This is a genomic window from Pseudomonas sp. S2_C03 (assembly GCF_054668405.1).
Genome location: NZ_CP162766.1, coordinates 1,725,970 through 1,781,883, shown reverse-complemented (window position 1 = coordinate 1,781,883; position 55,914 = coordinate 1,725,970). Strand labels below are relative to the sequence as shown.

Here is a 55,914-nt window from a genome sequence, read left to right as displayed (position 1 = left end):
TGCGCCGCCTACCTGATCGCACTGCTGCCCATCGTGGCGTTGCGCGCCCGGCCACTGCGGATAGCGGGCGAGTGATCGCACTTGCTTTCCCGGTAGCGAGTCAACTAGCATTGGGAATACTTCTCAATTACAAGTCAGCCTGGCGCCATGAGCGAAACCCTTCCCACGAATCACGATCAGCACCTGCGTGCGATTGAGGCCCTGTACAGTGGCCATCACGGCTGGCTGTACGCGACGTTGAAACGAAAACTGGGCAACGCGATGGATGCGGCCGACCTGGCGCAGGACACCTTCGCGCGCATCCTCGCGTCCCAGGTCACCGTGATCGAACAGCCGCGTGCCTACCTCAGCTGCGTGGCCAAGGGCATCCTGATCAACTGGTACCAGCGCAAGGCACTCGAACGCGCCTACCTCGATGCCCTCGACAACCTGCCGCCGCAAGAAGCACCTTCGCCGGAAACCCATTTCGTGGTCCTGGAGACCCTGCATGAAATCGACGCGATGCTTGATGCCTTGCCGCCGCTGGTCAAACGAGCGTTCCTGCTGTCGCAGCTCAATGGCCTGAAATATCAGGACATCGCCGATCAACTGGACGTATCGCTGATCACCGTCAAGCGCTACATGAAGCAGGCATTCGTGCAGTGCCTGATGCTGGTGGAATGAATGCTCATCCTGCGCAAGGACCCGCCGCTGCCCCCCGAAGTGCTCGAAGAAGCCGCCGAATGGCTGATGCGCCTGAGCGAAAACGACCTGAGCGACAGCGAACGCACCGAGTGGGAACGCTGGAAGATCAGCAGCCCCGAGCGTGACCGTGCCTGGGCTCGGGCGCAGTTGCTGCAAAGCAAACTGGGCGGTCTGCCGCCGTCGCTGGCGATGTCGGCGCTGGATCGACCGAGCAACCCGGAACGCCGTGCGGCCCTCGGCAAGCTGGCGCTGTTGCTGGCGGTGATGCCGGTCGGCTGGGGCAGTTGGAAACTGGCGCAGTCGCAGCAGTGGACGGCCGACTATCGCACCGCCGTCGGCGAACGACGCGAGTGGACCCTGGCCGATGGCTCTCGCATCACCTTGAACACCGATTCCGCCGTCGATGTGCTGTTCGACAGCCAGCAGCGCCTGATTCGCCTGCGCGAAGGCGAGATCCTGGTGCAGACCGCCACGGACAACTCATCGTTGGCCCGGCCCTTCCTGGTCAGCACCGCGCAAGGCCACATGCAGGCCTTGGGCACGCGCTTCATCGTCCGCCAATTGAGCCCGTTCACCCACCTCGCGGTCATGGAAGGCGCCGTCAAAGTGGTGCTGGCCGATAACCGTCAGGCCGAGTCCCTGATCGTCAATGCCGGCCAGCGCATGGCATTCACCGCCCAAGCCTTTGGCAGGGTGAACACCGCAGACCGGAATGCCAGCGCCTGGACCCAGGGCATGCTGATGGCGGACAAGATGCGCCTGGCGGATTTCGTCGCTGAGCTCACCCGCTATCGCCACGGTTTTGTCAGGTACGACCCGGCGCTTGCCGATCTGCGCATTTCCGGCGCGTTTCCGATCAGCGACACCCAGCGCACCTTGAACATGCTGGTGCAAACCTACCCGGTCACCGCCACCGCTCACCTGCGAGGGTACTGGGTCACTTTGTCTCCGGCCTGAGCCTCCAAAAAAATCTGCCGCTGGCTGATACTTTTTTCGATCTCGGCTGGCCTGTACAGAAACCTCCATTGCCTCTCGCCACAGGGTCATCCATCCATGCCTGTCATTTGCCGCGCGCTGCTGAGCCTGACCCTGATCAGCGCTGCCTGCCCGTCGGCGATGGCAGCCGCGCCGACGCAACTCGATTCGGTCGTGGTCCATGCCTACAACATCGCCCCCGGACCTCTCGGCGCAACGCTGTCGAGCTTCGCCGTGGACGCCGGCATCGCCCTGTCGTTCGAACCTTCGCTCACGGAGGGCCTGATCAGTCCGGGGCTGACCGGCTCTTGCTCGACGCGCGAAGCAGTGACCCGGTTACTCGCCGGCAGCGGTCTGGACATGGTCTTGCGCAGCGACGGCAGCTACACGCTGGTGGAACGCCGGGTCACCCTCGACGAAACCACCATCGACGGCATCGACACACGCAGTGACAGCCTGCCGCCGGTGTATCCAGGCGGTCAGGTGGCGACCGGCAGCCGTCTGGGCATGCTCGGCAACACCGACGTGATGGATGCGCCGTTCAGTGTCAGCACCTACACCGCCGCCCTGATCAAGGACCAACAGGCAACGACCGTGGGTGATGTGCTGGAGCGTGACTCATCGGTGCGCTCCACCGGCCAGACCGGTGGCATCGTCGACTCGTTCTTCATCCGGGGGTTTCCCGTCGGTGAAGGCAATCTGGGCGAACTGGCCTTCGACGGCGTCTATGGCGTGGCCTCCAACTACCGGGTGTTCACCGAATACGCCGAACGCATCGAAGTGGTCAAGGGGCCCGGCGCGCTGCTCTACGGCATGTCGCCCAACAGTGCCGTGGGCGGCGTGATCAACGTGGTGCCCAAGCGTTCTCTCGATGAAGACCTGACCCGATTCACCGCCAGTTACGCCCAGGACGCCCAACTCGGCGGTCACCTGGACCTCAGCCGACGTTTTGGCGAGGAACGTCGCTTCGGTGTGCGCCTCAACGGCAGCGTGCAGCAAGGTGACACGGTGATCGATGATCAGAACCGCGAGGTCGGCGTCGGCGCGCTGGCCCTGGATTATCAAGGGGATCGCCTGCGCACCAGCCTGGACCTGGTGAGCCAGGAAGAGCAGTTTGACGCCGCGTCCCGACCGTTCCTGATCGCGTCGGGCGTGCAAATCCCTTCCGCCGCCAACGGCCGGACCAACGTCAGCCAGGACTGGGGCTGGTCCAGGACCCGCGACAAGTCGGCCCTGCTCAGCGGTGAATACGACCTCAACGATCAATTGACGGTGTTCGCCCATGCCGGCGGCGGCCAGTCGAAGGTCGCACGCATGTCCGACCAGACCCCCACCATCATCAACGCCGCAGGCGATACCTCGTCGATCCCCGGTTATTACAAGTTCGAAGTCCGGCGCTACACGGTCGACGCCGGTGCGCGGCTGCGCTTCGACACCGGTCCCGTGAGCCACAGCACCGCCCTGCAAGTGACGCGTTATCGCGATGAGTTATCCCGGGGCATTTTGTCCGGGCCTGCGGTGCTGTCGAACATTTACCACCCGATCCATCGCCCCAAACCCGCGATCGCCGAGCCGGCCACGCCCAAAGTGTCGGCGACCGAGTTGTCCGGCATCGCCTTGGCCGACACCCTGTCGATACTCGACCAGCGCGTGCAAGTGACCCTGGGCCTGCGCAAGCAGAACATCCAGTCCCACAACTACAACGCCGCCGGTGCGGTCACTTCAGCCTATGACGATGGCAAGACCACGCCGTTGTTCGGGGCCGTGCTGCGACCCTGGGACCACGTGTCGTTCTACTACAACTACATCGAGGGCCTTAGCAAGGGGGACGTCGCCCCCAGCAACGCCTCGAACGCCGGCGAAATCTTTGCCCCCTACGTGTCGCGCCAGCAGGAGGTCGGGGTCAAGCTCGACTACGGCAGTTTCATGTCGAGCCTGGCGCTGTTCCAGATCAAGAAGCCCAGTGGCGAGTTGTCTTCCGGGGTGTTCGCCGTCCAGGGTGAACAGCGCAATCGCGGCGTGGAACTGAACATGTCGGGCGAGATAGCCCAAGGCACGCGCCTGCTCGGTGGCGTCACGCTGTTGGACGGGGAACTGACCAAGACCAGCGTCGCGGCCAATCGCGGCAACACTCCGGTGGGCGTGCCCGACGTGCAAGCCAACCTCTGGGCCGAATGGGACACACCCTGGACCGAAGGGCTGACGCTCACCAGCGGCGCGATCTACACCGCCAGCCAGTACGTCAACCAGGCCAACACCCAGGAACTGGACCCGTGGACGCGCATCGATGTCGGCGCTCGATACACCACGCGTATTGCCCAGCGACCCACGACGTTTCGCGCCACGGTGCAAAACGTTTTCGACCGTGAGTATTGGTCGGGGGTCGCCTCCTACGGCGCGTTTTCCCAGGGGTCACCACGCACCCTGCTCCTGTCGGCCACGGTCGATTTCTGACACATGCAAAGGCCTTGATCATGCTCACCATTGTTCGACGCAGCCACGCCCTGGCCGCGCTGCTGTTTGCTGGATTGCTGGGGGTTTCACTGGCGTCATTGGCCAACGAAACGGATGACACGCGCAGCACCGTCACCGATCTGCTGGGGCGCAAGGTCAAGGTCAACCTGCCCGTCAAACGGGTGATTCTCGGCGAGGGCCGCCAGTTGTACCTGGTGGCGGCGCTGGACACACAAAACCCCATCGAGCGTATCGTCGGCTGGCGCAAGGACCTCATCCAGTCCGATCCCGACACTTACAACGCCTACCTGCGCAAGTTTCCGGGCATTGCCGACATCCCTACGTTCGGCGGGTTCGAAGACGGCACCTTCGACATCGAGCAAGCGATCTCGCAGCGTCCCGATGTGATTGTCCTCAACATCGAGGCCCGGCACGCCACCGAAGATGCGCGCTACATCGAGAAGCTCGACGCCTTGGGCATTCCCGTGGTGTACGTCGACTTTCGCAACTACCCGATGCAGAACACCGAGCCGACCATGCGCCTGTTCGGCCAGTTGTTCGGCAAGGAACAACGCGCCGAAGCGTTCATCGCGTTCCGCAACCAGCAGATTCACCGGGTCACTGATGTGATCGCCGCGCAACAGCCTGCCCGGCCCAAGGTGTTCATCGAGCGCATCGGCGGCTACACCGACGATTGCTGCCTGAGCTTTGGCAACGAGAACTTTGGCCGCTTCGTGGAAATGGCCGGCGGCGACAACATCGCCAGGGACATCATTCCCACGACCTTCGGCCAGTTGAACGCCGAACAGGTGATCGTCGCCAACCCTGACCAGATCGTCGTGACCAGCGCCAACTGGGAAGCCTTCGCCCCGGGCGGGCACTGGGTGGGCGTGGGCCCGGGCGCGGACATGGCCGAGGCCCGGCGCAAACTGGCGTGGTACACCGGTCGCCCGGCCTATGCCGGCATCAAGGCACAGGAGAGCCAGGCCTTCCATGCCATCTGGCACCAGTTCTACAACAGTCCCTATCAGTTCGTGGCCATCCAGCAACTGGCCAAATGGTTTCACCCGACGCTGTTTGCCGACCTCGATCCGCAAGCCGCGTTTCGTGAGCTGCATGAGCGCTTCCTGCCGGTGCCCTACGAGCCGGGTTATTTCGTCAGCCTGGGCGAGCCCGAGGTCAAACCATGAATGCAATCAACGATACGATGGTCCAGCGCGACACCTACCGCCGACTGGTGGTGCGCAAACGCCTGATCCTCGCCGCCCTGACGCTGCTGCTGTTGGGCAGCGTGGTGCTTGACCTGGCCCTGGGCCCGGCCAACTACAGTCTGGGCGAAGTGCTCGGCGCCCTGCTGTCACCGGACAGCGCCGCGCCGCAAGTGCGGGTGGTGATGTGGGATATCCGCCTGCCCGTGGCACTGATGGCGGTTGCCGTAGGCGCAGCGTTATCGCTGGCCGGGGCGCAGATGCAGACCATCCTCAACAACCCGTTGGCCAGCCCGTTCACCCTGGGCATTTCTGCGGCAGCCAGTTTCGGCGCCGCCATGGGGCTGGCGTTCGGTGTGGCGCTGTTTCCGATGGCAGCGCAATACATGGTGCCAGCCAACGCATTCATCATGGCCATGCTCTGCGCCCTGCTGATCCACTTCTTGAGCCTGCGCCGTGGCGTCACCGCCGAAACGATCGTGCTGCTGGGCATTGCCCTGGTGTTCACGTTCAACGCGTTGCTGGCGCTAGTGCAGTTTTTTGCCACCGAGCAAGCCGTGGCCGCCGTGGTGTTCTGGACCATGGGCAGCCTGACCAAGGCGACCTGGCCCAAGCTGGGCGTGATCTGCGTGGTGATCCTGATCACCCTGCCGATCTTCGCCAGGCGCACCTGGGCGCTCACCGCCCTGCGGCTAGGGGATGACAAGGCGGCCAGCTTTGGTATCAACGTGCGCAGCTTGCGTTTCCAGACACTGATCATGGTCAGCCTGCTCGCTGCGTTTCCCGTGGCCTTCGTCGGCACCATCGGCTTTATCGGGCTGGTCGGCCCGCACATCGCGCGGATGTTGATTGGCGAGGATCAACGTTTCTTCCTGCCCGCCTCATTGCTCACGGGCGCACTGATCCTGTCGGCGAGTTCGGTGGTCAGCAAAACCCTGATCCCCGGCGCTATTTTCCCCATCGGCGTGGTCACGTCTCTGATCGGCGTACCGTTCTTCATCTCCCTGATTCTCGGCGCAAAGAAAAACTCATGGTAACGATCCAGCTGAAAGACCTCGGGGCCAGCTATGGCCAGCGCACGATCATCAGCGGTGTGACGACCGCCGAGTTTGTCGGCGGCCAGGTGGTCGCCGTGGTCGGGCCAAACGCCGCAGGCAAATCGACCCTGTTCAAACGCATGGCCGGGCTGATCGACGGGCCCGGCGAGGTAAAGCTGCACGGCGCTGAAAAAGGCATGAAAGGCATCAGTTACATGCCCCAGGGCCTCAATGCCAGCGCCCGTTTGACCGTGTACGAATCGGTGCTGCTGGCGCGTAAACAGTTGACACCGGGTTGGGTCGTCCACGATGACGAACTGAAACTGGTCGATGAAATCCTCGACGCCCTGAGCATTACGCCGCTGTCATTCCGTAACCTGGGTGAACTCAGCGGTGGTCAGCAACAATTGGTTTCCATCGCCCAGACGCTGGTGCGCGAACCGCAAATCCTGCTGATGGACGAACCCACCAGCGCCCTCGACATGCACCGCCAGGTCCAGGTGCTGAACTTCATGCGCGACCTGGCGCGAAAGCGCGAGGTCATTGTGTTCATCGCCATCCATGACCTCAACCAGGCCTTGCGCTTCGCGGATCAGGTGCTGGTCATCGCCGATGGCACGGCCCAGGGCAGCGGCCCAAGCCATGAAGTGATCAACGAACAGATGCTGCGCGCAGTTTACAAGGTCGAGGCGCGCATCGAGCGCTGCAGCCGTGGGCAGCACCATATCCTGATCGACGATATCGTCTGAACCGCTACGGCTGCAGCCCTTCCAGCGCCATGCCGACCGCTTCCAGTAACAAGTGCGCATGCTCCTGTTCGAAGGCCAACAGCGGGCGAATCTTCAGCACGTTTTCCAGCGGCCCGGCAGCACTGATCAACACGCCCTGCTCGCGCATCGCGTTGACCACCTGACGGGTCTGCGTGGCAGCAGGCGCTTTTGTGGCGCGGTCGGTGACCAGTTCAACGCCCAGGAACATCCCTGCACCGCGCACATCACCGATGATCGGGTAACGTTCGGCGAGCTCCCGCAACCCCGTCAACAGGTATTCACCCAGGGTGTGCGAGCGCTGCTGCAACTGTTCGTCACGGATGACGTCCAGCACGGCCTGCCCCGCTGCGCAGGACACCGGGTTGCCACCGAAGGTGTTGAAGTAGCGCATGTTCTGGCCAAAGTGATCGACCACTTGCGCACGACCGACCAGGCCGGCGATGGGGTGGCCGTTGCCCATCGGCTTGCCCAGGGTGACGAGGTCGGGACGCACGTTGTGCCGCTGGAATCCCCACAGGTTCAAGCCCGTGCGGGCGAAGCCCGACTGGACCTCATCGGCGATGTACAGCAGGCCCTCGGCCTGGGCCAGTGCGATCCCTTCGGCGATACAGCCGGCCGGGTCGGCGAAGACACCATCACTGGCGAAAATGCCATCGACCAGGATCGCCGCCGGACGAATGCCATGTTTGCGCAGGTCATCGATGGCCGCACGGACGTCGCCCGCGAAGGTCGAGGCCACCTGATCCTCACCCAGGCGATAAGCATCGGGTGCACGAACGGTGCGCACGTGGGGCGGCAAAACCATGCTCGGGCCCAGCGACGGGGAAAGCTCGGCGATATCACCCGTGACGCCGTGATAGGCAAAGCGGGTGATGATCACCCCGCTGCCGCCAGTGAACTGCTTGGCGATGCGCAACGCCAGGTCGTTGGCCTCGCTACCGGTGCAGGTAAACATGACGCGCTCGAGGTGATCGGGAAAGGTGCCCAGCAGTTGCTCGGCGTAATCGAGCATGCCCTCCTGCAAGTAGCGAGTGTGGGTGTTGAGTTGCGCGGCCTGCCGGCTGATCGCCTCGACCACCCGGGGATGACAATGCCCCACCGACGCCACGTTATTGTAGGCATCCAGATACCGCCGGCCTTGTTCGTCATACAGCCACACACCTTCACCGCGCACCGTGTGCAAGGGGTGTTCGTAGAACAATCGATAGGCCGGGCCGAGCAACCGTGCCCGGCGTTCGACAAGGCGTTTTTCCTTGCCTGACAGGCGATCGGCATCTTCTGAAGTGAAACCGTTGATCATGCTCATGCGCCAACCTCCTGGGTGCAAGCGGCAAGGATTCTGTCGTGGACTTCGGCGCAGGACATCGCGGACAGACCCGCCAGGCTGTCCTGTGCGCGGTAGGCGTTGCGCAGAATGTACTCGCGGTTATCCGGGTGCAGGTCGGCCCGCCAGTAATTGATGCACAACGACAACGCCAGGCGTGTGGAGATCAGCACCGGCAGCAGTTGCAGTTCTTCGCCGGTCAGGGGATTGACCTGGTGATAGGCACGGATCATGTCCAGCGCGGGCGCCAGGACATCGCCGGACACCCCCAATTGATACGATGCCGCGACCGCGACTTCGTTGACCAACGGCGCGTGGACCATGTCGCCAAAATCCAGGATATTGCGCAGCACATCGGGCTGCTCCGGATCGACGATGACGTTGTGCGGGTTCATGTCGTTGTGAATGACCTGATGACGCAGCGTGGCGCACCGGCCTGGCACCTCGGCTTCGAAGCGGTCCAGGCTGTGTTCGATCCGGTCGCGACGAGCGCCAGGCTCGATGTGTTTCAGCCGGGGTCTGAGACGCTGGGAATGTTGCATGTCCCACAGCAGGACGTGCCCGGCCGCAGGATGGCTGAAGCCGCCCAGGGCCAGGTCGAAACGCGCCAGCGCTTGCCCCAGGTTCTGCCTGAAATTCACCGATGTATGGGCGACGCGGTGCAGCGGCAAGCCGTCAACGAAGGACAGGAGACGGACCAGCATGCGCTGTCCCTGGATTTCGACGGGCTCCACGAAGCGCCCGCTGAGCGATGGAAAGACACGCTGCACCGGCAACGTCGGATCGTTACGCTCGATCTGGAGCATGGCCTGGTTATGGAAGTCCACGACTTGCGGGTTTTCCAATGGATGGGACAACTTGAACAGACGCGACGTACCGTCCGTGAGCATGACCCGGAAATTCAGGTCGCGCTCGCCGCCCAGTTGCTCGAGTTTTCCGCTGATCGCGTAGTGCTGCGCAAGGACCTCAAGGACCTGACCCTCACTGACCCGGGCAGGTGCCGCCTCCAGCAGACAGGGTGGCGCCGATACTTTCTCAAGCGGCATTGTTCGTGACTCCTCGCTTCGGTGATGTGGCCTGCTCGCGCAGGCCCCTTGCATTACTTGTTGGCCCAAGCGATGAAGCGCTCTTCCAGGTCTTCACCGTGGTCGATCCAGAACTCGGCATCCGTGGCCCGGGCGTTTTTCAGATTATCCGGTGAAGTCGGCAGTTTGCTGCCCACCGCTTCATCGACCAGCGCCACGGTTTTGGTGTTGCTTGGCCCGTACGGAATGGCCTCGACAAAATGCTTCTGCTGCACCGGCGCGCTGGCGAAGGCGATGAAGTCTTCTGCCAGGGCCTTGTTCGGTGAGCCTTTGACGATCGCCCAGTGGTCGAGGTCGTACAGGCTGCCATTCCACTGCATTTCAAACGATTGTCCCTCCGCCTGCGCCGAGGTGACACGCCCGTTGTAGGCCGAGGTCATCACCACGTCGCCCGCCGCCAGCCATTGCAACGGCTGGGCGCCGGATTCCCACCACTGGATGTCGGGTTTGATCTGATCCAGTTTGCGGAACGCCCGCTGCACGCCCTCCTCGGTGCCGAGCAAGGTGTACACATCTTCCTTGGCCACGCCATCGGCCAGCAGGGCGAACTCCAGGGTGAACTTGGCGCCACGGCGCAGGCCGCGCTTGCCGGGGTATTTCTTCACGTCCCAGAAATCCGCCCAGCCCTGTGGCGCGCTGGCGAGTTTTTTCGGGTCGTATGTCAGAACGGTAGACCAGATGAAGATACCCACCCCGCAATCACTGACGGCGGCCGGGATAAAGTCCTCTTTCTTGCCGATGCGCGACCAGTCCAATGGCTCGAACAGGCCTTCGCTGCAACCGCGCAGAAGTTCGGGGGATTCGACCTCGACCACGTCCCAACTGGTTTTTCCGGTGTCGGCCATGACCCGGATCTTGGCCATTTCGCCGTTGTAGTCATCGGCGGTGATCGCCACTTTCTTTTCTGAGGTGAACGGTTTGTAGAAAGCTTTTTCCTGGGCTTGGCGGTTATTGCCGCCGAAGGACACCACGGTCAGTTTTTCAGCGGCGCTCAATGGGCCGGCAAGCATTCCAAGCATCAGTACGGTTGCGATTTTGCTGTTCATGCGTCTCTCCGAATTCGCTACGTGCGTGAGCGGCAGCTGTAAGGGATGGCAGGTGGTTTTTTTGTTTTTGGCAGCAATATTTCGGTCAGCGCCGGGTGTCTTGCACCTGGTGGCCGGCGCACGGCGTTGATTCCGAGGCGCGGATCATTAGTAACACATTTGGAATATGATGCATCATAATTTTTATTGGTATAGTCTCACCACTCCACCCCTTCCTCAGGAGCACCTGTATGACCGAGCAACGAACCCTCCTCCTCACTGGTGCGAGCCGTGGCATCGGCCATGCGACGGTAAAACACTTCAACGCCGCGGGCTGGCGTGTGTTTACCGCGTCGCGACAGAATTGGACCGAAGGCTGCCCCTGGGCTGAAGGCGAGCTGAATCACATCCACCTGGACCTGGAAGACATCGATGAGGTGCGCAGCAGCCTGCCATTGATTCGGGAGAAACTCGGCGGACGCCTCGATGCCCTGGTGAACAACGCCGGCATTTCACCCAAAGGCGAAGCCGGCGCACGATTGGGCGTGCTGGAATCCGATTACGCCACCTGGCTCAGCGTGTTCAACGTCAACCTGTTTTCCACGGCGTTGCTGGCCCAGGGGCTGTTCGATGAGCTCAAGGCTGCGCAAGGTTCGGTGATCAACGTCACCTCGATTGCAGGTTCCAGGGTGCACCCGTTTGCCGGGGTCGCCTATGCCTGCTCGAAAGCCGCACTGGCCGCGCTGACCCGGGAGATGGCCCACGATTTCGGCCCCCACGGCGTGCGTGTCAACGCGATTGCCCCCGGTGAAATCGAGACTTCGATCCTGTCCGCCGGCACCGAGCTGATCGTCGATCAGCAGATCCCAATGCACCGCCTGGGCAAGCCGGAAGAAGTCGCCTCCCTGGTGCATTTCCTCTGCACCCGAGGCGCGTCGTACATCAACGGCTCGGAGATTCACGTCAACGGTGGTCAGCACGTCTGAAATAATCTGGAAATCCCGGCCGGAAACTCCCATCATTCGGGCCGGGCATCCGCCGCAGATGAGCGATCAATGAGCTACCCCATTCAAACCCTCAATCATTCGTACCTGGGCAGCGGCATCTATGAGCTGCTGCGCGAAGCCCTGATCACCGGACGGTTCCAGCCGGACGATCGCCTGCGCATCCGCGACCTGGCCGAGCAACTGGGCACCAGCGTGACCCCGGTGCGCGATGCGATCCTGCAACTGGCCAAGGAACAGGCGCTGATCCTCAAGACCCCACGGGACATCCGCGTGCCCATTCTCACGGCCGCGCAATACGGCGAGATCCGCAGCATCCGCCTGGCGCTTGAAGGCCTGGCTGCGGAGACGGCCGCCACGCTGGTCACCGACAGCGAACTCGAGGACCTGCAAGCCTGCATCGAACAGAACATCGCCGCGATCAACGCCCAGGACTTGCAGGCGGCGCTCAAGTGCAACCAGCAATTTCACTACGCGTTGACCACCATCGCCCGCATGCCGGTACTGGCCGGCTTGCTCGATAGCCTGTGGATGCGCACCGGCCCACTGATCGCCCGCGCCTATGGCAACTTCAACGAGCGGATGGCCATCGACCATCACTGGGAAGTGCTCGACGCCCTCAAGCGCCGCGACGGCGCGGCGGCTCGGGCGGCGATCTGCTGTGACATTCTCGATGGCAACGAGAAGATGCTCGAGTACATCGAGATGGCGCAGGCGGACTGATTGGCAATCCATTGAGCAGTTGACGAAAGATAGATGACCAGTTAGTTTATTAAAACTCTCTCACCACTGGATGTCTCCGCCATGGCTCGCCCGGTCAACCTTGAAGTCAGATCCCGTTTGCTGTCGATTGGCCGCCAGGTGGTTCACGACCGTGGCTTCAACGGCTGTGGCGTCCAGGACATTACAGCGGCAGCCGAGATCCCCAAGGGTTCGTTCTACAACTACTTCGCCAGCAAGGAAGACTTCGCGGCAGAGATCCTCGAGGAATACTGGACCTCGATCGAAACCCGCCATGGGCCGATCTTCTACGACGCCCGGGTCAAGCCGCTGGAGCGCATCAGCCAATTCTTCCAGGCCTTGGTGCATGAGCACGGCGAGCATGAATACAGTCTGGGCTGCCTGATCGGCAACCTGTCCCTGGAAATGTCCAATGGCAGCGAACAAACCCGCAAGCGTCTGGCCGACGTGCTGGCGCGCTGGGAAGGTTTGCTCGCCAGCTGCCTGCGTGAAGCGCAACAGCGCCGCGAACTGCCTGAAACCTGTAACGCCGAAGAGTTGGCGGCCATCATGGTAGAGGGCTGGGAAGGCGCAGTCATGCGCGGCAAGGTCCTGCGAAACGGTGCACCCCTGCAGCGTTTCGTATCGATGGTTTTGCCTCGGCTATGGGAGTGAGTTTTTTTGCTCACTTAGTAAGCCGACTGGTCATTTATATAAAGCAACATCCACGTCTCATCCACGCAAGAACCCAAGAGGTAAACCGTCATGAGCCATCTGTACGCCGACCCCGCTGAACCCGCACTGCCTGGCACTGGTTTCAAGCTCGACCTGAGCAAAGCCGCCTTGGTGGTCATCGACCCGCAGAACGACTTCCTCAGCCCTACCGGCGCCAGTTGGGCGGTGTTCGGTGACAGCATCGTCGAGAACAACACCGTCGAGAACCTTGAAAAGTTGTTCAAGGCTTTCAAGGCGCAGAAACTGCCCGTCGCCGTGTCGCCGCATTATTACTACCCGCACGACCATGACTGGCATTTCGGCGGACCGCTGGAAAAGGTCATGCACAGCATCTGCATGTTCGACCGCAAAGGACCGAACACCCTGGAAAATTTCGAAGGCTCCGGCGCGGATTTCCTAGAGGCTTACAAGCCTTACATCCTTGATAGCGAGACCATCATCGCCTCGCCGCACAAGGTCTACGGCCCGGAGACCAACGACCTGGCGCTGCAATTGCGCAAGAAAGGCGTGTCGCAGATCATCCTCGCCGGCATGGCTGCCAACCTGTGTGTGGAATCACACCTGCGTGAACTGCTCGAACAGGGTTTTGAGATTGTCGTGGTCCGCGACGCCACCGCCGGCCCACGCCTGCCGGATGGCGATGGCTACCTGTCGGCCATCATCAACTACCGCTTCCTGGCTCACGGGCTGTGGACCACCGAAGAGACCATCGCGAAACTGCAACCGGCTTGACCGTCCCCGAGCGGCCGGGCATCGCGCCCCGCCGCTCTTTCTCGAGAACACTCCGATGAAAATCCCCGCCCGTTATGAGCATTTCGTTTTCGGCGTCGTTCAATCCGGCCTGACGTGCGCGGTCGCGGCCGCCATCGCCACCACTCCCCATGCGTTCGACCTCGTCTTTGCCACCCGTTGGTTGAACGCGTGGGTGCTGTCGTGGGTGATGATGCTGCCGGTGGTGATGCTGGCGGCGCCGGCGATTCGGCGGGTGGTGCGGCGGATGATTGGCTGAATGGCGTTACTTGCCTTCGTCAGCCTTTCCTTCCTGCATTTGCACGGAAGACTTGCTGCCGTCGGTGTTGTCCTTGGTGGTGTTGTTCGAACTGTCGAAGCAACCGTGCAGCGCGAACAGGCTGCATAGCAGCAGGGACATACGGATCGTGTTCATCATGATTTCCTCCACATTGGTCATTCATCTGTGTGGAAGGAAGACAGTGCGTTCAACACACCTGATGAGCGGTCCATGTCACTTATATTGCCTGACACGCCGCAATCGCGACGCTTCGACAAGCTCATTCCTGCAGAGCGCCGGTGCGGCGATATCGGCCGGGGGATGTACCGTGAACGCGACGGAAGGCCACGCCAAATGCGGCGTCGGATAAATAGCCCAGCGAAGCGGCTACCGCCGAGACGCTCTCACTGCCCTGCTGCAAACGCGACGCGGCCACGCGCATGCGCCAGTGTGCGGCATATTCAACAGGCGCTTGCCCCACCTGCGCCTTGAACCTTGCGGCAAGGGTGTGGCGCAGTGGGCTGCCGATCCGGAGCTGGCTGAGCGTCTTTGGAAAGTCTCCCAGGAGTGGACGGCGATGGATCTGTGCTAACTGACGGGCCAGACTGCTTATTCACTGCTGCTCATCCAGCACATTGACATCGGCCGTCGCCCGCCACCCAACGCGTCGCTCGGCCGCGCCCTTGCTGGCCGGCCTCACCCACCCTAATTACCCTCATGGCACGCCCTGTGCTCTCCCGGATGACGTGCAACGTGATCGCACCGACATCCCCACAGGAGAACCCACATGTCTGCCCTTGAACCCACCGCCGATATCGACCTGCTCGCCTACATCGAACAGGCCCGCCTCGATGCCGTTCACGCCTTCGACACCCTGCGCAGCAATGGCACGTTGTCAGCGAGCCTGACGTTCCACATTTCCCAGCGAATCCCCGGTACCGACCGCTTGCTGGGCATCCGCTTCCCCGGCGGCCTGGCCCGCGATCAGGCGCCGAAAATCACCCTGAGCGCCTTCGCCGATCACCCGGATTCGTTGCTCAATGAACCCCGCTTGCAAGCCGACACCCTGATCCACGTGCACACCGCGTGGCTGTCGGCCTGGTCCCTGGCACACAAGCCGTTCCCGATTCTCTATGTCGCCGCGGCGCGGCACCTGCTCGCGCGCGAAATCCCCAACCACCTGGAGCGCACGCGCAGCGCGTTGTCGGTGATTCGCGAGCGCCTGGACAATCACCCGCAGCTGGCTCCCCCGCCGGCCCTGCTGGAATCCAACGGCGGTGCCAACTTCTGGGGCCAGGGAATCCTCAAGACCTCGGAGATCATCCTGTTCGTCGAAGAGGCCGCGCGGTATCAGGCCATTGCCGAACAATTGGGGGGTGCCCAGGTGTACACGCCCGGCGCGCTGGAACTGCAATGGCAACGCACCGGTTTGCTCGAACGCTCCAAAGCCTATAGCGGTTGAACCCTTCCACTGAAGACACGGGTGCTGCTCCAGCAGCACCCGCGCAGCAGGTGCGTGCAGACCAGCAGCCTGACAGCCCACGATCCGCCAACATCTCAACCAGGTTGATTTTTTATCCTTTAATTTCAATAAGATAGAATTAATTTCGACGTTCTCCATTTTCGGTACGGTTGTTGCGATAGCCCCTGCAAACGGGCTGCTACACAGACCCGATGTCCGCCTTGCGAGAGTCTTGAAACTCTCTTCCGAAGCCGTAATGGGGAGCACTATGTTCAAACGCACACGTATATCCATCGCCGTCGCTGTCAGCCTGGGGAGCCTCTGCATCAACAGCAGCTACGCCGATGAAAACCTTGACTCGAGCGCAGCCACCAACACCGGCTCGACACTGGAAAAAGTCACGGTCACCGCACAGAAGCGCGAAGAAACCGTGCAGGACGTGCCTTCGTCGATCTCGGTGCTCAGCGGTGACAAAATCCGCGAGGCCTCGCTCAATTCGGCCAACGAAATCACCCGCTACATTCCCAACGCCTCGGCCGGTACCGTCGATGGCCATGGCCGGCCGCGCTGGTGGATCCGTGGCCTGGGCACCGGTGACCAGGGCGCCAACACCGTGAGCCCGGTGGGCATCTACATGGATGACGTGTACATCTCCAACATCAGCGCCACCGGGTTCCCGCTGTTCGACCTGGACCGTGTCGAAGTGCTGCGCGGTCCGCAGGGCACCTTGTGGGGCAAGAACACCACGGGCGGCGCGATCAACTTCATCTCGAAAAAACCGACCTTCAAGGATGACGGCTACTACAAGCTCGACGTCGGCAACTATGCCAGCCGCGCCGTCGAAGGCGCGGTGGGCGGTGCACTGGTCGACGACAAGCTGGCGGCCCGCGTGGCGATCCGTCACCAGGCCAACGACGGCTACAACGAGAACAAGGCCAACGGCAACGACCGTGGCGCCCTGGAAGACGATGCGATCCGCCTGCAATTTCTCGCCGTGCTGTCGGACGACCTGGAGGCCAACGTCAACTTCCACAGCCGTCGCTACCATGACACCGGCAGCTCCAGTTCCGTCAACTACGGTATCGGGCCGAACGGCAACAACCAGTTCGGCTATCACGTGGACCCCAAGCAAGGCGATGTGTACTACAACGCCAAGAACACCGCGAACATCGAGCAGGACGGCGGCAATCTCAACCTGATCTGGCAGTTGGGCGACCTGCAACTGACCTCCATCACCGCCTTCGAATCGTTCGAGCGTGATGCCCTCAGCGACAGCGATAACACGCCACTGGAATTGCAACGCGGCTATGCCTACGCCAACAGCAAGCAGTTCTCCCAGGAACTGCGCCTGGCCTCACCCAGCACCGACCGGCTGAACTGGGTGGCGGGCCTGCACTACTTCAACGAAGACCTCGACGCCAAGAGCGCCAACGGCACGCTGACCAACACCTACGTCAACCGCAGCTACAACCGCGTGGCCTACGACCAGAAAACTGAAAGCTACGCGCTGTTCGGCAGCGTGACCTACAACTTCACCGATGACTTCAGCCTGACCGGTGGCCTGCGCTGGACCCGTGAACGCAAGTCCATCGACCTCAACCGCGTGGCCAACATTGGCCAGGCCAGTTTCGGCGGCGGCGATTGGTGGAAACCGGAAAACATCACCTCACCCCTGGGCATCACCGCTGTGCAGGACGAAAGCAACACCTGGAGCGACTGGACCTACGACCTGACCCCGCAATACAGGCTGTCGGATAACGCCCGGGTGTACTTCAAGTACTCCAAGGGCTTTCGTTCCGGCGGCTACAACGCCGGGGTGACCACGCAATCGACCGTCGCCACGGTGGACCCGGAATACCTCACCGCCTACGAACTGGGCCTGAAGTCGGAGTGGTTCGACGGCCGCCTGAACGCCAATGCCAGCCTGTTCTACTACGACTACGAAGACATCCAGTTGAACATCGTGTCGGCGATCAACAACCAGACCGTGTCGCGCCTGGCCAACGGCGCACAGGGCGAAGCCTATGGCGCCGAGTTCGAGCTGGAAGCCATCCCGCTGGAAAACCTGCACGTCAACTTCGGCCTGGGGCTGTTGCACACCGAGTTCACCGACTACACCTCGGGGCCCAACGATTATTCGGGCAACAAATTCGTGCGTGCACCGAACGTCTCGGCGGTGATCGGCGCCGACTACCGCATTCCATTGAATGTCGGAGGCGCTGTCGTCGTAGGCACCGACTGGGACACCCGTAGCCGCCAGTACTACTTCACCAACGACCAGAGCCAGAACATGCGCAGCGGTGGCTACACCCTGGGTAATGCGCGGGTCACCTATGAATTGCCAGGCGGCAAGACCGAGGTCACTGGATACGTGCACAACCTCACCGACAAGGAATATCGCAGCCACACCTTGCCCGGCGGCTTCCAGAGCGCCGGCGTGATGTTTGGCGACCCGCGCACCTTCGGCGTTTCGCTGACCAGCCGCTTCTGATCAACCGCGGTGGCAGGCCTTGCCCGCCACCGACACACAGGGCAGATCCCATGAAACTATTACGTCTACTTCCTTCCCGGCTGCTGCTCTCTGCGACCTTGACGCTGGGCCTCGTCGCCAGCCAGTCGGGCTTCGCCGCCGCGCCGCTGAAAACCGTGCGCATCGCCACCGTAGCCTACTCAAACGCCGGCAAGATCACCTTCAACGGCCCGACCTACCTGATGGACAAGGACCCCTGGCTCAAGGAACAGCTGGCCAAGCGCGGCATCGAGCTGCAATGGGTGCCGGCCGCCACCGCCTCGGTGGGCACCTTCGTCAACGAAGAGTTTGCCAACAAGCGCATCGACTTCGCCTTCTACGGCGACCTGCCGAGCATCATCCTCAACGCTTCCGGCGTGTCGACCAAACTGATCGCCGCCGGCGGCACCGGCAATAATGTGTACCTGGTGGTGCCGCCGGACTCCACTGCAACGTCGATCGACGACCTCAAGGGCAAGCGCGTGGCCTTGCATCGCGGTCGGCCGTGGGAGCTGTCGTTTGCCAAGCTGCTGGAATCGCGCAAGCTCACCTTCGATGACTTTCGCATGTTCAACCTCAACCCGCAGGCCGGCGGTGCCGCGTTGAGCGCCGGGCGGATCGACGGCTTCTTCACCCTGAGCGACGCCTACCTGCTGGAAGACAAGCAAGTCGGCAAGATCATCTGGTCGAGCAAGCAGGCGCCGGCCGACTGGAAGATGCGTGCTGAACTGTTCGGCGCCAGCGATTTCGTCGCCGAGCAGCCGGAAGTCACGCAACTGGTGGTGGATGCCTATCTGAAGGCCCTGCAATGGGCGGCGCAGGAACAGCACAAGGCCGAATACATCGAGTTGCTCTCGCAGTCGGGCCAGCCACAGAGCGTGTTGCTGCGCGAAGTGGACGGCGAGCCCTGGAAGGACCATTTCAGCCCGCTGATCGACACCACCCTGCGCCAGCACTACCAGGACGGCATCGCCTACAGCCTACAGGCCAAACTGATCCGCAAGGACGTCAAGGTCGATGACCTGCTCGACGACCGCTTTGTCGAACAGGGCCTGAAGAACCTCAACCTGCCGTCTGAATGGAAGTGAAAAACAAAGCCCCGCAACGGCGGGGCTGTTATTTCCTCACGCCAAACCCGTCATCCTGACGGGTATGGCGTGCTTGCTGAATCCTCAGGCGGCGTTTTCCAGCAGCTTCTTGCCCTGCTCCCACAGCCCGGTCATGTTCCATTGCTGCTCCAGCACACCCGGTCCGAACTCCTTCGAGCCGCCCAGACCTTCGGCCAGGCCCTGGAACCAGGCGCCCTCTTCGATCAGCAGGATCAGCTTGGACACCGCAACGATGCCTGCCCCCCAGAACGTCGCACCGCCATTAGCCTCGAGGATCGCCGGCAGATGAGGATCGCGCGCCAGGTTCTCGAGGATGAAATCTGGCTCTGCCTGGCGGCGATCCACGTAGATCGGCAACTCACGGGCCAGAGTCACCCGTTGCGAAGCGGCATAGCGGATCGGCAACACCCGGTGGGCACTGGCCCAACCACCCAGCCACGGTGTATGCACATGGATCACCAGGTTGATGTCCGCGCGCTCGGCGAAGATCTTCGCGTAACGTCGGCCGTTGCCACCGGCCTTGCTGCCGCTGAGCGGGGAGGAACCGGGAACGGACTCGTCCAGGTACAACACGCCGTCGTGGTCCGCGACCACAGCACGGATCTCTTCGTCATCGGCCCATGGGCCTGGCGCATGCAGGGCAATCACAAGACGGCTGTCGGGCACGCGCAGATAAGCCTGAAAGGTGTTGGTGGCGGTCAGGGTGCGGGTATTTTTCAGCACACGGTAGGCCTTGGCAAAATCGCGCTTTGCCTGGTCCAGGTAGGTCAGTTGTTCGGCAGTCAACACGTGGGTCATGGCACAACACTCCAGCAGATCGATTGAGAATGCCGAACCTCAGTCCAGGCATAACGAACGCTAGAGCACTTCCTGTGCCAGTCTGCGACTGCCCTCTAATCATTTGTTTTCAAAGGATTTTATCGAATCCTCAAGAACGCCTCGAGGTGATCGCCGCGATCTTGCTGCATCACCAGCACGACTTGCTGCTGCGCTGCTGCTCCACCAGCAACCCGTCTGCCTGGCACCGGTCAATACCGCGCAAAGCCGCGGCGCACGGTGCCCCGAACCCTTGGCACAGCCGTTGCAATAATGCTCTTACCGCGGCGTTCGTACCGACCGGCCCGAGTATTGCGATTCAGGAGTTTTGCATGAGTACCGAATTTTTCTGGCGCCTGCCCCTGGGCAGTGACGGGCATCACCTGGCCACCGACAAGAACACCCGAGGCGCAGCGATTCATCGCCCGGGCAACATCGCCCCTGGCCGCCTGCCCAACGGCGAGCCGGATGGTTTCACCTACATCGACTACATCGCCCAGGTGGCCAAGGCTGCCGAGCTCGCGGGTTTCGAAGGCGCTCTGCTGCCCACCGGTCCGGAGCCCTGGATCGCCGCGGCGGCGCTGGCGCGTGAGACCCGCCGGATCAAGTTCCTGATCGCGTTCCAGGCCACCTGGACCCTGCCCGCCTACGCCGCCCAGCAAGCGGCCATCCTGCAGAACCTCAGCCATGGCCGCCTCGACTGGAACATCATCACCGGCGGTAACCCCGCCGCCCAACGCGCCAACGGCGACTTTCTGAGCCACGACCTGCGCTACAAGCGCACGGGCGAGTTTCTCGACATCATCCAGGGCCTCTGGGAGAACGAGACGTTCTCCTACCAGGGCGATATTTACCAACTGGAAAACGGTTCGCTGCCACGGGGCCTGACCCACGAGCGCAAGCCGAGCGTGTACTTCTCCGGGTTCTCCGACCCGGCGCTGGACGTCGCCGCCCGTCACGCCGATGTCTACCTGAACTGGGCCGAGCCGGTGGACAAACTCAAGCCGCACATCGAGCGGGTGCGCGAACTGGCCGACAAGCAGGGGCGTGAAGTGCGCTTCGGCATTCGTATCGATCTGTTCGCCCGCGAGACCGAAGAAGCCGCCTGGTCGGAACTGCGCCGCCAGTACGAGCGCATCGACGCTAAAACCAGCGAGTTCATCAAGGGCTTCGCCAGCGGCTCGGATTCGGTCGGGGCTGCACGCCAGACGGCTTACCACCAGAACAGCGAACGCTTCGAAGACCTGATCGTCGGTCCCAACCTCTGGGCCGGTTTCGGCAAGGCCAAGCCAGGCCCGACCATTGGCCTGGTCGGCAGCCACGAGAACGTCGCTGAACGCCTGGCCGAGTACCGCGATGCCGGCTTCTCGACCTTCATCCTGGCCGGCAACCCGCACCTGGAAGAAGCCCTGCGCATCGGCCAGGAAGTGCTGCCGCTGGTGCATCAGCGTCCCGTCGTAGACGCAACTGCTGAGGCGAGCCCGCTGAAGATCGCCGGCTGACCCACCGAACAGCCCCCTCCACCCTGCCCCGCACACACTCCGGTGTCTGCGGGGTTTTCACGATCCAGGCATCAAGAAGTGAACCCATGATCGAGCACTACCCTTTGCTGCGCAGTCTGCTGATCTACCGAGAAATGCCGCGGCGCTTCGCCCTAACCGCCTTGCTGTTCATCGTCGTCAGCGCTGGGCTGGCCGTCCAGCAATGGCTGGTGGGGCATGCCCTGAACGAGGTCAACAACGGCCAGGCCGTTGTTCGCCTGGAGGACGGCAGCCTCGATGCCAGTCGCGCGTGGCTGTGGTTCTGGATGTTGCTCGGCGTGGCGCTGGTGCGCGGCGTGGCCCAGTACACCAGCGGCGTGCTGTCGCTGATCCTCAGTCAGGCCCTGCTCACCCGCCTGCGCGAACGCATCCTGCAACAGGTGCAGACCCTGCCGCTGGGTTATCACTGGGAGCACGGCATGGGCGAGATGATCAGCCGCACCACCCGCGATGCCGACAAGCTGCGCGATGCGCTGATCAGTTTCTGGCGGCAACTGGTGGAAACCCCCTTGATCCTGTTGGCCACGGTCGGCCTGCTGGCCTGGTACAACGCCTGGCTGGGCTTGGTGCCACTGTTGTTGACCGGGCTGGGGCTGTGGATCTTCGTGCGCCAGACCGAGCGCCTGCTGGTCCTCGACCGCGAAGTCGGGGCAGCCTACGACCGGGTCAACCAGGACCTCAGCGAAGGCATCGGCGGCGTGCGGGTGATCAAGTCGTTCGCCCTGGAGGCTCAGCGAATCGAGCGCTTCAGCCAACAGGTCGGCTTTTTTGCCGAACAGGCGCGCCTGGCCCTGGCGTTTGCCAGTTCACGCATCCCGCTGCCACAGGTGATCGTCGCCTTGAGCCATGTGTGGATCTTCGTCTATGGCGCCCTGCTGGTACGCGACGGTCACCTGGGCATTGGCGAATGGGTGACGTCGCTGCTGATCGCGACCACCCTGGTGTTTCGTATCGAAGGCATCGGCCGAGTGATGCAGGTGTTCGCCGACGCGCGCTCGTCGGCCGAGCGGATCTGGCAACTGCTCGATGCGCCGCACACTATCCAGGGCGGCAGCCAAGCGTTGTCGCCCCAGCCACTGGGGCTGCGTTTCGAACAGGTCACGGTGCACGCCCCCGGCGGCGGTCGCAGCATCCTGCACAACTGCAGCTTCACCCTGGAGCCCGGCGAGATCGTCGCCCTGGTGGGGGCCACGGGCGCCGGCAAGAGTCTGCTGGCCAGCCTGCTGCCGCGCCTGACCGAAGCGCAACAGGGCGCGGTGTCGCTCGGTTCCAGCCGTGACGGCTGGCAGGACGTGCGCACGCTCGATCTGGACGCCCTGCGTAAACGCGTGCACGTCGTACCTCAGGAAAGCTTTCTGTTTTCCGACACCCTGGCCGCCAACCTGCGCCTGGCTGCCCCGCACGCCAGTGACGACGAGCTGCGTCAGGGCCTGAGCCTGGCCGCCGCCGACGACGTCCTGGAACGGTTGCCCCATGGTCTGGACACCGCGCTGGGCGATCGTGGCGTCACCCTGTCCGGCGGTCAGCGCCAACGCCTCAACCTCGCCCGTGCCCTCTTGGCACGTCCCGACATCCTCTGCCTGGATGACGCCACCAGTGCGCTGGACGCCCTCACCGAGCGCCGGGTGATCCACAACATTCGCGGCCTGCACCAACATCAGGGGCAGACCACCACGCTGCTGATCGTCTCCAGCAAACTGTCGACCATCCTGCTCGCCGATCGTGTGCTGGTGCTCGCCGACGGGCACATCACCGACAGCGGAACACACGGCGAACTGGTTCGGCGCAACGCCTTCTATCGTGATCTGCTGGGGATCGAACATGGCTAATCCACTGCCTGGCAAGGCGCTGAGCGACATCGAAATCGAAGAGGCCCTGGCCAAGAAAGGCCTGGACCGCAGCATGTTCAGCCGCCTGCTGCCGCTGCTCGGCCCGGTGCGTTCACGCATCCTCGCGGTGATCGGGCTGGAATTGCTGCTGGTGCTCGCAGTGTTCCTACGCCCGTGGTTCGTCCGCGAGCTGCTTGATCGCGGGCTGGTCCGGCAAGGCGATACGTGGCTGCTCGACCTGGCGTTGGTCGGCGTGTTGGGGCTGGGCCTGGCGGCCACCTGGGCTGCACGGTTCCTGCTGGCCGGGCTTTCGCAGTACATCGCCGGCAGCGCCGCGATCCGCGTGCTCAACGACCTGCGGGTGCGCGTGTTCAGCCATGTGCAGGCGCTGAGCATCGGTTACTTCGACCGGACCAAGGCCGGGCGGATCATTTCCCGCGCCGACCGCGACGTCGACAGCCTCGAAGCGTTGCTGATCCAGGGCCCGCCGGAACTGCTGGGCGCCCTGCTGCGCTGCAGTGTCGCCTCGATCATGTTGTGGCTGATCTCGCCGCTGTTTTTTATCGGAGTGGCCGGCATCGTGCCGTTGTTGTTCATCGCCACCTGGAGCTTCAAGCGCATCTCGCAACGCACCTGGGCCAGGGTCGCGGAAAACCGCAGCCGCTTCACCGCGCACCTGGTGGAAACCGTGGCCGGGGCGCGCATGATTCAGCAATGCGTGCAGCAGCAATCCAACAGTCTGCACTATCGCCGCCTGCTCGAAGACTTCAACGACGCTCTGATCGGCGGCAACCTGCGCTCCGGTTGGTTTGCACCGTTTACCGGGCTACTCGCGGCTCTGGGCATGGCGGTGTTGCTGATGCTCGGCGCCCATGGCCTGGCCAACCAGCAACTCACCGTCGGGCAAGTGGCCGAGAGCCTGTTCTACGTGATGCTGTTCCTCGGCCCCTTGCAGGAACTGTCCGATCTGTTCGAACGTTACGCCACCGGTTCAGCCTCGGCCCAGCGGATTTTCCTGTTGCTCGATACCCAGCCGGAAATCGTCGATAGCCGCACCCCCACTGCATTGGAAAAAGCCCGTGGCGCGGTGAACTTCGAGCACGTCACCTTCGCCTACCTGCCCGGCGCATCGGCGGTCATCAAGGATTTCAGCCTGCGCATTGCCGCCGGTGAAGTGTTGGCGCTGGTCGGCCCGTCCGGGCATGGCAAGAGCACGCTGGTGCAACTGCTCACGCGTTTCTACGAAGTGCAACATGGCGTGGTGACGCTCGACGGCATCGACATCCGCCATCTGACACAACAGCAATTACGCCGCAATGTCGGCGTTGTCCTTCAGGACAACGTGCTTTTCAGTGGCACGATCCTCGACAACCTGCGCCTGGCCCGTCCGGGGGCCAGCGACGCGCAACTGATCGAAGCCGCGCAGGCCCTGGGGGCCGATGAAGTGCTGGAGCGCCTGCCCCAGGCCTACCACACCGAAGTCGGCGCACTGGGCGCGCACTTGAGCCATGGCCAGCGGCAACTGGTGTGCCTGACCCGCGCGTTCCTCGCCGACCCCGCAGTGCTGGTGCTCGACGAGGCGACCTCGGCCGTCGACATCCATACCGAGCGGCGCATCCAGAAAGCCCTGCGGCGCCTCTGTGAAGGTCGTACGGCGATCATCATCGCCCATCGCCTGGCGACCATTCGCGACGCCGACCGTATAGGCGTGGTGCGCAATGGCGAGCTGATCGAACTGGGCAATCACACCGCGCTGCTCAGCCAGGGCGGGGCGTACGCCGCGCTGTATCGCACTTACGAACACAACGAGCACACGCCCGCCGCGCTGCAACCGACCAGCGCCTGAAGTGCTGCTGATCACCCACCGACCTTGCTGATCGATTGCTGCTACAGCAGCAATCGAGCCTCCCAGCCTTCACGCCCCTTCCGGCAAAGTCCCGCAAACCGCGGCTTTGCGCAACGATCCAGGGCGTGGCATGGCCGTTGCAAAAGCCCTTGGCAACCGGTGATCAACCGCATCCGTGAAGACCTGCCGCAACCAATGGAGTAAGCACCATGTCGCAACCCCTCGATACACTCTGGTACACCCGCTGCCCGGTGCCAACCGGCCTGGGCATCGCCGTGCAAAAGGGCTGGCTGGAAGAAGCCCTTGAACAGCAAGGCACACGCATCCAGTCGCTGCGCGAGTCCAGCGAGCAAGCCGTGCGCGAATCGCACTTCGATCACACCCTGCAGAACTCGGTTCGCCACGGTGGCAACATCCCTGCCATCTGGGCCAAGGCCAGCGGCCGCGACACCCGAGTGATCGGCTTGTCCTGGGCTGACGAAGTCCAGTTGATCCTGACTCTGCCCGGCAGCGACATCAAGACGGTCAAGGACCTCAAGGGTCGCAAGTTCGGCCTGCCGCACTGGGTCAATGCGCAAATCGACTTCACCCGTGCGCAAGCCCTGCGCGGCCTGGAAAACGCCCTGAAGCTCGAAGGCCTGCAGGTCAAGGATGTCGAGTTGGTGGATTACATCCATGGCGGTACGTTCAGTGATGAGGCCACCCAGGTGGTCAATGGCGTAGCCAACTTTGGCGGGCGCCGCAACAGTGGGCAGAACGCCGAGCTGGTGGGCCTGTTGCGCGGTGAAGTCGACGCGATTTTCCTCAAGGGCGCACACGCCGCCCAACTGGCCCATCAGTTCGGCCTGCACACGGTGATCGACACCGGCTCGCACCCGGAACCGCTGATCCGTTCGAACAACGGCACCCCACGCACCCTCAGCGTCGACAGCCATCTGCTGGACCAGCATTACGACACTGCAGTGGCGATCCTGTCGTCGGTGGTGCGTGCCGAAGAGTGGGCCTGGACTCACCCGCAGGACACCCGGCGTTTCCTCGCCCACGAAACCAACAGCAGCGAATTCTGGGTCACCGCCGCCTATGGCGCGGACGCGCACCAGCGCCTGCGCACCAACCTTGATGAGCGCTCGATCAACGGCGTGCAGGACTTCACCGACTTCCTGCACCGCTGGAACTTCATTCCCGCGACCTTTTCGGTGGCCGACTGGATCGACCCGCGTCCACAGGAAACCCTGCGCAGCCTGGTCGCCACCCGTACCGGCTGAGCCGTTGTCCCGGGCGGGGGCGATGCTCCCCGCCCGTTTCGATTCTCCGCGCCACCCCCGTCTGGATTGCCTGCATGACAAAACCTCTCGATACACTCTGGTACACCCATAGCCCGGTCCCCACCGGGTTGGGTATCGCGGTCGAATCCGGCCGTCTTGCCGAAGCCTTTCGCCCCTACGGCACCAATATCCAGGGCTTGCGCGAGTCCTCCGACCGGGAAGTGCGCGAGGCGCATTTCGACCATCACCTGGACAATTCGGTACGCCACGGCGGCAATACCCCGGCGATCTGGGCCAAGGCCAGCGGCAAGAACACCCGTGTGCTCGGCCTGTCCTGGAGCGACGAAGTACAACTGATCCTCACCACCTCGGAAACCGGGATCAAGACCACCCGTGACCTGCGCAACCGCCGCTTCGGCATTCCCAAATGGGCCAATGTGCAAATCGACTTCGGCCGCGCCCAGGCCTTGCGCGCCCTGGAAAACGCCCTGCAACTGGAAGGCCTTACCCTCGCCGACGTCGAACTGGTGGACTATCCCTACGGCGGCACCCACAGTGACGAGCGCATCCAGCATGTGTTCGGCGCACAGATCGGCACGAAGAACCGGCGCCGCAACAACGAACTGATCGGGCTGTTGCGTGGCGACATCGACGCGGTCTTCGCCAAGGGCGCCCATGGCGTGCAACTGGCCGATGAGTTCGGCCTGCATGTGGTGGTCGATACCGGCTCTCACCCGGACCCGATGATTCGCAGCAACATCGGCACCCCGCGCACCCTCACCGTGGACCAGCACATGCTCGACGAGCATTTCGACGCCGCCGCGCTGATCGTCGAAACCGTGCTGCGCGCCGAACAGTGGGCCTGGAGTCACGCCGACGAAACCCGCCGCTTCCTCGCCCGGGAACTGAACACCAGCGAATACTTCGTCGCCGCCGCCTACGGCGAAGACGCCCATCGCCGACTGGTTACGCGCCTGGAGGAAAGATCGCTACTGGCCTTGCAGGACCTGACCCACTTCCTGCATCGACATCACTTCATCGACCACGCCTTCGATGTCCGCGACTGGGTCGATCCCCGTCCGCTGGAATCGGTGCTGGGCAAAACCAGGTTGGCAATCTGATGAACAGCCTGATCACTGTAACGCCGCCCCTGCTCCTTCGCCGGCCCTGGCTCAACCGCCTGAGCTGGTTCGTTTCACCGCTGCTGGTGTTGCTCGCCTGGACGCTGGTGGCGCAGTCGGGCCGTTATTCCGAGCAACTGTTGGTGCCGCCGGCTGTGGTCTGGGACACCTTCAAGGACTTGCTGCACAGCGGCGAGCTTGCCGAGCACATCCGTTTCAGCCTGTCGCGCCTGGGCTTGGGTTTCGCCTTGGGAGCCGGTGCAGGCTTGTTGTTCGGCATCGCCCTGGCTTTGTCGAAGACGGTCGAAATTTATTGCTCGCCGCTGTTTCATACCGTGCGCCAGATCCCCTCCATCGCCCTGATCCCCATGTTCATCCTGGCCTTCGGCGTGGAAGAGACCTTCAAGATCCTGATCGTCACCAAAGCCGTGTTCTTCCCGGTGGCGCTGGCCACCAGCGAAGGGATCAAGGCAATCCCGCGCAATTACTTCGAGGTCGGGCGCATCTACCGCCTGCCGCTGCGCCACCTGATCGTCGACATCGCCTTCCCGGCGGCCGCACCGCCCATCCTGACCGGCATCCGCATCGGCCTGAGCCGGGCGTGGATGGTGCTGGTCGCCGCCGAGTTGCTGGCGGCCGACAGCGGCCTGGGGCAGATGATCGAGATGGCGCGACAGATGATGCGCATCGACATCGTGATGGTGGGCGTGGTCGTCATCGGGCTCATCGGCTTCACCCTCGACTACGGCTTTCGCTTGCTGGAAAAACGCCTGTTCCGTTGGAAGACCCGTTAGGAGATTGCCATGCCTGCCTTGATTCACCTGTGCCATCTTGGCCGTGGCCTGTTGCTGCCGCTGCTGCTGGTCGGCCTATGGGAATTGGCCTCGCGCCAGGGCGCCGCCCAGGCCTATGCGTTCGTGCCACTGGCCACCATCGGCCAAGGCCTGATGGAGCTGATCGACAGCGGCGCGTTGCTGATCAGCACGCTGGCCAGCCTGCAGCGTACCTGCATCGGCCTGTTGCTGGGGGTCACCCTGGGCGTTGCCGTGGGGGCGTCGATGGCCCTGTCGAGGGTGGTCGAGCGCGTGCTTGGGCCCCTGTACCACATCATGCGCCAGGTGCCGATCCTCGGGCTGATCCCGCTGATCGCCCTGTGGTTCGGCAGTGGCGAGGGGGCGAAGGTGCTGATCGTCAGCCTCGCGGCGTTTTACCCGATGACGCTCAATACGTACGAAGGCTTCAGCCACATCGAACCGCGCTACCGCGAAGTCGGCCGGATCTTCGAGTTCGGGCCGTTGCAGCAACTGACGCACGTGCTATTGCCCAGCGCCCTGCCAGCCATCGCCAACGGCATCCTGCATGCCCTGGCGTTCGCCTGGGTGAGTTCGGTGGGCGTCGAGTTGTTTCTTTCCACCGGCAACGGCCTGGGCAACCTGATGATGAACGCCGAGGCCGGCTCACGCATGGAGGTCGTGGTGATCGGCGTGCTGTGCATTGGCCTGCTCGGCTACGCCATGAACCAATTGTTTTCGCGCCTGAGCCAGCACCTGCTGCGCTGGCGCGACACTCGTTGAGGCTTAAGCAATCATGAACGCATTACTCAAGCAAAACTGGCTGGGGCAGACCGCGCATGTGCCGGGCTCCCTGGACATTCGCGGCCTGGGCAAGCAGTACGCCATCGAGGGCAAGCCCCTGACGGTGCTCCAGGACATCAACCTGTCCGTCAAGCCCGGCGAATTCGTCAGCATCGTCGGCGCCAGCGGCTGCGGGAAGTCCTCCCTGCTGCGCCTGATCGTCGGCCTGGAAGCGCAGTACAGCGGCGACATCCTGCTCGACGGCCAGCGCATCGATTCCACCAGCCTGGAACGCGGCATCGTGTTCCAGGACCACCGCCTGTTCCCGTGGAAAACCGTCGAGCAGAACATCGCCGTGGCGCTGAAGAACCATCCCCTGCCGAAACGGGAAAAGCAGCGCCTGGTGGCCGAACACATCCATCTGGTCAATCTGCAGGGCTTTGAAAACGCCTACCCGCATCAGTTGTCCGGCGGCATGGCCCAGCGCGCGGCGATTGCCCGGGCGCTGATCAACAAGCCGAAAATCCTCCTGCTCGACGAGCCCTTCGGCGCCCTCGATGCGCTGACCCGCGTGCACCTGCAACGCGAGCTGCAACGCATCTGGGTGCAGCAACGCAGCACCATGATCATGGTGACCCACGACGTCGAGGAAGCGCTGTACCTGGGCGACCGCGTGATCGTCATGGACGCGCGTCCCGGGCGTATCAAGCACGAAATCCAGGTCGACTTGCCCCACCCGCGCGAACGCCATTGCCCACGCTTGCACAAGCTCAAGGACGAGTTGCTGACGGAGCTGGTGGGCAGCGATCACATCGAGGCGTTACCGGTGTAGTCGTCACCACACGCAGGGCTGGCAGAGCGTATTCGAGAGCGGGTTTGAGCCGCTACGGCGGCACTCGCCCCGGGTTTTGCGCACCCTTTCCGCTCGATTTTCCGTATTCCAAATACGCATAAGCAAAGACGAATTAAGAATTTTTTTATCTATATGAATATCGTGCATGATCCTCAGGCGGTCTCAGCTACAGGAATAGCACCATGGCACTGATTACACATCCCAACGCCCGCGAGTTGACCAAATCGGTCCGGGCCACCGTACTGGTGTTCAAGGACCCACGCTCGCTGGAACTGCTCAATCGCATCGAGCGCCTCGCACCCAGTGACGCCAACGCGCTGATCATGGGTGAAACCGGCACCGGCAAAGAGTTGGTGGCGCGGCACATTCACAACTTGAGCCATCGGCGTAACGAGCCCTTTGTCGCCGTCAACTGCGGCGCGTTCGCCGAGACCCTGGTGGAAAGCGAATTGTTCGGCCACGAGAAAGGCGCCTTCACCGGCGCCACCACCAGCAAGGCCGGTTGGTTCGAAGCGGCCAAGGGCGGTACGTTGTTTCTCGATGAGATCGGCGACTTGCCGTTGAACATGCAGGTCAAGTTGCTGCGCGTGTTGCAGGAGCGCGAAGTGGTGCGCCTGGGTTCGCGTACGCCGATCCCGATCAACGTGCGCCTGGTGTCTGCGACCAACGTCAACCTGGCCGATGCGGTGGTGGCCGGCAACTTTCGCGAAGATCTATTCTACCGGCTGCACGTGGCGACGATCCGCTTGCCGGCACTGCGCGAGCGGCCGGGCGACATCCTGCCGCTCGCGGAATTTTTCCTCGAGGAACATTGCCAGCGCCTGGGCTACAACCGCGCCACCCTGAGCCCGGAATGCGAACGCAAGCTGCTCGACCACAGTTGGCCGGGCAACATCCGCGAGCTGGAAAACTCCATCCATCACGCCTTGCTGGTGTGCCTGAACAAGCGCGTGCAACCCGAAGATCTGCACCTGGTGGACATGCGCAACCACGGCGCCCGCCCGCCTGGCTCGTCATTGGCTTCGGGGCCTTCCCAGTCGCCGGCGAGCCTGGAAGAAGCGTTGGCCAAACTGTTCGAACAGAACCTGCCCAACCTTTACGAGCAGATCGAAGAGACGGTATTTCGCGAGGCTTATCGGTTCTGCCATGGCAACCAGTTGCAGACCGGGCGGATCCTGGGCATCAGCCGCAACATCGTCCGCGCCCGCCTGGAAAAGATCGGCGTACTCGCGCAATCACCACGCAGCGCCAGCCTGCTCGCCGCCAAACATTGAACACCCGCCTGCTGCTACAGCAGCAGTCGGGCAGCAACGCTGCTGCCTCAATCGCAGCGAACCTCCGAGTGATGAACACCACCGAGACCCCCTGCCCCAACGCCCACGCCACTTGGCCGCGTTTGGAGTGGCTGGGCACAGTAATTGCTCTTTTGCTTTCAACAGCTTTTTTCTTAACTGGAGTCAGTAATGGGCAACGTCCAAACCACTGCCGCGATGCCGGAGGCGCTTTGGCGCCAGGCCCCGGTCGGCGAGCTGGTCGACCTCGGCCGGGCGCCTCGGGTGCCGCTGCATCAACTGCGTTTGCAACGTGCGCCCAAGGGCGTGCTGAGCCGTCGCGAAGGCTTGCTGCTGAGTACGCTCGCCCTGCTGGCGCACGGCGCGGTGATCTACTGGATCAGCCAGCAGCCGACGACGGTCCTGCCGGTGGTGCCGCCGCAAATCCCGCCGATGACCATCGAATTTTCACAACCGGCTCCCCCGGTTGTCGAACAGCCACCACCGCCACCACCCCCACCACCGCCGGTGGTCGAACCGCCGCCTCCGGTGGTCGACGAGCTGGCCGCGAAACCCGCGCCCAAGCCCATTCCCAAACCCAAACCGGTGGTCAAGCCCGTGCCCAAGCTTGCGCCAAAAGCCGTCGAGCAACCCCCGGCACCACCGCAGCCGCCAACGCCAGTGGCCGCCCCGCCTGCCCCACCGGCACCGGCCCCGGTGACGCCGGCTTCAGCCAACGCCGCGTACCTGAAGAACCCCGCGCCGGAGTACCCATCGCTGGCCCAGCGTCGGGGCTGGGAAGGTACCGTCCTGCTGCGCGTGCAGGTATTGCCGAGCGGCAAGCCGGGGGAGATCCAGATCCAGAAAAGCAGCGGTCGCCAGCCACTCGACGACGCGGCGTTGAACGCTGTCAAGCGCTGGAGTTTCGTGCCGGCCAAACAGGGCGATGTCGCCCAGGTCGGCTGGGTCAGCGTGCCCATCGATTTCAAAATCAATTAACGATTTGAGGGGCGTGCGCATCGCGCTCCACACAGAGGGAAACCATCATGACACTCCTAGCCTCTCCACTTGAATCCATCGAAAGTGCCGTCATCTGGCTGCTGGTGGTTTTTTCCGTCGCGACCTGGGGCCTGGCCCTGCTCAAGGGCGTGCAGTTCGGTCGTCTGAAAGCCCAGGACCGGCGCTTTCACAAACAGTTCTGGGCCGCACCGACCCTGGACTCGGCCGCCGCCCTGGCCGAGACCCAGCCCGGCGCCGCGGCGCGGGTGGCCCAGGCTGGTTATGCGGCGATCCAGGTTGGCGAAGCACCGCACGCGGCTGACCTGAGCCAGGCAATCAATCATCAGGACCGCCTTGAGCGCGCCCTGCGCCAGCAGATCGTGCGCGAACGCCGCTCGCTGGAAACCGGCCTGGCGGTGGTGGCGAGCATCGGCAGTACGTCGCCGTTCATTGGTTTGTTCGGCACCGTGTGGGGCATCATGGAAGCCCTCAAGGGCATCAGCGCCGCCGGCTCCGCCAGCCTGGAAACCGTGGCCGGGCCCATCGGCGCGGCACTGGTCGCGACCGGCGTCGGTATTGCCGTCGCCGTGCCGGCGGTGCTGGTCTACAACTACTTCTTGCGTCGCCTGAAGCTGACCGCCGCGGACCTCGACGATTTCGCCCACGACTTCTACAGCCTGGCGCAGAAGAGCGCGTTCCGCGTGCTCGTGAACCCGGGCACTCGCAAGGTGGCAGTGCCAGGCAACACGCACAAAGTGCAGGAGGCGTCCTGATATGGCCTTCTCCACCCAAGACAGCGATGAGGTGCTGAGCGAGATCAACGTCACGCCGCTGGTGGACGTGATGCTGGTGCTGCTGGTCGTGTTCATCGTCACCGCGCCACTTCTGACCAACGCCATCCCGATCAACCTGCCCAAGACCGAAGCCGTGGCACCGGTCGAACAAAAGGACCCGCTGGTGGTAAGCATCGACGCCGCCGGCAAGCTGTTCATCAACAAGGACGAGATCCAGCCCGACCTGCTGGAATTCAACCTGCAGGCCGCCAAGGCCAAGGACCCGCAGGTGCGCGTGCAACTGCAAGCCGATGACGGGGTGAACTACGGCGAAGTGGCACGAGCGATGGCCTCGATCGAACGGGCCGGCATCACCAAGCTCTCAGTGATTACCGCGCGCTAAGCCACATGCTTTTTCCAGGCCGTCCCCTGCATGGAGACGGCTTTTTTTTGCTCTGATACCACCCCCTGTAGGAGCGAGCTTGCTCGCGATGGTCGCTAACGATAACGCGGCAAACCTGACACCCCGCGTTGACTGGGCCTCCATCGCGAGCATGCTCGCTCCTACAGTAGGCATCGGCCTGTCGCAACATGTGTGAACACCCCAAAACCCCTGTAGGAGCGAGCTTGCTCGCGATGGTCGTCAACGATAACGCGGCAAGCCTGACACCCCGCGTTGACTGGGCCTCCATCGCGAGCATGCTCGCTCCTACAGTAGGCATCGGCCTGTCGCAATATGGGTGAACACCCCAAAACCCTGTAGGAGCGAGCTTGCTCGCGATGACGATCTATCAGCCACCCTCCCATCAACTGACAAACCGCATTCGCGAGCAAGCCCGCCCCCACAATTGCGAGCAAGGGCTGTGGGCGCTGTACCTGTCGATGTTCCTCGGCCCGGTGCTGATCTACCCGCTGTTCCCCCTGCCCTCGCTGCGGTTTTTCATGGCCTTGCATTAACCGGCGGCGGCCACAGTGTCTGCCATGGCATTGGACTAGCCCGGTGACCAGCGCCGATGGAGGCTGCGCGCCACCGCATCGAGGGCAAATCCCAGCATGCCGATCAGCAGGACCGTCGCCATCAGTTCCGAGTAAGCCAGGCGGTCACGGGTATCCAGAATGAAATACCCCAGTCCCGCACTGACACCGAGCATTTCGCACGGCACCAGCACGATCCACAGAATGCCGATGGCCAGGCGCACCCCGGTCAGTACGTGGCCAAGCACGCCGGGCAGGATCACCTTGCGCAGGGTTTCCCAGCGCGTCGCACTGAGGCTGCGGCTCAGTTGCAGCCAGCGCGGGTCGAGCTGACGCACCCCCGCAGCGGTGTTGAGCAGGATCGGCCAGACGGCGGCGAAGGTCAGCAGGAAGTAGATCGGCTGGTCCCCCACGCCCATCAACATCACCACCACCGGCATCCACGACAGCGGCGAGATCATCCGCAGGAACTGGAAGGCCGGGGTGGTCGCCGCCTCGAGGTGTCGGTAACTGCCAATCATCAGGCCCAACGGCACACCAATCAGCAATGCCAGCAACATCCCAACCAGAATGCGCTTGAGGCTGACCAGCACGTGCTCGTACAACTCACCCCGCACCAACAACTCCACCAGGCTGGCCAGTGTCGCCTCGGGAGCGAATCGTGCCGCCAGGCCATCAGCGCTACCGAACAGGCGCACGCACAGCCACCACAGGAGCAGCAGGCACACCAGCCCCCCTGCCCCCAACAACCAGGATGAAAGATGCCTGGCCATCAGACGGCAAACTCTTCGCTGCGCTCGAAACTGTCCGCCAGGCCGAACGCCTTCAAGCCACCGACAGCGGCAATGGCGTTGCGCACAAAGCGGTCGTCCACCAGGTCGCGGGCAGCGGTCTGAGGATCAAGGCTGGCGAGAAAGCCTTTGTCGCCTTCGATCAACGTGTCCTTGAGGCGCCTGACCAGCTCTTCGGTGTAACTGGGAAACGGATACGGCTGGAAGTCGATGCGCTGTTCATCCCAATGGCTGTGCTGGATTGCCCCACTGGCCAGGTACTGCTCGCGATCACCGGCTGCGGGCGCCAGCACCCGCTGCAACACTGGCTGGGCGTGAGGCGTGTAGCGATTGTCGCCGTCTTTGGACAACAGCTTGGCCGCCGCTTCGCGATTGTCGCGGGTCCACAACTGCGCCTTGACGATGGCGTTGACCACCTTCTGCGACCACTCGGGACGGTTGTTCAGGTCCTGTTCGTGCATGAACACCACACAGCAGGCGTGGTTGCGCCAGATATCGCCGGTGAAGCGTTGCACCCGGCCCACCTTGAGGTCTTCGGCCAGGGCGTTGAACGGCTCGGCGACGATGTAGCCGGCGGTGCGTTGGCTGGCCAGCGCCGGCGGCATGTCCGAGGGTGGCAGCACCAGCAGGTTGACCTCGTTCGGCGCCAGCACGGCACCCGCCGGCTTGCTGACCGGCACCAGTCCATGATCACGAAACAGTTGCTGCACCACCACGTTATGGATCGAGTACCAGAACGGAATCGCCACCGATTGCCCGCCCAGTTGCTTGACCTCGGTGATACCCGGCGCCACGGTCAGGCCCGAGCCGCCCACATGGTTCCAGGCCACGACCTTGGCCGGCACCTTGCTGCCATAACGCGCCCACACGGTCATCGGCGACAGCAGGTGAATCACGTTGACCTGACCGGATATGAACGCCTCGATCACTTGCGCCCAACTGCGCAACAGCACGGGGCGTTCGGCTTGAATACCCTCGGCTTCGAACAGGCCATTGTTGTGGGCAACGAGCAGTGGCGTGGCGTCGGTGATCGGCAGGTAACCGATGCGCACCGGCGCGTTCGGATCAGACGCGGCGCGCGCTTGCAGGCTATTGAGCAAGGGCAGCGCGCCGCCAGCGGTCAGCAGGGCGCTGAGTTTGAGGAAGTCACGACGTGTGTGAGTGAAGTCGTCCAGGCACATATTCAATCTCCGGTTCGGGCAAGGGTTGGGAATGTGGGTTGCGGCTCGCCCGCCGAAGGGTTTTAAGAATGTCGATTCGCAGTGCGCCCAGTTCCTCGACCAGCTCGGCACGCGGCTGAGGCAGGTCGATGCGCCATTGCCCGAGGGTCCGCGCCGGGCTGTTACCCAGTAGCAGAATCCGCTCGGAGAGCAGCAGGGCTTCGTCAATGTCGTGGGTGATCAGCACGGCAGCGGTGTTGTGCTCGGCAATGACTTGAAGCAGCAGTTGTTGCATGTCGGCGCGGGTCACTTCATCCAGCGCACCGAACGGCTCATCCAGCAGCAACACCTGTGGCTGGCGCGCCAGGCAGCGCGCAATCGCGGTGCGCTGGGCCATGCCACCGGACAGTTGCGCCGGGTAGTGGTGCCGGGCGTGTTGCAGGCCGACGGCAGTGATCGCGTGATCGATTCGCGCCTTGCGTTCCGCCAGGCTCAGGTGCGGCTGGCGGGCGAAGTCGAGGCCGAACGCGACGTTCTTTTCCAGGCTTAGCCAAGGCAACAGGCTGGGGTCCTGGAACGCTACCGCCACCCGTGGATGAGGGCCTTCGAGCGGTTCGCCATGCAGGCTCACGCGACCGCGATGGGCCGCTTGCAGACCGGCCAGCACCCGCAGCAGGCTGGACTTGCCGACACCGCTGGGGCCGAGGATGGACACCACTTCCCCCGCCTGCAGTTGCAGGTCGAAATCCTCCAGCACCGCCTGCCAGCCCTGCGCACGGACATAACCGAGGCTGATGCCCTCGGCCTGCAGCACCAGAGCGCTCATGCCGCCGCGTCCGCTGCATGGCGCTGCAATTCGGCGTGCAGTTGCACCAGGCTCGGCGTGACGATCGGCACGAACGCCGACTCGCGCCAGCGCCTGGCGAAACCACTGCCGTACTCGCTGAGATAGGCCTTGCCGCCACTGGCCTGCAACTCGAGCTGCACCGCCTGCGCCGCCGATTCGGCCAAGGCAATGCGCAGGCGAAACAAGGCCGCTGGCCGGGTGAGAAAACGACCGTCGAGCAGACCCGCTTTCAATTCACCGACGGTGTGCTCCAGTCGCTCGCGTTGTTGCAACAAGGGTTCCAGCAGTATCGAACGAGCCCCTTGCAAATGCGCCTCGACTTCTTGCAATGCGCGTCGCGCCAGCCCAATCGCCATCGCACATTGCAACCCGAGAAACGCCGGGCGCACCGCCGGCAGGAACACCCGCGCGTCGTCATGCAGCAACCAGTTGCGATCCACCTCGACCCTTTGAAAATCCAGCGCTGCGGTATTGCTCGACTGCAAGCCCATCAACTGCAAATCGTCGGAGCGCCGTACGCCAGCCACGGCATCCGGTATCGCCAGGATAAAAGGTGCACCCCCGGCTTCGTCGTCGATGGCTGCCGCTACCACGAAACCGCTTTTGCGCAGGTTGGTCACCCAGTGCAGGCGACCGTTGAGGGTCCAGCCCTGGTCCTGGGCGGTGGCGCGCACTTGCAGGGTTTCGATGCCGGAGAGGAATTTCATGGCGTTCGACAAGCCGGTGGCGCCAGCCAGCTCGCCGGCCAGCAGCGACGGCAACAAACGCTCACGCAGCTGCATATTGGGACTTTGCAGCAGGTATTCGATAAAGGCTCGTTGACCCCAGAAGACGAATGCCGCTGCAAGGGAATGGCTGGCCACCTCAGCCACCACCTCCACAGCATCGGCGATGTCACCACCGCTGCCGCCCAGTGCCGGATTGATGCCGACCCGCAGGATGTCGGCAGTGGCCAGTTGCGCCAACACCTGCTGTGGATCGCCCTCGCCCACGTCCAATGCCTGGGCGTGCGCGTCCAGCCATTGACTCAGTGCCGGGTTGAGCATGTGGTTTCCTCCTGTTCGATCATTGTCCTGACTGCCAGCGATAGCGCGCCAGCTCCGGGTTGAGTGGCGTGCCGGCGAAGACGTTGGCAAAGTTGCACAGGGTCGCCAGGCTCACGCCGAGGATTACCTCCAGCGCGTTGCCCTCGCTGTAACCGGCAGCCTTGAACGTGGCGTAGGTCGCCTCGCTGACGTTGCCACGCGTGGCAATCACTTCACGGGCGAAGGCAGCCAGGGCTTCGAGTTTTTCCTGCGGCAAGGTGGCTTGTTCACGCAAGGCGCTGACCACTTCGTCCGGTAGCTTTGCCTTGTTCACGGCGACGGCAGTGTGCCCGGCCACGCAAAAATCACAGCCATGGGTGGTGGCGGCGACCAATTGCACCACCTCGCGCTCGGGCAGGCTCAGTTCGGCTTTGCCATTGAGCGCCGATACCGTAACGTAGGTTTCGAGCGCGGCCGGCGCATTGGCCAGCACCGCCAACAGATTCGGGACGAACCCGGAGGCCTTCTGTGCGTTTTCAAGGAACGGCCGAGCCGCTTCGGGTGCGCTTTGCAGCGTATGTAGGGTGACGCGCGACATGGAGTGGACTCCTGCTGTGGGGTGTCCTGCAAGTCTGTTGGTTATAAGAATTCCGATCCATATTCTAAAGTAGCGATTACTTGCTCCTGAGTGTTTCCATTAGATGATTTCGTCGAGCCCACTGGTTGATTGGTTATTAGAGAGCCTGGAACTGCAGGCCAGCCTGTTTCACGTCGGGCGCTACTGCGGTGGCTGGCATGCGAGCACCCACGGCATGGCGCGAGCCAGCTTCCACCTGATTGTCCAGGGCCATTGCTGGCTGCACATCGACGGTCAGGAACAGGCCCAGCGCCTGGACGCCGGCGATGCAGTATTTCTGCTGCGTGACCTGAACTATCGGCTGTCAAGTACGCCAGACAGCGACACCGCGCAGCGCCTGCCAAAAATGAGCATGACGGCCCTGGACAGCCAGGCGCAGGACGGTGTCGGCCTGGTCTGCGGCTTCTTCCATTTCAAGTCCGGATTGTCGTCGCTGATCATTGAAGGGTTGCCGGACTGGATCATCCTGCGCGCAGGAGACCCGTCCTCGAACGCGGCCAGCGCGCTGTTCCAGTTGATCCTCGAAGAATGCCAGCGCCTGCCCGCGCCCTCCTCCGCATTGCTGGAGCGCCTGAGTCACTTGCTGTTCCTCTACGTGTTGCGCCAACAAGTCGCGGACAACCCGGACCTTGGCGGGCTGGTGGCCCTGGCGAGACATTCGCAGTTCGCGACGCTGCTGGATCAGCTGATCGAACAGCCGCAACACGCCTGGTCGCTGGAAAGCATGGCAGCCTGTACCGGTTTGTCGCGCTCGGCGTTCTTCAAGCGATTCAGCGAACTGGCCGGGCAATCTCCAGGTCAGGTGCTGCTGGCCTTACGCATTCGCCATGCCTGCCAGTTGCTCAAGAGCAATCACACCGTGGAACAAGCCTGCAGCGCAGTGGGCTACCAGTCGATAGCCGCTTTTACCCGGGCGTTCACCAAGGCCGTGGGCGTGCAGCCAGGGGCTTATCGCAAGCAACACGAAGGGCGCTGATAAAAGAACAAAAAAGAATTAATAAATACAAAATCAGTATTTATCGTTATAAAAATATCGGCGTAATCTCGGGTCATTCCGTCATAGACCACGAAGTGCCTTATGAACCCGACCACCAACCTCATCGATTTCGTCGCTTATCGCAAACGCAAGCAAGCCCAGCAACGGGCTCGGGCCATGTGGGAAATGTATGCACGCAATGCTGGCCTGGGCTTCCAATGGGTCCAGGCTTCGCCGTCGAACGAGACCCGCCACGCGTGAGTGTCCAGGAACCCTCTCGCTTTCTGGCGAGTGCCGACCAACCCGTGCCAGACTTCAATAACCCGGCCTCCTCGGAAGAAGACCCGATCTGCGAACGGGTGTCGCAAAACCTGCAACGCCTGCGCGCCAAGCGCCATCTGTCCCTCGACGCGCTGGCACGCCAATGCGGCGTGAGCCGGGCGATGTTGGCGCAGATCGAATCCGGCCGCAGCGTGCCGTCGATCAAGGTCCTGTGCAAGATTGCCAAAGGCCTGAAGGTATCAGTAGCAGCGTTCCTGGAACACCGCGCATTCGAAGGCGTTGCCGTATTGTCGGCCAGCCAGAGCAAGCGCCTGGTCAGTGGCAATGGCGCATTCGTCAGCCGAGCGCTGTTCCCTTTTGACGTGACCCGCCAGTCGGAGTTTTATGAATTGCGCCTGGGCCCGTTGGGCGAGGACACTTCAGAGGGCCACGGACCGGGCGTACAGGAAAACCTGGTGGTGTCACAGGGTGTGCTGGAAATCAGCGTCAATGATGAGCGCTATCTGCTGTCGACAGGCGACTCGATCCTGTTTTATGCCGACCAGCCCCACCGCTATCGCAACCCGGCGGACAGCGAGGCGGTGGCGTATCTGGTGGTGACGTACCCTGAGCGGTTGGATTAGCAGCCCCAGGTAACCATTCGGGCAATAAAAAACCGGCCAATACGCATTGGCCGGTTTTTTTAAATCCGCCGAAAATCAGCAGGTGCAGCACATCATCGGCATGCCGTTGCAGCTCATCATCATCGGCATACTGCAGTCGTTCATCATCTTCATCATCAGAGCGCAGCAATTCTTCATCATGTCCATGTTCATGCCGGCCATCGGCATGATTTTGCACATCATGCAATCGGCCATCATGGTGCATTCCATCACGCACTTCATCGATGGCATCGGCATGCCCATCATCGGCATCGGCATCATCATGTTCATCATCGGCATGGCCATGGCCGACTGTGCCATGCACATCATGCTCATGTTGCCGCAATGCATCATCATCGGCATGCCGCAGTTCATCATCATCTGCATCATTTCGGCGCTGTTCTTGAACATCGCCATGTCCATGCCAGCCGCCGGCATCATCTTGCACATCATGCCGTCGTCCATCATTTCGCAGGACATGGTCGCCATCATCATCGGCATGCCCATCATCGGCATCATCGGCATATTGGCGTTCATCGGCATTTGCATCTGCATGGCATTCATCATGGCGGCGTTCCCTGAAGCAAGAGTTGGATAAAGTTGATGTGGGCAATTCTATGGATTAGCGGGATGCCAACAAGACGCCGATCGAACAGCAAATCCGGCTGCTGGAGTCCAGTAAGCGAGGTATTTGAAGCCGATGACCGACGCGATGACGAACGAACGTCCGCCATAGCGAATGCGTTCGGCGTCATGAGGTGTTTAATGCGGTTATGGATATGCGAGAAACATCTATTCAAATAACCCAGAGAAATAATCGATCTAACGGGTGAAGCATTCTTCCAGCTCACACCCGGCGCACGAAATACCGTGCCCGCTCGCATATTCGCAATAAACCACTTTTCATCCGCGCATTTGTGGCCGCTTCGTTCATGGACAAGCCGGTACATTAGATCTCCATGGTCCCGCAGAGCGACCGACAACAAAACCTACAGCTCGCCTCAGAAAATCTGCCAACCATTCGGAGTCTTTCCATGAGCACATCGCGCACCACCGCTTTCAAACTCGCGAGCCTGGCCCTGTTCATCGGTTGCGCCACGCAGGCCATGGCCGAGGACATCACATTCGTGTCCCAGGGCGGCGCCTACCAGGAAGCCCAAAGCAAGGCGATCCTGGAACCTGCGGCGAAAAAGCTCGGCCTGACACTCAAGCAGGACAGCTCGCCCAAGGCCTACCCGATCATCAAGACCCAGGTCGAGAGCGGCAAGGTCACCTGGGACGTGGTCGACCTGCCCACCGGCGACTGCATCCGCGGCGAAGCCGAAGGCCTGTTCGAGAAGCTCGACCCGTCGTTGATTCCCAACGCGGCGCAGATACCCGACAGCCTCAAGGACGAATACAGCGTTGGCTACATCAGTTACTCCACGGTGCTGGCGTATCGCACGGACGCCTTCAAGGGCGCGGAAGTGCCCAAGACCTGGGCCGACTTCTGGGACACCAAAAAATACCCGGGCCAACGCTCCCTGCGTAACCTGCCACGTCCTACCCTGGAAATCGCGCTGCTGGCCGACGGCGTGCCGATGGACAAGCTCTATCCGCTGGACGTCGATCGCGCCTTCCGCAAGCTTGAGCAGATCAAGCCCGACATCGCCACCTGGTGGACTTCCGGCGGGCAGTCGGCGCAACTGATCAGCGACGGCGAAGTGGACATGATCCAGGCCTGGAACGGCCGCATCACCGCTGTACAGGCCGCCGGTGCACCCGTGGCATTCGACTACAACCAGGGAGTGCTTGAAACCAACTCGTTGTGCGTCCTCAAGGGCTCGCCGCACAAGGTGGCCGCCATGAAGTTCGTCAACGAAGCCATTGATGCCAAGCTGCAAGCGGCGCTGCCGATGATCATCGACTACGGCCCGCTAAACCCCGAAGCCTTCAAGACCGGAGTGATCCCGGCGGACCGCGAGGCCAAGCTGCCTTCGGCACCCGGCAACATCTCGCGCCAGGCCCTGCTCTCGGCGCAATGGTGGGCCTCCGAAGCCGGGGTGAAGGCCGAAGAACGCTGGTTGTCCTTCGTCCAGAAAAAGTAACCACCGCTCCTCGCTGCGCCGCAGGTTAGAAGCCTCGGCGCAGGAGATGCCGTCTGCCCACGCGATTTCGACATAAAGCGCTTGCGCACCGGTCAATTGCGTCCACTTCATTCGTTGGCATACCGGTACATTAGGCCTGAGGGTCCCGCAGAGTGACCTGTGCAGACAACTCGCGCTCGCCTCAAGTACCTGCCCACCATTGGGAGTTCTTCACATGACACTATCCGAGCACCGCCCCCCGCTGTCCGCCACCGCCAGTGCTACCCGCCAGTGCTGGATGCCCTCCAGCCCTGCGCAGTGACGAGAGGTCATCATGTCCAACGCCTATCTCGCCAAATCCATGCCCGACTCCAGCGATCAGCACCAGCCACCGCTGACCAGCGAAGATGCCCTGGCCCGTGAAGAACGCAAGGAACACACCTCCATGCTGTTGCTGCTCACCCCGGCGCTGGTCATGGTCGTGGTGCTGTTGATCATGCCGCTTTGCTGGCTGGCCTTTCAGTCGGTGCAGACCGAGGAAGGTTTTTCCCTGGCCAACTACATCCGCATTTTCCAGGAAAGCATTTACTGGGACACCTTCGCCCTGACCTTCAAGATCAGCTTCCTGGTGACGATCCTGTCGATCGTCATGGGTTTCCCCATCGCCTACGCCGCCTCGCGGCTGCACGGTTTCTGGGCCAACCTGATCCTGATCTGCGTGATCCTGCCGTTCTGGACCAGCGTGCTGGTGCGCGCCTATGCTTGGCTCGTGCTCCTGCAACGCCGCGGGCTGGTCAACCAGACGCTGATGGACCTGGGCATCATCGACCAACCCCTGACACTGATGCACAACACCACCGGCACGGTGATCGGCACCCTGCACGTCATGCTGCCCTTCATGGTCCTGCCGCTGTATTCGGTGATGAAAAAAATCCCCCAGGACCTCATGCAAGCGTCCGAGAGCCTCGGCGCCAAGCCCTTCTACACCTTCCGCCGGGTCTTCCTGCCGATGGCAGCGCCGGGGGTCATGGCCGGTTCCATCCTGGTGTTCGTCATCTGCCTGGGCTTCTTCATCACCCCGGAACTGCTCGGCGGTGGCCGCACGATCCTGGTGTCGATGCTGGTGCAACGCAACGTCGAGCTCTATCACGCCTGGGGCGCGGCCAGCGCGGTAGGCCTGGTGCTGCTGTTTGTGGTGTTCCTGATCTTCTGGGGCATCAACCGTTTCATCCCCATCGAACGCATCCTGGGAGCGCGCTAAATGAACCTGCTTGCCAACCTGCGTCATCTTCGCCTGTCCCACGTGCTGTTCACGGTGCTGGTCGCGGCGATCCTGTTGTACCTGATCATCCCGGTGCTGATCGTGGTACCCATGTCGTTCTCCGAGGCGCGCTTCCTGCAATTCCCACCCAAGCAATGGTCCTTTCATTGGTATGAAGCATTCTTCAACAGCGTGGAGTGGATGTCGGCGGCGCGGGTCAGCCTGATCACGGCCTTTTTCACCATGGCCATCAGCCTGCCGATCGGCATGGCGGCCGCCTATGCCATCAACAACTCGAGCCTGAAGGTGGTGCGTACGCTGCAGATCATCCTGCTGTTGCCGATGATGGTGCCGATCATCCTGATCGCCGCCGGGGTGTTCTTCGTCTATGCCCGCGTCGGCCTGATCAGCACGCTGACCGGCCTGGTCCTGGCGCACATCATGCTCGCCCTGCCCTACGTGATCATTGCGCTGCTGGCCGGACTGCGTAACTTCGACATGTCCCAGGAAATGGTGGCCCGCAGCCTGGGCATGAACCGCTTTCGCGCCTTCATGGCCGTGACCCTGCCCCAAATCAAACCCAGCGTGGTCTCGGCGACACTGTTCGCCTTCATCACCTCGCTGGATGAAACCGTGGTGGCGCTGTTCATCTCCGGCGGCGACAACCAGACCCTGACCAAGCGCATGTTCACGGCGCTGCGCGACGAGATCGATCCGACCATTGCCGCCATCAGTTCGATCCTGATCCTGGCGTCGCTGATCCTGGTGGTGGTCGCCGGACGCAACAAGCAATAGCGACCCCGACAGGTCCGCCCGTTGAACCCACTTGCCCGCGATTGCGGGCAAGTGCGTTTTTACCTACCTGCCAGGGCATTCCCACCCCAGCACAGCCTGCCGTCACACGCCGTAATTCAGCATCTATCACCCGTGCCCGGGCTCATCTCGGCATCGGCCACTGAACGGGGCTTTTTACAATGAAGCCATCGTCCCCACCCTCAAGGCCCAGATCATGTTGAAAGAGCAACTGCGTGACCCCTCACTGCTTGTCGAGCGAGCCTATGTCAACGGCGCCTGGATAGAGGCCGATGACGGCGCGACCCTGGACGTCACCAACCCCGCCGACGGCAGCGTGATCGCCCGGGTACCCGCGTTGCAGGGTGCTGAAACCCGCCGCGCGATCGAGGCGGCGCAGGCGCGCTTCGCCACCTGGCGCGAAGTGCCGGCCGCGGAACGTGCGCGTTACCTGGAAGTGTGGTTTGCCCTGATCATGGAAAACCAGGAAGACCTGGCCCTGATCATGACCGCCGAGCAAGGCAAGCCGCTGACCGAATCCCGTGGCGAAATCGCCTACGGGGCGAGTTTCGTCAAATGGTTCGCCGAGGAAGCCCGACGCATCTACGGCGACACCATTCCCTCGCCTGCCAGCGACCGGCGCATCCTGGTGCTCAAGCAACCCATCGGGGTGGTCGCGGCCATCACGCCGTGGAACTTCCCCAACGCCATGATCACCCGCAAATGCGCGCCAGCCCTGGCCGCTGGCTGCACGGTGCTGGTCAAGCCGTCGGAAATGACCCCGTTGTCTGCCTTGGCATTGGCGGTGCTGGCCGAGCGCGCGGGCATCCCGGCCGGTGTGTTCAACGTGCTCACCGGCCTGCCCGCCGGGGTCGGCGGCGAGATGACCGCCAACCCGGACGTGCGCAAATTGTCGTTCACCGGCTCGACCCGCGTCGGCCAACTGCTGATGAGCCAGTGCGCCGCCACCATCAAGCGCCTGAGCCTGGAACTGGGCGGCAATGCGCCGTTCATTGTGTTCGACGACGCCGACCTGGACCTGGCCATCGCCGGCGTCATGCAGAGCAAATTTCGCAACGCCGGGCAGACCTGCGTTTGCGCCAACCGCATCCTGGTGCAGGACGGCATCTACGAGCGTTTCGCCGAACGCCTGAGCGCGGCGGTCGCCGAGCTCAAAGTCGGCGACGGCTTGCAGAGCGGTGTCACCATCGGCCCACTGATCAATGCCGCTGCCGTGGACAAGGTGGCCCGGCACATCAACGATGCGCTGGACAAAGGTGCAAGCATCGCCATCGGTGGCGCACCTCAAGGCGAGGGGCTGTACGTGCAACCGACCGTGCTGCGCGATGCCAACGCCGACATGCTGCTGGCCACTGAAGAAACCTTTGGCCCGGTGGCGCCGCTGTTCCGTTTCAAGGACGAAGCAGAGGCCCTGACCCTGGCCAACTCGACGCCCTACGGCCTGGGTGCGTACTACTTCACCCAGGACATGCGCCGCGCCTGGCGTGTGGGTGAGCGCCTGGAATTCGGCATGGTCGGGCTCAATACCGGGATCATTTCCATGGAAGTGGCGCCCTTTGGCGGCATGAAGCAATCGGGCACCGGCCGTGAGGGTTCCAAATACGGTCTGGATGAATTTCTCGAGGTGAAAGCCTGGCACATCGGTGGCCTCGGCTGATCGAGGGCGGCGCAAGGCAGCCTGTAGCCCTCCACCCGCGCCGGACAGCAGATCCTGTTGGTCCGGCGCCCCAAAACGGCACGAACCGGGTCTGCGCCTGTGTTCAGATAACAGCAGACATCTATCGGGCAATCCCTGGTTCTACAGAGGACGACACTTCATGAATTTCACTGAAGGTTTTGAATCGGTCAGCGTTAACAAGGTGTGCAAGCACTACGGCAGCCTCAAGGCATTGAACAACGTGGACCTCAAGGTCGAAGCCGGGGAATTCATGTCATTGCTCGGCCCCTCGGGCTCGGGCAAGACCACCTTGCTGAGCATCCTGGGCGGCTTTATCCGCGTCAGTTCCGGCAGCATTTTGTTCGGCGAGCGCGACGTGACCCTGATGCCACCGCACAAACGTGAAATCGGCGTGGTGTTCCAGAACTACGCGTTGTTCCCGCACATGACCGTCGGCGAAAACGTCGCCTTCCCGTTGCGTGCCCGTGGCGAAAGTGCGAGCAAGAGCCGCGACCGGGTCAAGAGTGCCCTGGCGACCGTCGAGCTGTCCGGTTACGAGGACCGCAACATCGCCGCTTTGTCTGGTGGGCAGCGCCAGCGCGTGGCCCTGGCCCGCGCCATCGTCTTCGAACCCAAGCTTATTCTGATGGATGAGCCGCTGTCGGCGCTGGACAAGCAACTGCGTGAAATCATGCAGATCGAACTGCGCGCCCTGCACAAACGCCTGGGCGCCACGATGATCTACGTGACCCACGACCAGCGCGAAGCCCTGACCATGAGTGACCGTATTGCCATCATGCGCGGCGGCCAACTGGTCCAGGTCGATACGCCTCGCCGCCTGCACGATCACCCGGCCGATGATTTTGTCGCCAGCTTCATCGGTGAAAGTACCCTGGTACCCCTGCAACGCGGCGCCGACAACGGCTTGACCCTGGGCTCCACGCCCCTGCGCACCACTCGCCCGGTGCCGGCCACAGGCGACGTGTTCCTGGCCCTGCAAGCGGAAAAGCTGCTGCTGGACAATGCCAACTCGGGGCCGGAATGGAACCGTCTGCGCGGTCGGGTTTCCGACATCGTCTTCCAGGGTGAAAGCCTCAAGGTCTTCGTCGACCTCGAAGGCGGCCCGACCGTCAGCCTGCGTCAACCCAGCCATCACGAAGGCAACCTGAGCCTGCCACCGATTGGCGCGCCCATGCTGATGCGCCTGCACCCCGAAGACACCATCGTGGTACCCCGCGCCGGGGTTTGATTCAACCGATTCACAGCACTTCGGCCTGTAGCGGCACGGCTTGTTGGCAATAACGATTTCAGATCGCGCCGACACCGTACTGCTGCAGGCCGCCGTCATTTGTACTACCGACTTACCGTTTACCCGGCACAGCGAAATATTTCGCAACACCGCCGCAAAACAGTCGATCACAGCACCCGGCGCCCCAAGTTCAGCGATTGTGTCTCCGGGCAATCCTTAAGCTGATGACATCACCCGCCACCTTCGGCGTTCACGGAGATCGAGATGAATTCTGCACTGACTGAAAACCAACGTTTGCTGGCCTTGCGCGAACAGCATGTGCCGCGCGGTATCGCCACCGCCCACCCGGTTGTCGCCGCACGGGCCGAGGGCGCCGAGCTGTGGGACGTCGATGGCAAGCGCTATCTGGACTTCGTCGGTGGTATCGGCGTGCTCAACGTTGGGCATAACCATCCCAAGGTGGTCGAGGCGGTCCGTCGTCAGGTCGGCGAGATCTCCCACGCCAGCTTCCAGGTGGTGGCGTACGAGAACTACATTCAAGTGGCGGCACGCCTGAACAAACTGGTCGGGGGCGATGCGCACTACAAGAGCGTGCTGTTCACCTCCGGCGCCGAAGCCGTGGAAAACGCGGTGAAGATCGCCCGTGGCTACACCGACCGCACGGCGGTGATTTCCTTCCGTGGCGGCTTCCACGGCCGCACGCTGCTGGGCGTCACCCTGACCGGCATGAGCCAGCCGTACAAACAGAACTTCGGCCCCTTCCCCGCCGAGATCTATCACGCCACCTACCCTAACGCCTATCGCGGTGTCAGCAGCGACGACGCGCTGGCGCAGCTCGATGAACTGTTCGCCACCGACGTGGCGCCGGATCGTGTCGCCGCGATCATCATCGAGCCGGTCCAGGGCGATGGCGGTTTCCTCGCCGCCCCCAAGGCATTCCTGCAAGCGCTGCGCGCGCGCTGCACCGAGCACGGCATTGTGCTGATCCTCGACGAAATCCAGGCCGGTTTCGGTCGCACCGGCACGATGTTCGGCTTCCAGCACGCCGACATCCAGCCAGACCTGGTCACCGTCGCCAAGAGCCTGGCCGGCGGCATGCCGCTGTCTGGCGTGGTCGGTCGCGCCGAGATCATGGATGCGCCAACCCCGGGCGGCCTGGGCGGCACCTATGGCGGCAACGCAGTAGCTTGTGCGGCGGCACTGGCTGTCCTGGACCTGTTCGAAGAGCAGGATCTGCTGGCACAAGGCGAGACACTGGCAGCGCAACTGCACGAAGGGTTGCTGGCCCTGCAAAAACGCTACCCGCGCATCGGTGACGTGCGTGGCCTGGGCTTCATGCAGGCGATCGAAATGGTCGCAGGCGATGCCGCACAGAGCCCCGATGCCGCGCTGGCCCAGAAGGTCATCGACGAAGCCCGCAACGCCGGCCTGTTGGTGATCAAGTGTGGCGTGCACCGCAACGTAGTGCGTTTCCTCGCCCCGCTGGTGACCCGTCGCGAGCAGGTGGCAGAAGCCTTGCAGATGCTCGACAAGGCACTGGCCGCCGCCTGCTGAACGGCCTCAGCGCCCGACCCGGCCCGACCTGCCTGGCAGTGTCGGGCCTGTGGGCGCAAACACGATGGAAGAGGCATGACCTACTCAGGAGCACGTCATGAGAGTCACCCATTACCAGGCGTTGGGCCTGTCCTTCGGCACATTGGTTGACCGCGAACGGGGCATTCTCGAAGGCCTGCGACCGCTGGCAGTGCAAAGTGAATCCAATGCCAGCGACACGCAATTGCTCAGTACTTATCGACAGGTGGCGCAGGAGCTTGCAGGCAGCGCCGCACAGATGAGTGCGGCCGCCTTTCACGGGCAGCTTTACCAACGAGTGGCGCAACAATTGCAAACCATTGCTGGCTGGGACGAGAGTGTGGCATTCAGTAGCTCTTCATCCGTTTGGCCCTTGTATGAAGATGCTCCGGGAGCCCTCCAGTACCTGGGCAAGTTTTACCGTTTGATACTGATCGCCCCACCTCAGGGTATCGATGTGCAGGCCCTGGCGCGTCGTTTGCCGGTCGAGTTCGATGCGATCGTCGAACCCAGCCATGAGGACTGGCACAACAGCCTGGAGCGCGAGTTGCATCGCCTGGGACTGGAGCGTTCGCAACTGTTACCGGTGCGCAGTACCGAAAGCGATGACCCGTGGAATGAGCGGGTCGATTTTCCGGTCTGCACACTCCGTCGCGGCCATGACCAGCCGTGGAACCATTCGCCTCAGGCAATGGACGGCAAGCGCTGTGAATACGCCAGCCTCGCCGACCTGGCCCATGCCCACCAGCGGGCTTTGCACGCCTGAGGACGACGGCCCTGATTTGACATTGCGAGGACTGATCAATGGACGCTGCAACCAAGCTCGACCGTATCGACATCAACATCCTGGTCCAATTGCAGAAGGACGGGCGCATGACCAACGTCAGCCTCGCCGAAGCGGTCGGACTGTCGCCCAGCCCTTGCCTGCAACGCGTCAAACGCCTGGAAGCCGCGGGCTACATCAGCGGCTACGAAGCCCATGTCAACCTGGCCAAATTCGCCAACTCGGTGACCGTGTTCACTGAAATGACCCTGTCGGACCACAAGCGTGCCGACTTCGTGAAGTTCGAATCGAGCATCCGCAACATCGACGAAGTACTGGAGTGTCACCTGATCAGTGGTGGCTACGACTACCTGGTGCGTTTCCTGTGCAGCAGCATCCAGCATTACCAGGAGCTGATGGAGTCGATCCTGGACAAGAACATCGGCATCGAAAAATACTTCAGCTACATCGTGATCAAGTCGCCCGTAGTCAAAAGCACCGTGCCGCTGCGCAGCCTCGTTCGGGCGGTATGAAAAAACCCCTGGCCATCACCGACGGCCAGGGGTTGTGTGTTCATCCAGCGTCACGACAGGATGCAGAACACCTTTCGCACGGTCTCTTCGCTGACCCACGCATTGGTGGCGCCCTTGGGCACGATCACCGTCTCCCCCGCCTTCACAGGATGGCCGTCGCCCTGCGGCGCTGTCAGCGTCACAGAACCTTCGAGGATGTACATCAACTCACTGTAGGCGGGCTGCACTTGCCGGCGCGCGTACGCCTCGCATTGCCACAGCCCGATGCGCAAGTTACCGGCGCTGAAGAGCGTTTCATTGAAGGCCTTGGGCGTGGCCGTGAGCAGCACGCTGGCGGCGGGCGGACTGCTTGGGGCCAAGGGCTGGGACAGATCGACCCTGAGAGGGACAGCGGGCGTCTGCGTACAGGCTGAAAGCCCCGGGAATGCCATGAACACCCGGCGCAATTGTCCCTGTTGCTGCCAATGCACACGCACGCCGCGAGGCACCACAAAGCAATCTCCCTGCGCCAGTTGCAGGTCGAAACCCTCACCGCGCAAACGTAACTCCCCGGCCTCGATCACACCCAGTTCCACCCAGGGAAAGGACTCGATGACAAGGTCCGCACCGGTGCTGACGCTGCTGCCAGCGGCGTAACCCTGCAAGGGATCGTGGTAATGAATGACGCGCCCGGCCGCCAGCGGATCGCCTTGCAAGGCAAAGGCGGCGCTGGGCAGTTGGCGGTCGGAATGGGGGTGGGAATAATGCAGAATCGGTGGCATACGCTTAATGCTCGCTCATCGTCCGATGACATCCAGGAACTGCTGCCAGCCCGCCGCCAGGCGCACGCCCGGCGCCCGGAAGGCATGCAGCGGAATAGGGTTGAAATGCTCGCCGGCCAGCAAGCCCAGCTCGACCTTTTCGCCGGCGGTCATGGCGGCCAGTTGCTTGCCCATCCAGGTCGACATCGCCACTCCGCCGCCGTTGTAGCCGATGGCATAAAAACTGCGATCATCGAGCTGCCCGGCGTGCGGCAGGTAGTCCAGCGTCATCGCGACAAGGCCGGACCAGCGATAGGCAATTTTCTGTTCACGCAGGATCGGGAAAACATCGACCATACTGCGCTGCAAATCGTCGAATGCGCTTTGTGAGTCGTCCTTGCCGAACGCGCCGCGTCCGCCGAAAATCAGTCGATCACCGATGATCCGGAACCAGCGCAACATGCGCTTGGTGTCCCCACACACCTGCCCGCCCGGCATGATCTGCGCCAGCAGGTTCGGCGGCAGTGGCTCGGTGGCGATGATCGCGCTGCGAAAGGGAATCAGCCGGCGATGCAGCGTGTCGGTGGCGCGGGTCTGGTCCGAATAACCATTGGTGGCGTAGATCACCTGACGGGCACTGACCCGCCCCTGCGGTGTTTGCACGATGACGCGCTCGCCCTCTCGGGTGACCTGTTCGGCCGGGCTGTTGATGAAGATTTTCACGCCGCCCTCGACCAGGCTTCGAGCCATGCCGCGTGCGTAATTCAGCGGCTGGATACCGCCCGCTTTAGGGGTCAGCAGGCCACCTTCAAAAATCGTCGAGCCGGTCATCTCCCGCACTTGACCCGCTGAAATCATGAACGATGAAGTGCCGCCGGTTTCACGCTTGATCCAGTTCGCAGTGGACTCAAGGCCTCCCAGCGCGTGGACATTGTGCGCCGCCGCAATGTGCCCGCCCATGTGCAGTTGCGCACCGGTCAGACCCAGACTGTCAACCATCTCCACCAGGCTGTCGACGGCGGCGTAACCGGTGCGATACATCTGCAAGGCCGTGTCGCGGCCAAAGCGCGCCATCAGCGTCTGAAAGCCGACGCGAAACTTGGGTGACACCACGCCGCCATTGCGCCCGCTGGCGCCCCAGGCGAGGGTGTTGGCCTCGACAACGAGCGGCTCGCGGCCACTGCGGGCGATGTGATGCGCGGCCGAGAGGCCGGTGTAACCCGCGCCGATGATCACCACGTCGCATTGCCGCTCGCCTTCCAGCGATTGCAGTGCGGGGGCGGGTTGGGCGGTGGCCGCCCATAAGCTCAGAACAGTCATGCCGGCCTCTCGACTCAAAAAGGACGGGCACCCAGGCTCCGAGCCCGCGCGCCCAGAGGGTCAACCCAGTTCTTTCTCGACCGCGTCCGCCAGCTGTGCCAGCGAAGTGAAGTGATAATGCGGCTCGGTGCGCTCGGATTCGAGGGTGCCGCCTGTGCCTTTCTGGGCAAATCGACGCTCGATCCAGCAAGTCTGGTAACCCAGGCGCATGGCCACGCCAATGTCGTGGTATTGGCTCTGGGCAACGTGCAGGATGTTTTCGAACAGGATGCCCTGGGTCGCGAGTACACCACGGGTGTAGGCAAAGAACTGCGGATCGGGTTTTTCGAAACGCACGTCGTCGACGGTGACGCGCACATCGAACGGCTGATCGAGGGTTTCGGCCATGTAGTCCAGGGCCCAGATCTGCGAGTTGGTGGTGGCCACCAGCTTGAAGTGCTTGCGCAGGCGCTTGAGGGCTTCGACCGAATCAGGGAACGCCGGGAAGTTTTTCACCGATTGCGCCAGGCCCTTGGCGTACTCGTCGTTGTCCGGCAGGCCCAGCTTGGAGGCGATCACGTGATAGCAACGCTCCAGGTCATCCGGCCACCAGCCCGAATCCGTAGAGGCGCGCGCCTCGCGATAGGCCTTGAGAATGTCGTCGTCGCTGCAGGCCTTGCCTGCTTCACCCGCGACTTCACGGACGTGGGCGAGAATACCGGCTTCGAAATCGATCAGGGTACCGACAACGTCAAACGTCAGGGCTTTGAACTGCTTGAAAGACATAGGGCGCTCCGCAAGAAAAGTCGTGTGAGTGAAACTGACTGGACAGGCCCATTATCTGCCCGCCCTCTCGCGCAATATTCTGTTTTGCCCTGTCCCAGAGGCATAACCTACTGTTTTTTTACCAGGCGTGCCGCACCTATGCTCAATGGGTCGATTGCAGGGTCTGCGCCAACCCCAGATGAGGGTAAAGCGCATCGATTTTCAACATGTCCTCGCGCATTTCCTCGATGATCCAGTCACGCACGTTTTCGACGATCGGACGCACCGGACGATTGGCCGGGACGACCAGGCAGCAGCGCCGGGAGAGCACGCAAAAGGCGTTCGCCGCAGGCACCAGTTCACCCTTGCACAGCGAGTTGGACACCACATTCAGCCACCCCAACGCCATGCCCTGACCGAGCAATGCGGCCTGCACCACCACCGCATAATCGGAGAACACCAGCGCATTGTCGGCACGCCCCGGCGTCTCGAAAGCCGCCGCCCAATCACGATCCTGATTGTCCATGCTGATCAGCGTCGGCAGCTGTTTGCGGCCCTTGGCCTGAACCACATCCGCCAGGTATTGGGCGCTGCAGACTGGCAGGGTAATCTCAGGAATGACGAGTGTATCCGTGGCTTTCAGGCTACCCGCATCCAGATAGCGCATGCCCAGGTCAACGTCGACCAGCGGGCCGCCGATCCTCCCGGACATCAGTTGATAGCGCATGTCGACGGTGGGAAAGCGCTGACTGAAACGACTCATGCGCGGCATCAGCCAATGGGTGGTGAACGCGGTGGAAACCGACAGCGTCACGGTCTCGATCCCCGTCGCCCTGGCTTCGATTTCACTGATCGCCGACTCGATGGTGCTGAAGCCTTCCTGAACACGACGGTACAAAATGCTGCCACTTTCAGTCAGCCGCGCCCCGCCCCGTACCCGCTCGAAAAGCTGCACGCCAAGGTGTTCTTCCAGACGCGAGAGCATGCGACTCACGGCCGGTTGACTGACACACAGTTCATCCGCCGCCCGGGTGAAGCTGCCACAACGGGCTGCCGCTTCGAAGACGAACAAGGAGCTGGAGCTGGGGACTTTTCGACGTAGGTTAGACATGACCTGAGTTTATGCCTGGCCCAACTATTAGTAAATTGTCCCGGGCAAAATCCCCCGACTATTCTGGCGGGGGCTGCGCGGGCCATTCGTGTGCCTGCGGCGCCATCCATCCTCCCCGCACGAGACCTTCCCCTGTATGAAAAACGCCCTGAAGTTTTACATCGACGGCCGCTGGGTGGAGCCCCACGGCAGCGAACGCCTGCCGGTGATCAATCCGGCGACCGAACAGCCTTTCGGCGAAATCGCCATGGGTGACCTCGCCGATGTCGATTCCGCCGTCATGGCGGCCCGACGCGCGTTTGCGGGCTTCGCGCAGACCTCGCCCGCACAGCGCAAACAACTGCTGCAACGGGTGCTCGACGCCTTCATGGCACGCTACGACGAGATCGCCGACGCCATCGTCCAGGAAGTGGGCGCCCCCAGGGCCTTGTCCCATGACTGGCAAGCCGGGATCGGCAAACGCCACCTCGAACAACTGCTGCGCACGCTGGACACCTTCGAGTTCGAAACAAACCGTGGCACCACGCTGATCACCCACGAGCCGGTGGGCGTGGTCGCGCTGATCACGCCGTGGAACTGGCCGATCAACCAGGTCGTCTGCAAGGTTGCCCCGGCCCTGGCGGCGGGCTGCACCATGGTGCTCAAGCCGAGTGAAATCGCACCGATCAACGCCCTGCTGTTTGCCGACGTCATGCACGAGGCTGGCGTACCGCCCGGTGTCTTCAACCTGATCAACGGCGACGGCCCGACCGTGGGTGCCGCCCTGTCAGCACACCCGCAAGTGGACATGGTGTCGTTCACCGGCTCGACCCGTGCCGGTATCGAAATCGCGCGCCTGGCCGCACCGACGGTCAAGCGGGTACATCAGGAGCTGGGCGGAAAATCGGCCAACATTCTGCTCGACGACGTCGATCTGCAAGCCGCGGTGACCAACGGCGTGAACAGCTGTTTTGGCAACAGCGGCCAGTCCTGCAATGCGCCGACCCGCATGCTGGTGCCCGCCCACTTGCACGATCAGGCCGTGGACATCGCGCGCCGCGCCGCGCAAGCGCACATTGTCGGCGCCCCCGACGCGGCGGTCACAACCCTGGGGCCGGTGATCAGTGAACGCCAGTACGACAGCATCCAGCGCCTGATCGGCATTGGCATCGAGGAAGGCGCACAACTGGTGTGCGGCGGCCTGGGTCGCCCCGAGCATCTGGCCCAGGGTTATTACGTGCAGCCCACGATCTTCGCCAACGTCACCCAGGACATGACCATCGCCCGCGAGGAAATCTTCGGCCCGGTGCTGGTCATCCAGGCGTATGAAAATGAGGCGCAAGCCGTGAGCATGGCCAACGACAGCGTGTTTGGCCTGGCCGCCTACGTGCAATCAGCCGACCGCACACGCGCACGGGACGTTGCCTTGCAAATGCGTGCCGGCAGCGTCTACATCAACTATCCGAACTGGGACAGTGGCGCACCGTTCGGCGGCTACAAGCAGTCGGGCAATGGTCGCGAGTACGCCGAATGGGGGCTCGAGGCGTTTCTGGAGGTCAAGGGGATCGTTGGCTGGGGGGCATAGCCCCCGTTCCTACAGGTGTTCCAGCGTGTGTGTCTTGGCGCTGGACATCTTCGCATCGGCCTTGATCAGGTCGGCCACCCGTTCGGCGATCATAATGGTCGGCACGTTAGTGTTCGCACAGGGAATCGACGGCATCAGGGAGGCGTCACACACCCGCAGCCCCTGAACGCCGATCACCCTGGCGTCACC

At 62.5% G+C, this 55,914-nt stretch carries 57 protein-coding genes (2 of these 57 cut by a window edge); 40 read left to right on the top strand and 17 right to left on the bottom strand.

The features are described from left to right. From AB4N64_RS08145 to AB4N64_RS08115, 7 genes are all read left to right on the top strand, one after another. Positions 1-75, top strand: partial view of an MFS transporter gene (locus tag AB4N64_RS08145; protein WP_460123962.1) — the end only. It extends 1,140 nt beyond the left edge of the window; the window shows 75 of its 1,215 coding nt (coding positions 1,141-1,215); the start codon falls outside the window, past its left edge; its stop codon occupies positions 73-75. Positions 76-147: 72 nt separating this feature from the next. Beyond that, positions 148-663, top strand: coding sequence for a sigma-70 family RNA polymerase sigma factor (locus AB4N64_RS08140; RefSeq protein ID WP_460123960.1), 516 nt, complete (start codon positions 148-150; stop codon positions 661-663). Continuing rightward, a complete protein-coding gene (locus AB4N64_RS08135) occupies positions 664-1,641 on the top strand; it encodes a FecR domain-containing protein (RefSeq protein WP_460123957.1) in 978 nt (325 codons plus the stop codon). It begins immediately after the preceding gene. 96 nt (positions 1,642-1,737) lie between these two features. Next, the gene (locus AB4N64_RS08130) at positions 1,738-4,113 is read left to right on the top strand and encodes a TonB-dependent siderophore receptor (RefSeq protein ID WP_460123954.1); all 2,376 of its coding nucleotides are present in this window, start codon (positions 1,738-1,740) and stop codon (positions 4,111-4,113) included. Between the two features lie 20 nt (positions 4,114-4,133). Then, on the top strand, positions 4,134-5,303 hold the full coding sequence (locus tag AB4N64_RS08125) for an ABC transporter substrate-binding protein (RefSeq protein ID WP_010466142.1): 1,170 nt from the start codon (positions 4,134-4,136) through the stop codon (positions 5,301-5,303). Then, positions 5,300-6,358, top strand: coding sequence for a FecCD family ABC transporter permease (locus tag AB4N64_RS08120; RefSeq protein WP_010466145.1), 1,059 nt, complete (start codon positions 5,300-5,302; stop codon positions 6,356-6,358). The genes AB4N64_RS08125 and AB4N64_RS08120 overlap by 4 nt, the downstream gene beginning before the upstream one ends. Continuing rightward, on the top strand, positions 6,352-7,107 hold the full coding sequence (locus AB4N64_RS08115; protein WP_010466147.1) for an ABC transporter ATP-binding protein: 756 nt from the start codon (positions 6,352-6,354) through the stop codon (positions 7,105-7,107). Before AB4N64_RS08120 ends, AB4N64_RS08115 begins: the two co-directional genes overlap by 7 nt. Positions 7,108-7,111: 4 nt before the next feature. Here the strand turns inward: AB4N64_RS08115 and AB4N64_RS08110 are convergent, their stop codons facing one another. From AB4N64_RS08110 to AB4N64_RS08100, 3 genes are read right to left on the bottom strand one after another with little or no spacing between them, the layout of a single operon-like run. Beyond that, entirely contained in the window at positions 7,112-8,434 is a 1,323-nt protein-coding gene (locus AB4N64_RS08110; RefSeq protein ID WP_460123950.1) for an aspartate aminotransferase family protein, read from the bottom strand. Further along, on the bottom strand, positions 8,431-9,498 hold the full coding sequence (locus AB4N64_RS08105) for a phosphotransferase (RefSeq protein ID WP_460123947.1): 1,068 nt from the start codon (positions 9,496-9,498) through the stop codon (positions 8,431-8,433). Before AB4N64_RS08105 ends, AB4N64_RS08110 begins: the two co-directional genes overlap by 4 nt. 53 nt (positions 9,499-9,551) lie before the next feature. After that, positions 9,552-10,583: an ABC transporter substrate-binding protein gene (locus tag AB4N64_RS08100; RefSeq protein ID WP_010466153.1), complete on the bottom strand. Its 1,032-nt coding sequence runs from the start codon at positions 10,581-10,583 to the stop codon at positions 9,552-9,554. A 230-nt stretch (positions 10,584-10,813) separates the two neighbouring features. Here AB4N64_RS08100 and AB4N64_RS08095 point away from each other — a divergent pair, with 230 nt between their 5' ends. From AB4N64_RS08095 to AB4N64_RS08075, 5 genes are all read left to right on the top strand, one after another. Further along, entirely contained in the window at positions 10,814-11,548 is a 735-nt protein-coding gene (locus AB4N64_RS08095) for an SDR family NAD(P)-dependent oxidoreductase (protein WP_010466155.1), read from the top strand. Positions 11,549-11,617: 69 nt separating this feature from the next. Beyond that, positions 11,618-12,289: a GntR family transcriptional regulator gene (locus AB4N64_RS08090; RefSeq protein ID WP_010466156.1), complete on the top strand. Its 672-nt coding sequence runs from the start codon at positions 11,618-11,620 to the stop codon at positions 12,287-12,289. Between the two features lie 81 nt (positions 12,290-12,370). After that, on the top strand, positions 12,371-12,961 hold the full coding sequence (locus AB4N64_RS08085) for a TetR/AcrR family transcriptional regulator (protein WP_460123943.1): 591 nt from the start codon (positions 12,371-12,373) through the stop codon (positions 12,959-12,961). A 90-nt stretch (positions 12,962-13,051) separates the two neighbouring features. Continuing rightward, on the top strand, positions 13,052-13,753 hold the full coding sequence (locus tag AB4N64_RS08080; protein ID WP_460123940.1) for a cysteine hydrolase family protein: 702 nt from the start codon (positions 13,052-13,054) through the stop codon (positions 13,751-13,753). A 55-nt stretch (positions 13,754-13,808) separates the two neighbouring features. Further along, positions 13,809-14,030, top strand: a complete 222-nt coding sequence (locus tag AB4N64_RS08075; protein ID WP_460123937.1) for a DUF2798 domain-containing protein — start codon at positions 13,809-13,811, stop codon at positions 14,028-14,030. A 6-nt stretch (positions 14,031-14,036) separates the two neighbouring features. Here AB4N64_RS08075 and AB4N64_RS08070 read toward each other — a convergent pair whose 3' ends face one another. After that, a complete protein-coding gene (locus AB4N64_RS08070; protein ID WP_460123934.1) occupies positions 14,037-14,186 on the bottom strand; it encodes a hypothetical protein in 150 nt (49 codons plus the stop codon). Between the two features lie 124 nt (positions 14,187-14,310). Further along, positions 14,311-14,547: a helix-turn-helix domain-containing protein gene (locus AB4N64_RS08065; protein WP_460126665.1), complete on the bottom strand. Its 237-nt coding sequence runs from the start codon at positions 14,545-14,547 to the stop codon at positions 14,311-14,313. 270 nt (positions 14,548-14,817) lie between these two features. Between AB4N64_RS08065 and AB4N64_RS08060 the strand changes: the two genes are divergently transcribed. The 3 genes from AB4N64_RS08060 (at position 14,818) to AB4N64_RS08050 (ending at position 19,089) form a co-directional block, all read left to right on the top strand. Beyond that, entirely contained in the window at positions 14,818-15,492 is a 675-nt protein-coding gene (locus tag AB4N64_RS08060) for a class II aldolase/adducin family protein (protein WP_460123931.1), read from the top strand. Positions 15,493-15,760: 268 nt separating this feature from the next. Then, positions 15,761-17,983, top strand: a complete 2,223-nt coding sequence (locus AB4N64_RS08055) for a TonB-dependent receptor (RefSeq protein ID WP_460123928.1) — start codon at positions 15,761-15,763, stop codon at positions 17,981-17,983. Positions 17,984-18,033: 50 nt separating this feature from the next. Then, a complete protein-coding gene (locus AB4N64_RS08050) occupies positions 18,034-19,089 on the top strand; it encodes an ABC transporter substrate-binding protein (RefSeq protein ID WP_460123925.1) in 1,056 nt (351 codons plus the stop codon). A gap of 84 nt (positions 19,090-19,173) precedes the next feature. Here AB4N64_RS08050 and AB4N64_RS08045 read toward each other — a convergent pair whose 3' ends face one another. Beyond that, positions 19,174-19,908, bottom strand: a complete 735-nt coding sequence (locus AB4N64_RS08045) for a class II aldolase/adducin family protein (protein ID WP_460123922.1) — start codon at positions 19,906-19,908, stop codon at positions 19,174-19,176. Positions 19,909-20,258: 350 nt separating this feature from the next. On the opposite strand from AB4N64_RS08045, the gene AB4N64_RS08040 reads away from it, so the two are divergent. The 13 genes from AB4N64_RS08040 to AB4N64_RS07980 all read left to right on the top strand — a co-directional run bounded on the left by AB4N64_RS08040 (position 20,259) and on the right by AB4N64_RS07980 (position 33,955). Further along, positions 20,259-21,428 carry an LLM class flavin-dependent oxidoreductase gene (locus tag AB4N64_RS08040; RefSeq protein WP_460123919.1) on the top strand — a complete coding sequence of 390 codons (1,170 nt, stop codon included), beginning with the start codon at positions 20,259-20,261 and terminating at the stop codon, positions 21,426-21,428. An 86-nt stretch (positions 21,429-21,514) separates the two neighbouring features. Continuing rightward, positions 21,515-23,296 carry an ABC transporter ATP-binding protein gene (locus AB4N64_RS08035; protein ID WP_460123916.1) on the top strand — a complete coding sequence of 594 codons (1,782 nt, stop codon included), beginning with the start codon at positions 21,515-21,517 and terminating at the stop codon, positions 23,294-23,296. Next, positions 23,289-25,142, top strand: coding sequence for an ABC transporter ATP-binding protein (locus tag AB4N64_RS08030; protein ID WP_460123914.1), 1,854 nt, complete (start codon positions 23,289-23,291; stop codon positions 25,140-25,142). Before AB4N64_RS08035 ends, AB4N64_RS08030 begins: the two co-directional genes overlap by 8 nt. A gap of 209 nt (positions 25,143-25,351) precedes the next feature. Further along, positions 25,352-26,407, top strand: coding sequence for an ABC transporter substrate-binding protein (locus tag AB4N64_RS08025; RefSeq protein ID WP_460123911.1), 1,056 nt, complete (start codon positions 25,352-25,354; stop codon positions 26,405-26,407). A 74-nt stretch (positions 26,408-26,481) separates the two neighbouring features. Beyond that, complete coding sequence (locus AB4N64_RS08020; RefSeq protein ID WP_460123908.1) at positions 26,482-27,528, top strand: ABC transporter substrate-binding protein; 1,047 nt, start codon at positions 26,482-26,484, stop codon at positions 27,526-27,528. Further along, a complete protein-coding gene (locus AB4N64_RS08015; RefSeq protein WP_460123905.1) occupies positions 27,528-28,322 on the top strand; it encodes an ABC transporter permease in 795 nt (264 codons plus the stop codon). The genes AB4N64_RS08020 and AB4N64_RS08015 overlap by 1 nt, the downstream gene beginning before the upstream one ends. 9 nt (positions 28,323-28,331) lie before the next feature. Next, the gene (locus AB4N64_RS08010; RefSeq protein ID WP_460123903.1) at positions 28,332-29,102 is read left to right on the top strand and encodes an ABC transporter permease; all 771 of its coding nucleotides are present in this window, start codon (positions 28,332-28,334) and stop codon (positions 29,100-29,102) included. 13 nt (positions 29,103-29,115) lie between these two features. Beyond that, a complete protein-coding gene (locus AB4N64_RS08005) occupies positions 29,116-29,934 on the top strand; it encodes an ABC transporter ATP-binding protein (RefSeq protein ID WP_460123900.1) in 819 nt (272 codons plus the stop codon). A 203-nt stretch (positions 29,935-30,137) separates the two neighbouring features. Then, positions 30,138-31,229 (top strand): sigma-54 interaction domain-containing protein, encoded by a 1,092-nt coding sequence (locus AB4N64_RS08000; protein ID WP_460123897.1) that lies wholly within the window; start codon positions 30,138-30,140, stop codon positions 31,227-31,229. Positions 31,230-31,418: 189 nt separating this feature from the next. Continuing rightward, positions 31,419-32,225 (top strand): energy transducer TonB, encoded by an 807-nt coding sequence (locus AB4N64_RS07995; RefSeq protein ID WP_460123894.1) that lies wholly within the window; start codon positions 31,419-31,421, stop codon positions 32,223-32,225. 47 nt (positions 32,226-32,272) lie between these two features. Continuing rightward, complete coding sequence (locus tag AB4N64_RS07990) at positions 32,273-32,998, top strand: MotA/TolQ/ExbB proton channel family protein (protein ID WP_460123891.1); 726 nt, start codon at positions 32,273-32,275, stop codon at positions 32,996-32,998. Between the two features lies 1 nt (position 32,999). Then, the gene (locus AB4N64_RS07985) at positions 33,000-33,401 is read left to right on the top strand and encodes an ExbD/TolR family protein (RefSeq protein WP_460123888.1); all 402 of its coding nucleotides are present in this window, start codon (positions 33,000-33,002) and stop codon (positions 33,399-33,401) included. Positions 33,402-33,769: 368 nt separating this feature from the next. Continuing rightward, complete coding sequence (locus AB4N64_RS07980) at positions 33,770-33,955, top strand: hypothetical protein (RefSeq protein WP_460123886.1); 186 nt, start codon at positions 33,770-33,772, stop codon at positions 33,953-33,955. Positions 33,956-33,990: 35 nt separating this feature from the next. On the opposite strand, the gene AB4N64_RS07975 is transcribed toward AB4N64_RS07980, so the two are convergent. The 5 genes from AB4N64_RS07975 to AB4N64_RS07955 are packed head-to-tail and all read right to left on the bottom strand — an operon-like array spanning position 33,991 to position 38,394. Next, positions 33,991-34,746, bottom strand: a complete 756-nt coding sequence (locus tag AB4N64_RS07975; protein ID WP_460123883.1) for an ABC transporter permease — start codon at positions 34,744-34,746, stop codon at positions 33,991-33,993. Further along, on the bottom strand, positions 34,746-35,945 hold the full coding sequence (locus tag AB4N64_RS07970; protein ID WP_460123880.1) for an ABC transporter substrate-binding protein: 1,200 nt from the start codon (positions 35,943-35,945) through the stop codon (positions 34,746-34,748). The genes AB4N64_RS07975 and AB4N64_RS07970 overlap by 1 nt, the downstream gene beginning before the upstream one ends. Beyond that, positions 35,911-36,750, bottom strand: a complete 840-nt coding sequence (locus tag AB4N64_RS07965) for an ABC transporter ATP-binding protein (RefSeq protein ID WP_460123877.1) — start codon at positions 36,748-36,750, stop codon at positions 35,911-35,913. Before AB4N64_RS07965 ends, AB4N64_RS07970 begins: the two co-directional genes overlap by 35 nt. Next, positions 36,747-37,817 (bottom strand): acyl-CoA dehydrogenase family protein, encoded by a 1,071-nt coding sequence (locus tag AB4N64_RS07960; protein ID WP_460123875.1) that lies wholly within the window; start codon positions 37,815-37,817, stop codon positions 36,747-36,749. Before AB4N64_RS07960 ends, AB4N64_RS07965 begins: the two co-directional genes overlap by 4 nt. A gap of 19 nt (positions 37,818-37,836) precedes the next feature. Beyond that, positions 37,837-38,394 (bottom strand): carboxymuconolactone decarboxylase family protein, encoded by a 558-nt coding sequence (locus AB4N64_RS07955; RefSeq protein WP_460123872.1) that lies wholly within the window; start codon positions 38,392-38,394, stop codon positions 37,837-37,839. Positions 38,395-38,497: 103 nt separating this feature from the next. Between AB4N64_RS07955 and AB4N64_RS07950 the strand changes: the two genes are divergently transcribed. From AB4N64_RS07950 to AB4N64_RS07940, 3 genes are all read left to right on the top strand, one after another. Next, a complete protein-coding gene (locus AB4N64_RS07950) occupies positions 38,498-39,409 on the top strand; it encodes a cupin domain-containing protein (RefSeq protein WP_460123870.1) in 912 nt (303 codons plus the stop codon). Positions 39,410-39,511: 102 nt separating this feature from the next. Next, on the top strand, positions 39,512-39,670 hold the full coding sequence (locus AB4N64_RS07945; RefSeq protein WP_460123868.1) for a hypothetical protein: 159 nt from the start codon (positions 39,512-39,514) through the stop codon (positions 39,668-39,670). Then, on the top strand, positions 39,667-40,314 hold the full coding sequence (locus AB4N64_RS07940) for a helix-turn-helix domain-containing protein (RefSeq protein ID WP_460123865.1): 648 nt from the start codon (positions 39,667-39,669) through the stop codon (positions 40,312-40,314). Before AB4N64_RS07945 ends, AB4N64_RS07940 begins: the two co-directional genes overlap by 4 nt. A 75-nt stretch (positions 40,315-40,389) precedes the next feature. Here the strand turns inward: AB4N64_RS07940 and AB4N64_RS07935 are convergent, their stop codons facing one another. Further along, positions 40,390-40,899, bottom strand: coding sequence for a hypothetical protein (locus AB4N64_RS07935; protein ID WP_460123863.1), 510 nt, complete (start codon positions 40,897-40,899; stop codon positions 40,390-40,392). A 467-nt stretch (positions 40,900-41,366) separates the two neighbouring features. Between AB4N64_RS07935 and AB4N64_RS07930 the strand changes: the two genes are divergently transcribed. From AB4N64_RS07930 to AB4N64_RS07895, 8 genes are all read left to right on the top strand, one after another. Further along, positions 41,367-42,419, top strand: coding sequence for an ABC transporter substrate-binding protein (locus AB4N64_RS07930; RefSeq protein ID WP_460123860.1), 1,053 nt, complete (start codon positions 41,367-41,369; stop codon positions 42,417-42,419). 313 nt (positions 42,420-42,732) lie between these two features. Continuing rightward, positions 42,733-43,659: an ABC transporter permease gene (locus AB4N64_RS07925; protein WP_460123857.1), complete on the top strand. Its 927-nt coding sequence runs from the start codon at positions 42,733-42,735 to the stop codon at positions 43,657-43,659. Next, complete coding sequence (locus AB4N64_RS07920) at positions 43,660-44,454, top strand: ABC transporter permease (protein WP_460123854.1); 795 nt, start codon at positions 43,660-43,662, stop codon at positions 44,452-44,454. A 214-nt stretch (positions 44,455-44,668) separates the two neighbouring features. Continuing rightward, a complete protein-coding gene (locus AB4N64_RS07915) occupies positions 44,669-46,129 on the top strand; it encodes an NAD-dependent succinate-semialdehyde dehydrogenase (protein WP_460123851.1) in 1,461 nt (486 codons plus the stop codon). A gap of 160 nt (positions 46,130-46,289) precedes the next feature. Next, the gene (locus AB4N64_RS07910) at positions 46,290-47,378 is read left to right on the top strand and encodes an ABC transporter ATP-binding protein (RefSeq protein ID WP_460123849.1); all 1,089 of its coding nucleotides are present in this window, start codon (positions 46,290-46,292) and stop codon (positions 47,376-47,378) included. A 264-nt stretch (positions 47,379-47,642) separates the two neighbouring features. Continuing rightward, a complete protein-coding gene (gabT, locus tag AB4N64_RS07905) occupies positions 47,643-48,932 on the top strand; it encodes a 4-aminobutyrate--2-oxoglutarate transaminase (protein WP_460123846.1) in 1,290 nt (429 codons plus the stop codon). Positions 48,933-49,029: 97 nt separating this feature from the next. Next, positions 49,030-49,716 carry an HAD family hydrolase gene (locus AB4N64_RS07900; protein ID WP_460123844.1) on the top strand — a complete coding sequence of 229 codons (687 nt, stop codon included), beginning with the start codon at positions 49,030-49,032 and terminating at the stop codon, positions 49,714-49,716. Between the two features lie 38 nt (positions 49,717-49,754). Next, positions 49,755-50,246, top strand: a complete 492-nt coding sequence (locus tag AB4N64_RS07895) for an Lrp/AsnC family transcriptional regulator (protein WP_081567735.1) — start codon at positions 49,755-49,757, stop codon at positions 50,244-50,246. A 50-nt stretch (positions 50,247-50,296) separates the two neighbouring features. Here the strand turns inward: AB4N64_RS07895 and AB4N64_RS07890 are convergent, their stop codons facing one another. From AB4N64_RS07890 to AB4N64_RS07875, 4 genes are all read right to left on the bottom strand, one after another. Next, entirely contained in the window at positions 50,297-51,007 is a 711-nt protein-coding gene (locus AB4N64_RS07890) for a cupin domain-containing protein (protein WP_460123840.1), read from the bottom strand. 15 nt (positions 51,008-51,022) lie between these two features. After that, positions 51,023-52,306, bottom strand: a complete 1,284-nt coding sequence (locus AB4N64_RS07885) for an NAD(P)/FAD-dependent oxidoreductase (RefSeq protein WP_460123837.1) — start codon at positions 52,304-52,306, stop codon at positions 51,023-51,025. Positions 52,307-52,366: 60 nt separating this feature from the next. Next, on the bottom strand, positions 52,367-53,071 hold the full coding sequence (locus AB4N64_RS07880) for an HAD-IA family hydrolase (RefSeq protein ID WP_460123834.1): 705 nt from the start codon (positions 53,069-53,071) through the stop codon (positions 52,367-52,369). Between the two features lie 142 nt (positions 53,072-53,213). Next, a complete protein-coding gene (locus AB4N64_RS07875; RefSeq protein ID WP_460123831.1) occupies positions 53,214-54,161 on the bottom strand; it encodes a LysR family transcriptional regulator in 948 nt (315 codons plus the stop codon). A 136-nt stretch (positions 54,162-54,297) separates the two neighbouring features. Between AB4N64_RS07875 and AB4N64_RS07870 the strand changes: the two genes are divergently transcribed. Then, on the top strand, positions 54,298-55,725 hold the full coding sequence (locus AB4N64_RS07870; protein WP_460123828.1) for an aldehyde dehydrogenase family protein: 1,428 nt from the start codon (positions 54,298-54,300) through the stop codon (positions 55,723-55,725). A 9-nt stretch (positions 55,726-55,734) separates the two neighbouring features. Here the strand turns inward: AB4N64_RS07870 and AB4N64_RS07865 are convergent, their stop codons facing one another. Further along, positions 55,735-55,914, bottom strand: partial view of a GMC family oxidoreductase gene (locus tag AB4N64_RS07865; RefSeq protein WP_460123825.1) — the final stretch only. 1,551 nt of this gene lie beyond the right edge of the window; only the last 180 of its 1,731 coding nucleotides appear in the window; its start codon lies beyond the right edge, outside the window — the gene reads right to left on this strand; the stop codon is at positions 55,735-55,737.

Bases quoted from the DNA above. Each gene is read 5' to 3' on its own strand.
- AB4N64_RS07880 (WP_460123834.1), bottom strand. From the start codon at position 53,071: ATGTCTTTCAAGCAGTTCAAAGCCCTGACGTTTGACGTTGTCGGTACC.
- AB4N64_RS08110 (WP_460123950.1), bottom strand. From the start codon at position 8,434: ATGAGCATGATCAACGGTTTCACTTCAGAAGATGCCGATCGCCTGTCA.
- AB4N64_RS08020 (WP_460123908.1), top strand. From the start codon at position 26,482: ATGACAAAACCTCTCGATACACTCTGGTACACCCATAGCCCGGTCCCC.
- AB4N64_RS07920 (WP_460123854.1), top strand. From the start codon at position 43,660: ATGAACCTGCTTGCCAACCTGCGTCATCTTCGCCTGTCCCACGTGCTG.
- AB4N64_RS07870 (WP_460123828.1), top strand. From the start codon at position 54,298: ATGAAAAACGCCCTGAAGTTTTACATCGACGGCCGCTGGGTGGAGCCC.
- AB4N64_RS08030 (WP_460123914.1), top strand. From the start codon at position 23,289: ATGGCTAATCCACTGCCTGGCAAGGCGCTGAGCGACATCGAAATCGAA.
- AB4N64_RS08040 (WP_460123919.1), top strand. From the start codon at position 20,259: ATGAGTACCGAATTTTTCTGGCGCCTGCCCCTGGGCAGTGACGGGCAT.
- AB4N64_RS07890 (WP_460123840.1), bottom strand. From the start codon at position 51,007: ATGCCACCGATTCTGCATTATTCCCACCCCCATTCCGACCGCCAACTG.
- AB4N64_RS08130 (WP_460123954.1), top strand. From the start codon at position 1,738: ATGCCTGTCATTTGCCGCGCGCTGCTGAGCCTGACCCTGATCAGCGCT.
- AB4N64_RS07900 (WP_460123844.1), top strand. From the start codon at position 49,030: ATGAGAGTCACCCATTACCAGGCGTTGGGCCTGTCCTTCGGCACATTG.
- AB4N64_RS08005 (WP_460123900.1), top strand. From the start codon at position 29,116: ATGAACGCATTACTCAAGCAAAACTGGCTGGGGCAGACCGCGCATGTG.
- AB4N64_RS07960 (WP_460123875.1), bottom strand. From the start codon at position 37,817: ATGCTCAACCCGGCACTGAGTCAATGGCTGGACGCGCACGCCCAGGCA.
- AB4N64_RS08075 (WP_460123937.1), top strand. From the start codon at position 13,809: ATGAAAATCCCCGCCCGTTATGAGCATTTCGTTTTCGGCGTCGTTCAA.
- AB4N64_RS07885 (WP_460123837.1), bottom strand. From the start codon at position 52,306: ATGACTGTTCTGAGCTTATGGGCGGCCACCGCCCAACCCGCCCCCGCA.
- AB4N64_RS07965 (WP_460123877.1), bottom strand. From the start codon at position 36,750: ATGAGCGCTCTGGTGCTGCAGGCCGAGGGCATCAGCCTCGGTTATGTC.
- AB4N64_RS07910 (WP_460123849.1), top strand. From the start codon at position 46,290: ATGAATTTCACTGAAGGTTTTGAATCGGTCAGCGTTAACAAGGTGTGC.
- AB4N64_RS07875 (WP_460123831.1), bottom strand. From the start codon at position 54,161: ATGTCTAACCTACGTCGAAAAGTCCCCAGCTCCAGCTCCTTGTTCGTC.
- AB4N64_RS07945 (WP_460123868.1), top strand. From the start codon at position 39,512: ATGAACCCGACCACCAACCTCATCGATTTCGTCGCTTATCGCAAACGC.
- AB4N64_RS07930 (WP_460123860.1), top strand. From the start codon at position 41,367: ATGAGCACATCGCGCACCACCGCTTTCAAACTCGCGAGCCTGGCCCTG.
- AB4N64_RS08010 (WP_460123903.1), top strand. From the start codon at position 28,332: ATGCCTGCCTTGATTCACCTGTGCCATCTTGGCCGTGGCCTGTTGCTG.
- AB4N64_RS07985 (WP_460123888.1), top strand. From the start codon at position 33,000: ATGGCCTTCTCCACCCAAGACAGCGATGAGGTGCTGAGCGAGATCAAC.
- AB4N64_RS08080 (WP_460123940.1), top strand. From the start codon at position 13,052: ATGAGCCATCTGTACGCCGACCCCGCTGAACCCGCACTGCCTGGCACT.
- AB4N64_RS08015 (WP_460123905.1), top strand. From the start codon at position 27,528: ATGAACAGCCTGATCACTGTAACGCCGCCCCTGCTCCTTCGCCGGCCC.
- AB4N64_RS07915 (WP_460123851.1), top strand. From the start codon at position 44,669: ATGTTGAAAGAGCAACTGCGTGACCCCTCACTGCTTGTCGAGCGAGCC.
- AB4N64_RS08105 (WP_460123947.1), bottom strand. From the start codon at position 9,498: ATGCCGCTTGAGAAAGTATCGGCGCCACCCTGTCTGCTGGAGGCGGCA.
- AB4N64_RS07925 (WP_460123857.1), top strand. From the start codon at position 42,733: ATGTCCAACGCCTATCTCGCCAAATCCATGCCCGACTCCAGCGATCAG.
- AB4N64_RS08095 (WP_010466155.1), top strand. From the start codon at position 10,814: ATGACCGAGCAACGAACCCTCCTCCTCACTGGTGCGAGCCGTGGCATC.
- AB4N64_RS08120 (WP_010466145.1), top strand. From the start codon at position 5,300: ATGAATGCAATCAACGATACGATGGTCCAGCGCGACACCTACCGCCGA.
- AB4N64_RS08025 (WP_460123911.1), top strand. From the start codon at position 25,352: ATGTCGCAACCCCTCGATACACTCTGGTACACCCGCTGCCCGGTGCCA.
- AB4N64_RS08140 (WP_460123960.1), top strand. From the start codon at position 148: ATGAGCGAAACCCTTCCCACGAATCACGATCAGCACCTGCGTGCGATT.
- AB4N64_RS08045 (WP_460123922.1), bottom strand. From the start codon at position 19,908: ATGACCCACGTGTTGACTGCCGAACAACTGACCTACCTGGACCAGGCA.
- AB4N64_RS07950 (WP_460123870.1), top strand. From the start codon at position 38,498: ATGATTTCGTCGAGCCCACTGGTTGATTGGTTATTAGAGAGCCTGGAA.
- AB4N64_RS07970 (WP_460123880.1), bottom strand. From the start codon at position 35,945: ATGTGCCTGGACGACTTCACTCACACACGTCGTGACTTCCTCAAACTC.
- AB4N64_RS08085 (WP_460123943.1), top strand. From the start codon at position 12,371: ATGGCTCGCCCGGTCAACCTTGAAGTCAGATCCCGTTTGCTGTCGATT.
- AB4N64_RS07975 (WP_460123883.1), bottom strand. From the start codon at position 34,746: ATGGCCAGGCATCTTTCATCCTGGTTGTTGGGGGCAGGGGGGCTGGTG.
- AB4N64_RS07990 (WP_460123891.1), top strand. From the start codon at position 32,273: ATGACACTCCTAGCCTCTCCACTTGAATCCATCGAAAGTGCCGTCATC.
- AB4N64_RS08070 (WP_460123934.1), bottom strand. From the start codon at position 14,186: ATGAACACGATCCGTATGTCCCTGCTGCTATGCAGCCTGTTCGCGCTG.
- AB4N64_RS08125 (WP_010466142.1), top strand. From the start codon at position 4,134: ATGCTCACCATTGTTCGACGCAGCCACGCCCTGGCCGCGCTGCTGTTT.
- AB4N64_RS07955 (WP_460123872.1), bottom strand. From the start codon at position 38,394: ATGTCGCGCGTCACCCTACATACGCTGCAAAGCGCACCCGAAGCGGCT.
- AB4N64_RS08060 (WP_460123931.1), top strand. From the start codon at position 14,818: ATGTCTGCCCTTGAACCCACCGCCGATATCGACCTGCTCGCCTACATC.
- AB4N64_RS08135 (WP_460123957.1), top strand. From the start codon at position 664: ATGCTCATCCTGCGCAAGGACCCGCCGCTGCCCCCCGAAGTGCTCGAA.
- AB4N64_RS08100 (WP_010466153.1), bottom strand. From the start codon at position 10,583: ATGAACAGCAAAATCGCAACCGTACTGATGCTTGGAATGCTTGCCGGC.
- AB4N64_RS08050 (WP_460123925.1), top strand. From the start codon at position 18,034: ATGAAACTATTACGTCTACTTCCTTCCCGGCTGCTGCTCTCTGCGACC.
- AB4N64_RS08035 (WP_460123916.1), top strand. From the start codon at position 21,515: ATGATCGAGCACTACCCTTTGCTGCGCAGTCTGCTGATCTACCGAGAA.
- gabT (WP_460123846.1), top strand. From the start codon at position 47,643: ATGAATTCTGCACTGACTGAAAACCAACGTTTGCTGGCCTTGCGCGAA.
- AB4N64_RS08090 (WP_010466156.1), top strand. From the start codon at position 11,618: ATGAGCTACCCCATTCAAACCCTCAATCATTCGTACCTGGGCAGCGGC.
- AB4N64_RS08055 (WP_460123928.1), top strand. From the start codon at position 15,761: ATGTTCAAACGCACACGTATATCCATCGCCGTCGCTGTCAGCCTGGGG.
- AB4N64_RS07895 (WP_081567735.1), top strand. From the start codon at position 49,755: ATGGACGCTGCAACCAAGCTCGACCGTATCGACATCAACATCCTGGTC.
- AB4N64_RS07995 (WP_460123894.1), top strand. From the start codon at position 31,419: ATGGGCAACGTCCAAACCACTGCCGCGATGCCGGAGGCGCTTTGGCGC.
- AB4N64_RS08000 (WP_460123897.1), top strand. From the start codon at position 30,138: ATGGCACTGATTACACATCCCAACGCCCGCGAGTTGACCAAATCGGTC.
- AB4N64_RS08115 (WP_010466147.1), top strand. From the start codon at position 6,352: ATGGTAACGATCCAGCTGAAAGACCTCGGGGCCAGCTATGGCCAGCGC.
- AB4N64_RS07935 (WP_460123863.1), bottom strand. From the start codon at position 40,899: ATGATGAATGCCATGCAGATGCAAATGCCGATGAACGCCAATATGCCG.